This window comes from Elizabethkingia occulta (assembly GCF_002023715.1).
Classification (GTDB): Bacteria; Bacteroidota; Bacteroidia; order Flavobacteriales; family Weeksellaceae; genus Elizabethkingia; species Elizabethkingia occulta.
On the sequence record NZ_MAHX01000016.1, the window covers coordinates 403,699 to 461,369 of the forward strand.

35 protein-coding genes and 1 riboswitch (2 of these 36 only partly in view) are annotated in these 57,671 nt (G+C 36.1%); of the genes, 22 read left to right on the plus strand and 13 right to left on the minus strand.

Annotated elements, in window-relative coordinates:
- On the plus strand, positions 1-2,800 hold the 3' portion of the coding sequence (gene mfd / locus BAZ10_RS12540; protein WP_078772331.1) for a transcription-repair coupling factor. Its footprint begins 557 nt before the window's first position; the window shows 2,800 of its 3,357 coding nt (coding positions 558-3,357); its start codon lies beyond the left edge, outside the window; its stop codon occupies positions 2,798-2,800.
- Positions 2,801-2,825: 25 nt separating this feature from the next.
- Positions 2,826-3,389, plus strand: coding sequence for an aminoacyl-tRNA hydrolase (pth, locus tag BAZ10_RS12545; RefSeq protein WP_078772332.1), 564 nt, complete (start codon positions 2,826-2,828; stop codon positions 3,387-3,389).
- A gap of 4 nt (positions 3,390-3,393) precedes the next feature.
- Here the strand turns inward: pth and BAZ10_RS12550 are convergent, their stop codons facing one another.
- The 6 genes from BAZ10_RS12550 to BAZ10_RS12575 all read right to left on the minus strand — a co-directional run bounded on the left by BAZ10_RS12550 (position 3,394) and on the right by BAZ10_RS12575 (position 11,262).
- Positions 3,394-4,623 carry a BamA/TamA family outer membrane protein gene (locus BAZ10_RS12550; protein ID WP_078772333.1) on the minus strand — a complete coding sequence of 410 codons (1,230 nt, stop codon included), beginning with the start codon at positions 4,621-4,623 and terminating at the stop codon, positions 3,394-3,396.
- 91 nt (positions 4,624-4,714) lie between these two features.
- Positions 4,715-6,307 carry a SulP family inorganic anion transporter gene (locus BAZ10_RS12555; RefSeq protein WP_078772334.1) on the minus strand — a complete coding sequence of 531 codons (1,593 nt, stop codon included), beginning with the start codon at positions 6,305-6,307 and terminating at the stop codon, positions 4,715-4,717.
- 295 nt (positions 6,308-6,602) lie between these two features.
- Entirely contained in the window at positions 6,603-6,839 is a 237-nt protein-coding gene (locus BAZ10_RS12560) for a hypothetical protein (protein ID WP_078772483.1), read from the minus strand.
- 106 nt (positions 6,840-6,945) lie between these two features.
- Positions 6,946-7,608: a carbonic anhydrase gene (locus tag BAZ10_RS12565; protein ID WP_078772335.1), complete on the minus strand. Its 663-nt coding sequence runs from the start codon at positions 7,606-7,608 to the stop codon at positions 6,946-6,948.
- Between the two features lie 155 nt (positions 7,609-7,763).
- Positions 7,764-9,086, minus strand: a complete 1,323-nt coding sequence (locus tag BAZ10_RS12570) for a UDP-glucose dehydrogenase family protein (RefSeq protein ID WP_078772336.1) — start codon at positions 9,084-9,086, stop codon at positions 7,764-7,766.
- Positions 9,087-9,153: 67 nt separating this feature from the next.
- Positions 9,154-11,262, minus strand: a complete 2,109-nt coding sequence (locus BAZ10_RS12575; RefSeq protein WP_078772337.1) for a glycoside hydrolase family 97 protein — start codon at positions 11,260-11,262, stop codon at positions 9,154-9,156.
- 232 nt (positions 11,263-11,494) lie between these two features.
- On the opposite strand from BAZ10_RS12575, the gene rimP reads away from it, so the two are divergent.
- The 9 genes from rimP (at position 11,495) to BAZ10_RS12620 (ending at position 31,060) form a co-directional block, all read left to right on the plus strand.
- On the plus strand, positions 11,495-11,962 hold the full coding sequence (gene rimP / locus BAZ10_RS12580; RefSeq protein ID WP_059155956.1) for a ribosome assembly cofactor RimP: 468 nt from the start codon (positions 11,495-11,497) through the stop codon (positions 11,960-11,962).
- A 34-nt stretch (positions 11,963-11,996) separates the two neighbouring features.
- Positions 11,997-13,232, plus strand: a complete 1,236-nt coding sequence (nusA, locus tag BAZ10_RS12585; protein WP_024564007.1) for a transcription termination factor NusA — start codon at positions 11,997-11,999, stop codon at positions 13,230-13,232.
- A 66-nt stretch (positions 13,233-13,298) separates the two neighbouring features.
- A complete protein-coding gene (gene infB / locus BAZ10_RS12590) occupies positions 13,299-16,187 on the plus strand; it encodes a translation initiation factor IF-2 (protein ID WP_078772338.1) in 2,889 nt (962 codons plus the stop codon).
- Positions 16,188-16,679: 492 nt separating this feature from the next.
- Positions 16,680-19,577 (plus strand): SusC/RagA family TonB-linked outer membrane protein, encoded by a 2,898-nt coding sequence (locus BAZ10_RS12595; protein WP_078772339.1) that lies wholly within the window; start codon positions 16,680-16,682, stop codon positions 19,575-19,577.
- A gap of 15 nt (positions 19,578-19,592) precedes the next feature.
- A complete protein-coding gene (locus BAZ10_RS12600) occupies positions 19,593-20,975 on the plus strand; it encodes a RagB/SusD family nutrient uptake outer membrane protein (protein WP_078772340.1) in 1,383 nt (460 codons plus the stop codon).
- 509 nt (positions 20,976-21,484) lie between these two features.
- Positions 21,485-24,394, plus strand: a complete 2,910-nt coding sequence (locus BAZ10_RS12605) for a SusC/RagA family TonB-linked outer membrane protein (RefSeq protein ID WP_078772484.1) — start codon at positions 21,485-21,487, stop codon at positions 24,392-24,394.
- Positions 24,395-24,405: 11 nt separating this feature from the next.
- Complete coding sequence (locus BAZ10_RS12610; protein WP_078772341.1) at positions 24,406-25,977, plus strand: RagB/SusD family nutrient uptake outer membrane protein; 1,572 nt, start codon at positions 24,406-24,408, stop codon at positions 25,975-25,977.
- A gap of 719 nt (positions 25,978-26,696) precedes the next feature.
- On the plus strand, positions 26,697-29,603 hold the full coding sequence (locus tag BAZ10_RS12615; RefSeq protein ID WP_078772342.1) for a SusC/RagA family TonB-linked outer membrane protein: 2,907 nt from the start codon (positions 26,697-26,699) through the stop codon (positions 29,601-29,603).
- 11 nt (positions 29,604-29,614) lie between these two features.
- Positions 29,615-31,060: a SusD/RagB family nutrient-binding outer membrane lipoprotein gene (locus BAZ10_RS12620; protein WP_078772343.1), complete on the plus strand. Its 1,446-nt coding sequence runs from the start codon at positions 29,615-29,617 to the stop codon at positions 31,058-31,060.
- Between the two features lie 196 nt (positions 31,061-31,256).
- Here BAZ10_RS12620 and BAZ10_RS12625 read toward each other — a convergent pair whose 3' ends face one another.
- A complete protein-coding gene (locus BAZ10_RS12625; RefSeq protein WP_078772485.1) occupies positions 31,257-31,655 on the minus strand; it encodes a peptidase S24 in 399 nt (132 codons plus the stop codon).
- Between the two features lie 89 nt (positions 31,656-31,744).
- Between BAZ10_RS12625 and BAZ10_RS12630 the strand changes: the two genes are divergently transcribed.
- From BAZ10_RS12630 to pckA, 9 genes are all read left to right on the plus strand, one after another.
- A complete protein-coding gene (locus BAZ10_RS12630; RefSeq protein ID WP_078772344.1) occupies positions 31,745-31,951 on the plus strand; it encodes a hypothetical protein in 207 nt (68 codons plus the stop codon).
- 452 nt (positions 31,952-32,403) lie between these two features.
- Positions 32,404-35,331, plus strand: coding sequence for a SusC/RagA family TonB-linked outer membrane protein (locus BAZ10_RS12635; RefSeq protein ID WP_078772345.1), 2,928 nt, complete (start codon positions 32,404-32,406; stop codon positions 35,329-35,331).
- 10 nt (positions 35,332-35,341) lie between these two features.
- Positions 35,342-36,772 carry a RagB/SusD family nutrient uptake outer membrane protein gene (locus tag BAZ10_RS12640; protein ID WP_078772346.1) on the plus strand — a complete coding sequence of 477 codons (1,431 nt, stop codon included), beginning with the start codon at positions 35,342-35,344 and terminating at the stop codon, positions 36,770-36,772.
- Between the two features lie 216 nt (positions 36,773-36,988).
- Positions 36,989-38,929, plus strand: a complete 1,941-nt coding sequence (locus tag BAZ10_RS12645) for a putative porin (RefSeq protein WP_078772347.1) — start codon at positions 36,989-36,991, stop codon at positions 38,927-38,929.
- A gap of 9 nt (positions 38,930-38,938) precedes the next feature.
- Positions 38,939-40,531 carry a bacillithiol biosynthesis cysteine-adding enzyme BshC gene (bshC, locus tag BAZ10_RS12650; protein WP_078772348.1) on the plus strand — a complete coding sequence of 531 codons (1,593 nt, stop codon included), beginning with the start codon at positions 38,939-38,941 and terminating at the stop codon, positions 40,529-40,531.
- A gap of 38 nt (positions 40,532-40,569) precedes the next feature.
- A complete protein-coding gene (locus tag BAZ10_RS12655) occupies positions 40,570-42,471 on the plus strand; it encodes an amino acid ABC transporter substrate-binding protein (protein ID WP_078772350.1) in 1,902 nt (633 codons plus the stop codon).
- Positions 42,472-42,531: 60 nt separating this feature from the next.
- Positions 42,532-43,407: an ACP S-malonyltransferase gene (gene fabD / locus BAZ10_RS12660; protein WP_078772352.1), complete on the plus strand. Its 876-nt coding sequence runs from the start codon at positions 42,532-42,534 to the stop codon at positions 43,405-43,407.
- A 56-nt stretch (positions 43,408-43,463) separates the two neighbouring features.
- Positions 43,464-44,375 carry a GYDIA family GHMP kinase gene (locus BAZ10_RS12665; protein WP_245803809.1) on the plus strand — a complete coding sequence of 304 codons (912 nt, stop codon included), beginning with the start codon at positions 43,464-43,466 and terminating at the stop codon, positions 44,373-44,375.
- 95 nt (positions 44,376-44,470) lie between these two features.
- Entirely contained in the window at positions 44,471-46,054 is a 1,584-nt protein-coding gene (pckA, locus tag BAZ10_RS12670) for a phosphoenolpyruvate carboxykinase (ATP) (protein WP_078772353.1), read from the plus strand.
- A gap of 81 nt (positions 46,055-46,135) precedes the next feature.
- Here pckA and BAZ10_RS12675 read toward each other — a convergent pair whose 3' ends face one another.
- Positions 46,136-46,546, minus strand: coding sequence for a type II 3-dehydroquinate dehydratase (locus BAZ10_RS12675; protein ID WP_078402981.1), 411 nt, complete (start codon positions 46,544-46,546; stop codon positions 46,136-46,138).
- Between the two features lie 308 nt (positions 46,547-46,854).
- Positions 46,855-46,950, plus strand: a riboswitch (SAM riboswitch).
- Positions 46,951-47,033: 83 nt separating this feature from the next.
- On the opposite strand from BAZ10_RS12675, the gene BAZ10_RS12680 reads away from it, so the two are divergent.
- Together BAZ10_RS12680 and BAZ10_RS12685 are read left to right on the plus strand one after the other, a co-directional pair.
- On the plus strand, positions 47,034-49,952 hold the full coding sequence (locus BAZ10_RS12680; RefSeq protein WP_078772355.1) for a SusC/RagA family TonB-linked outer membrane protein: 2,919 nt from the start codon (positions 47,034-47,036) through the stop codon (positions 49,950-49,952).
- Between the two features lie 15 nt (positions 49,953-49,967).
- Positions 49,968-51,461, plus strand: a complete 1,494-nt coding sequence (locus tag BAZ10_RS12685; protein WP_078772356.1) for a RagB/SusD family nutrient uptake outer membrane protein — start codon at positions 49,968-49,970, stop codon at positions 51,459-51,461.
- A 74-nt stretch (positions 51,462-51,535) separates the two neighbouring features.
- Here BAZ10_RS12685 and BAZ10_RS12690 read toward each other — a convergent pair whose 3' ends face one another.
- The 5 genes from BAZ10_RS12690 to BAZ10_RS12705 form a co-directional block, all read right to left on the minus strand.
- On the minus strand, positions 51,536-52,891 hold the full coding sequence (locus BAZ10_RS12690) for a sugar porter family MFS transporter (RefSeq protein WP_078772357.1): 1,356 nt from the start codon (positions 52,889-52,891) through the stop codon (positions 51,536-51,538).
- A gap of 5 nt (positions 52,892-52,896) precedes the next feature.
- A complete protein-coding gene (locus BAZ10_RS12695) occupies positions 52,897-54,651 on the minus strand; it encodes a class I mannose-6-phosphate isomerase (RefSeq protein ID WP_078772359.1) in 1,755 nt (584 codons plus the stop codon).
- Positions 54,652-54,665: 14 nt separating this feature from the next.
- Positions 54,666-55,607: an ROK family protein gene (locus tag BAZ10_RS12700; protein WP_078772361.1), complete on the minus strand. Its 942-nt coding sequence runs from the start codon at positions 55,605-55,607 to the stop codon at positions 54,666-54,668.
- A 298-nt stretch (positions 55,608-55,905) separates the two neighbouring features.
- Complete coding sequence (locus BAZ10_RS19370) at positions 55,906-56,031, minus strand: hypothetical protein (RefSeq protein WP_260262381.1); 126 nt, start codon at positions 56,029-56,031, stop codon at positions 55,906-55,908.
- A 205-nt stretch (positions 56,032-56,236) separates the two neighbouring features.
- Positions 56,237-57,671, minus strand: the 3' portion of a protein-coding gene (locus tag BAZ10_RS12705) for a glycoside hydrolase family 38 C-terminal domain-containing protein (protein WP_078772363.1). Its footprint extends 1,856 nt past the window's final position; only the last 1,435 of its 3,291 coding nucleotides appear in the window; its start codon lies beyond the right edge, outside the window; it ends in the stop codon at positions 56,237-56,239.

A 57,671-nucleotide genomic window follows, 5' to 3' on the forward strand; every position in this document is an offset into this window, starting at 1 on the left:
TATAGATGTGTTTTCTTATGCGTATGAGTTTCCTTTTCGTATAAGTTTCTTTGGAAACGAAGTAGACAGTATTCGTACTTTCGATATAGAAAGTCAGCTGACACAGGAAAAAGTAGAAGAATTCCAGTTGGTATCTGCTATTCAGGATATCTCAGGAGATACTTCCAAAACATCTTTACTAGGAATCCTGCCTAAGGAAACTGTTATGTTTACCCGAAATGCATTTTTGGGAGTAAAGCATATTCGCGAGTTTTATGAAAAAGCACAGGAAGTATATAAAACCCTGCATCAGGATATTAAATACAGCGAACCTAAAGCTATTTTCGTATCAGAAGAAGAGTTTCTAAATGAAATAAACCATTTTGTATGGGCAGACTTTACTTCAGAAGTATTAAAATCTTCACGCTCAGAAATTCAACTAAAACTCACTCAGCAACCTGTTTTTAATAAAAACTTTGAATGGCTGATTCAGGATCTGGAAGATAAACTAGAAAAAGGTTATGATGCATGGATTTCATTCTCATCCGAAAAACAAAAGGATCGTCTTGAGAATATCTTCGAGGAACTGGAAAAGAATATTCCGTTTAAGAGTTTTGCTTCCGAATTGCATGAAGGATTTGTAGATAATGAAAATAAAATATCAGTTTATACCGATCATCAGATATTTGACAGATACCAACGCTATAAAGCGAAAAATGCTTTTGCCAAAAGCGAGCAACTTACCTTAAAGGATCTGATGTCTCTGAAAGTTGGAGACTACATTACCCATATTGATCATGGGATAGGAAAATTTATGGGGTTGGTAAAGGTTAATAATAACGGGAAAGTTCAGGAGTGTTTTAAGTTATCTTATAAGAATGGCGACTTGTTATATGTAAGTATCCATGCGCTTCATAAAATATCAAAATATAACGGACCTGACGGAAAAGATATTGTACTGAGTAAGCTAGGATCTTCGGCATGGAAGTCCCTGAAGCAAAAAACCAAAGCAAGGGTTAAACAGATTGCGTTTGACCTGATTAAGCTCTATGCGCAAAGAAAGAGTGCAAAAGGTTTTGCTTACTCACCAGATGGGTATATGCAGAATGAGTTGGAAGCTTCCTTTATTTATGAAGATACTCCGGATCAGGAGAAAGCTACAATGGATGTAAAAGCCGATATGCAGGCAGATACAGTAATGGATAGATTAATCTGCGGAGATGTAGGTTTCGGAAAAACTGAAGTTGCTATCCGTGCTGCATTTAAAGCTGCTGTAGATGGAAAACAGGTGGCACTTCTAGTACCTACAACGATTCTGGCATTTCAGCATTACAGAAGTTTTAAAGAAAGGCTTAAAGATTTCCCTGTAGAAGTTTCTTATCTTAACCGCTTCAGAACTGCAAAACAAAAAAAAGAAACGCTGGAGGGGTTGGTTTCTGGTAAAATAGATATTGTAATTGGAACACATCAATTGGTAGGTGCCAGCGTAAAGTTTAAAGATCTGGGGTTATTGATTATTGATGAGGAACATAAATTCGGCGTAGCTATAAAGGATAAGCTGAAGACTATGAAAACCAATATTGATACACTGACACTTACTGCAACACCTATCCCGAGAACATTACAATTTTCTTTAATGGCAGCGCGGGATCTTTCAGTGATTAAAACACCGCCACCTAACCGTCAGCCTGTAGATACCAAATTGGTAGGCTTCAACGAAGAAATTCTGAGAGATGCTATTAGCTATGAATTACAAAGAGATGGACAGGTTTATTTTATTAATAACAGAATAGAAAATCTTAAAGAAATTGCAGGTCTTATCCAGAGATTGGTTCCGGATGCCAGAGTTATTACAGGCCATGGACAGATGGACGGTAAGCAGTTGGAAGCCAATATGATGGATTTTATGGAAGGTAAATACGATGTGTTGGTTTCTACGACGATTGTGGAAAGTGGTCTGGATGTACCTAATGCCAATACAATTTTCATCAACGATGCACAGCGATTCGGTATGGCAGATCTCCACCAGATGCGTGGACGTGTGGGGCGTAGTAACAGAAAAGCATTTTGCTACCTGATTACACCACCAATGGATTTGGTTTCTTCAGATTCCCGTAAACGTTTGGAAGCTATTGAACAGTTTTCGGATTTGGGAAGTGGTTTTCATATCGCTATGAAAGATTTAGAAATTCGGGGTGCCGGAGATTTATTAGGTGGAGATCAGAGCGGCTTTATTAATGAAATGGGCTTCGATACTTATCAGAAAATTATGCAGGAGGCTCTGGAAGAACTGAAGGATGAAGATATGGAAGGTCTTTTCCAAAATGAAGAAGAGCGCAAAAAGCTTTTCAACTCTGTTAAGGATGTGAATATTGATACTGATTTAGAACTGATGCTTCCGGATGATTATGTAAATAGTACAGAAGAGCGATTGTTGCTATATCAGAAACTGGCGGATGTAAAGAATGCTGCAGAGCTTAGTCGTTTCGAATACGAGTTGAATGACCGTTTCGGTGCATTGCCAAAAGAAGCGATTAACTTACTGAAGAGTATTGAACTGAAATGGTTGGCTGCAGATATAGGTTTTGATAAGATAGTGATGAAAAACGAAATCTTCCTTGGATATTTCCCAGGTAATCCACAAGATAAGTTTTATCAGAGTGACAGATTTAAAAAGATTATTCAATACCTTGGTTCCAATCCGCAACATGCACAGTTAAAAGAAAAGCATTCGCCTGAAGGTAACCAGTTGATGATGCGTAAAGATAAGATTAGTAATGTGGATGAGGTGAATGCTTTGCTAAATAGTATATTGGCATAAACTTCATATTTTTTAAATAAAAACAATGAAATACTTAATTGTAGGCCTTGGTAATAAAGGCGATGAATATAAAGAAACAAGACACAATATAGGGTTTAAAGTTGCAGAAAAAATTGCAGAAACTATAGATGCACCATTTAATACGACCAATTTTGGATGGCTGGCTGAAGGGAAATATAAAGGAAGAAAAGTCTTTGTCCTAAAGCCGGATACTTATATGAATCTTAGCGGAAATGCTGTACGCTACTGGATGCAGAAAGAAAATATTCCGTTAGAAAATCTGTTGGTTATTACCGATGATTTGGCTTTACCTTTTGGAACGCTAAGGATGAAAATGAAAGGAAGCCATGGCGGACATAACGGGTTGCGCAATATTGAGGCTGTACTGAATACTGGTCAGTATACACGCCTTCGTTTCGGAATTTCTGCAGATTTTAAAGAAGGACAGCAGGTAGACTACGTTCTGGGCAGCTGGAGTGAAGAAGAAAAAGAAAAGCTGCAGGAAAGAATTGATAAGTTTTCTCAAGCAGCTTTATCTTTTGTATTTGCAGGTATACAGAATACGATGTCCGGTTTTAACGGAAAATAAATTTTTAGAAAACTTCTCCCAAATTCACAAAAAAGCCACGTGAGTTTCCCTGACCAAATCCATAATCTATACAAAGGTTAGTATCACTGTGTTTGTTTAGTTTAATACGTATGCCCGCTCCATAACCTATTTGTGGTTTTTTGAACTCGGAAGAAAGTTCAGCTGAGAAAGCCTCCATATTGCCAAAGATTACACCTCCAATAAGTCCATTACGAGTAATGGCGAATCGGTATTCGTTTTCATAGTAGAACATATTTTTTCCTCTGAATCGGCTTTGGATATATCCCCGTCCTGTATTATATTGGTCGTCCCATGCAGTGCTGGGTAACATTAAATAAGGTGGAGGTTGCTTGCTGGCTGTTAACCAGGCAAAGCCCCAAAAAGCAAATGTGTTTTGTGAATTAGCTGGAAATCGGATATATTTTCTGGCATCTATTTGTATAGTGGCCCAATTAGAATCACTTCCTATGAAGGTGAAATTGGGACGATAGCTGATACTAATGTATTCACCATTTTTTGGATTTATTTGGTTTAACCTGTTATCATAAAGAAGTTTCAATGCTATACCAGATGCGCGTTCGGCCGTTCCCAAGTCTCTATTTAAAAGATGTGTAATGTGCTTTCCTAAAGTATCTGATATTTTTATATTCCAAAATTGATCATAAAAAATTCCGCCGCCCGCATATAAATTTTTGCCGATAGCAAACATTATTGACTGATGCAGCTTTATCGATTGAAAATTAACCGTATAACCCGTGTTGGAGTTTGCGTTTACAGAAATTTTTTTACCACCTAAACCATAAACTTCAGAAGGGTAATTCAGGTATTTGAAATCACTTATAAGATTAATCTTATTGTTTTTTGTCCAAATGTTAATATAAAGAGGGAGGATGCTCTGTTTGTGTTGTGAATAAGTATAGCTAGTATTAATTGTTGAGATTTTCTGGTCTGCAAGTTTGCTTTTATAAAAACCAATATTAGCACTAATTACACCAGCGAATCCGGTCTGTAGGGTATAACCGGCAGCAGGAAGAATCGCCCAGTTGAATTTTTTCACTGTTGCTGTATCTTTCTTTTTCTTTTTGTGAAAAATTTTTCTAATTATATCTTCAACATCTTTTTGCTCAACCTGACGAGAGTTTACCACAGAATCAGATTTGTTAACAGTGGAAACATTTTGTGCACCTCCGAAAAAAGGTGCACAAAATAAAAAAAAGATAAATATTCTTATCACTGCTAAAAACTTTTGATGGTAATATTACACAAAATTTAAATTTCTTTTTGAAAAAAAATAAATTTATAGAATATACGTAAATATGGTAAGTTTAAATAACTCTTTTATGATTTACTATAACATGAGATTCTTTTGACTTATCATAATTTGTTCGGAAGCCAACCAGATTTACAGCTATATTGTTTTCTTTTGCTGTAATATTTGCGAACTCCTGAATTAGATCAAGGACGTCTGTTGCAATATAGGATGTGCGCTTTCCGTTAATTGTTACCTGCGATCCTGGCTGAATATTCTTCAATGTCTTTTTGATTGCAGCTTTATTCAGGAAAGATACTTCTTCGGCAAGCTCAATTGTGATAGCATCAGCGTCTTCCAGCTCTTCACGACTTAGATAGTAAGCACGCTTCATATTTCCAAGAAGGATGAAAATAATACTGATTACTAAACCAAGAGCTACACCTTTTAGCAAGTCTGTGAAAACAACAGCAAGCATAGTTGCCATAAATGGAATGAACTGATATTTTCCTTTGTCCCAGAAGTGCTTTATTGTTGCAGGCTTTGCCAGCTTGTATCCTACAAGAATAAGGACAGCAGCAAGCGTTGCCAACGGAATCATATTGAGGATTGCAGGAATACTTAATACACATACTAATAATAAGACGCCATGGATAATAGCAGATAATTTGGTTGTAGCACCTGCATTGGCATTTGCAGAACTTCTTACAACCACTGATGTCATAGGTAATCCGCCAATGAATGAACTGATGAGGTTGCCAATTCCTTGTGCGCGAAGTTCCTGATTGGTATCTGTAATTCTTTTTTTATAATCCATTCTATCTGAAGCCTCAATACAAAGAAGGGTTTCAATAGAAGCTACAATTGCAATTGTAATTCCTGTTACCCATACTGCAGGCATTGCAAATCCTGAAAAGTTTGGAAAGGTAATCAATGCTTTAAAGTCTTCTGCAGATTTAGGTACAGGAAGCTTTACAAGGTGATCCGTATTTACAGCTAAAGAGCTTCCGGAAGAAGTAAAAAGTTGATTAATCACAATTCCAGTTACTACTGCAACAAGTGCTGCAGGAAGCATTTTTATTTTTTTTAGAGCTGGTATTTTGTCCCATACAATCAGAATAGCTATTGAAATTGCAAATATTAATATTGCTCCCGGATGAATTGCAGAAGCGATTTCGTTGACATAAGGAACAAGATTGAACCCATTATCAAATAAGGTTTGTTTGCCTTCATAATCTTTGTCGAAGCCTAAAGCATGCGGAAGCTGGGTGAGAATAATAATAATCCCAATCCCGGCAAGCATTCCTTCAATAACGGCTGTAGGAATGTAGTTAGATATACTTCCTGCTTTTAAGAAGCCCAGGATTAATTGAGTTGCTCCGGCAATAATTCCGGCACAAAGAAATAAGTCAAATGCTCCTAACTCAGTCACTGAAGCGAGGATAATGGCTGTAAGGCCGGCTGCAGGACCCGTTACACTAATATTGGATGTGCTGAGGAAGCCAACAACAATTCCACCAATAATTCCGGCAATAATACCAGATAACGGAGGAGCACCAGAGGCTAAAGCAATACCTAAACAAAGAGGTAAAGCGACAAGGAAAACAACCAGACCCGCTGCAAAGTTGGGTTTAACGTCGCTGAATATATTGGTTTTATTTTGTTTCATAATATTAATTTTAATGATGGACCAACACCTTATGTAAAGACACAAAATATTTTCCAGCATATCATATATAGAATATGTTGAACCAGAAATTGTTTCAATACTTTGGATATTGAAATAACTGATAGACTATACCTGAACAGTGTACAAGTATACTTTTATTGAAAAATTTGAGAATTCATGGAATTAGTTCTTTTTGCTTGAAAAATAATGATATGAAAATCGATTCTCAATAAATCAATAAAAAGAAAAAATAATTTGGATAAAAAGCTTTGTGTAAAAGCTGTGAAAGAATGTATTAAGCCTCCGGAGGAGGGGAAAATATTATAAGAAGGGGATCCACACGCTTGCTATCGTCATAAAGAACAAATGCTTTCTTGAGACTGTGATCCCAATGTATTTTTTGAATTTGCAAAGGCTCGCTGTGTAACTGCTCTTCGCTCATTCGTTTGATTTTTACTTCTTCTTCAGAAAGATTTTGAGACATAGTAGGCAGGTCCCAATCCATTAACTTGGCAATACTTGGTAATGCCATGAAATTGAGAAAAATTCCTAATATGATAATACTTATATATTTCACTTTCTGAAAATGAATACTTTATAATGCAAAAATAATGCAAAAATTAATTCACTGATGTTAATTATTTATTACGCATCATCCAATCAGAATTGGTAAGGTCGTATATTTTTTGGATATCTTTCAGGATATTTTCAAAATCAATTTCTAAATCAATTAATTTTCCTGTTCTCAAATCGAATACCCATCCGTGTACAATAGGGAAGTTTTCAGTGATATATCTTTCCTGTACACAAGCCATTTTGATAACGTTGATACATTGCTCCTGAACATTTAGTTCAACAAGGCGATCGTATCTTTTGTGCTCGTCCTCAATAGAATCTAGTTCTGTTTGGTGAATTCTGTAAACATCACGAATGTTTCTTAACCAAGGATTTAAAAGTCCTAAATCCTGAGGAGTCATAGCAGCCTTAACACCGCCACAGTTGTAATGTCCGCATACAATAATGTGCTTTACTTTCAAATGTTCTACAGCGTACTGAATAACAGAAGTAGAGCTCATGTCCAAAGTATTTACAACATTGGCAATGTTACGTGTAACAAATACTTCTCCTGGTTTGGCACCCATTAGTTCTTCAGCAGTAGCTCTACTGTCTGAGCAACCAATGTAAAGGTACTCCGGTGTTTGTGTTGCAGCAAGATTTGTAAAGAAATCTTGATCCTGAGAGAGTTTGCTCTCTACCCATTTCCGATTGTTCTCGAAAATTTGTTCATAAGAATTTGACATAAATAAAAAATTAAAATTTATCGGGGCTAAAAATATGCAAAATATGATAGAAAAATTCTATAATTTATCAGGTTTAATATTTTTTTAACACGATTTATTCTACCAGTCAGTATTTCACATAAAAAAAGCAACAATACATTGTTGCTTTAGATCGTCTAATAATTTTCTGATTGTACAGTTTTACGTCCAATACTTTTGTAGAAGAAACCGTGTTTGGATGGTAACTCAGTAGAGAACATATTACGTCCGTCGAATATAGCTTTGTTTTTCAATTTTTTTGCTATTAAGTCGAAGTTAGGATTCTTAAATTCGGGCCATTCAGTACAGATTAGTAAGGCATCTGCATCTTCAAGAGCGGAATACATATCCTTTGCATAGCTAATTTTGTTACCAAGTATCTTTTGTACGTTGCTTTCAGCAATACTGTCGAAAGCTACAACTTCGGCGCCTTTTTCAAGCAATAATGCAATATTATCTAAAGAAGAAGCTTCGCGGATGTCATCGGTATTTGCTTTAAAAGCTAATCCCCAAACTGCAATTCTTTTACCTTGTATGTTTCCGTTGAAGTATTCCTCAATAGCAGGAACCATGATTGTTTTCTGTTTTTGGTTCACTTCTTCGGTGGATTTTAAGATTTCGAAATCAAATCCTTGCTCGCTGCCACTTTTTATCAGCGCTTTTACATCTTTAGGGAAGCAACTTCCGCCATATCCTATTCCCGGAAATAAGAAACGATGCCCAATTCTGTTGTCGGATCCCATTCCTAATCTTATTTTGTCGACATCAGCCCCTACCATTTCACAGAAATTGGCAATTTCATTCATGAATGTAATTTTTACTGCTAAGAATGAATTGGCTGCATATTTCGTTAATTCTGAAGATTTTTCATCCATGTAGATGATAGGAATACCAATATTGCTAAATGGTTCGTACAGATTTGCCATCAGGTTTTTGGCTCTTTCGGAGCTGGTGCCTATAACAACTCTGGAAGGATTCATGCAGTCCTCTACAGCATAACCTTCTCTTAAAAATTCAGGATTAGAAACCACATCAAATTCTACAGATGCAAAAGCTGCAATAGTTTCTCTTACTCTGTCCGCAGTTCCTACCGGAACAGTACTTTTATTTACGATAACTTTATAATCAGTGATGAGCTTACCGATGTTTTCGGAAACATTAAGAACATATGAAAGATCTGCCGATCCGTCTTCTCCCGGAGGAGTTGGGAGTGCAAGGAAAACAATTTCAGACTGGTCTAAAGCTTCTTTAAGATCTGTAGTGAAGTGTAAACGTTCTGCCTGAATGTTTCTTAAAAATGTTTCTTCCAGATTAGGTTCATAGATCGGTACAATTCCGTTTTTCATGCCCTCTACTTTCTTCTCGTCAATATCTACACAGAAAACTGAATTTCCCAGCTCTGCCAGACATGTTCCGGTAACAAGGCCTACATAACCTGTTCCAACTATCGTAATATTCAATGTTTTGTCTTTAAAAGATAATATGCAAAAATAATAAATAAACTCTCTTATATTTCGCTTTTTATGCTTATTTGATTTCTTTAATACTTATTGCAATACCTCCGCTTGGAGCCAGTCTTTTTTTCAGAATAGTAACGGAAGATACTTTTTGTTTATTTATTTTATAATCTATTGTACTGGTTTTCCAGTCAGCATTCTTTCCGTCTTCATAAATAACAGCTTCAAAATTTTTTCCTTTTGGTAAAAAGCTGAGATTAATTGTCGCTGTTCTTTCATTCTCGTCTGTGATGCCACCAACAAACCATTCATTCTTATTTTTTGCTTTACGTGCAATCGTAATGTAATCCCCGGGTTCAGCTTCCAGAATGTAAGTGTTGTCCCAGTCTGCTGCTACATCTTTGATAAATTGGAAGGCATCCATGTGCTTTTTGTAATTTTCCGGAAGGTCAGCGGCCATTTGTAACGGACTGTATAATGTTACATAGAGTGCTAATTGTTTTACCAGAGTAGTGCTAAGCCTGGCTTTGTTTTTACCATATACGGAAAGGTCTCCCTGGAAGATTCCAGGCGTGTAATCCATAGGGCCACCCATTAATCTTGTGAAAGGTAAAATGGTAGTATGATCCGGATTGTTTCCGTTGAAAGACTCAAATTCGGTTCCTCTGGCAGACTCCTGAGCTATCCAGTTAGGATAGGTTCGGGAACGACCGGTGGGTCTTACGGCTTCATGAGAGTTTACCATGATTTTGTACTGCGCCGCTTTTTGGGCTACAAAGTTATAATGATTGACCATCCACTGTCCGTCATGATATTCGCTTCTTGGAATGATGGGGCCAACATATCCAGTTTTTACAGCTGTATATCCATGCTTATTCATGAAAGAAAATGCATCATCCAATTGTCTTTCATAGTCAACTGCTGAAGAGGTTGTTTCATGATGCATAATGATTTTTACACCTTTTGTTTTTGCATAGGTATGTAATTCTTCTACATTAAAATCCGGATAAGCTTTTGTAAAGCTGTATATTTTTTCTTTTCCATAAGCCCAGCTGTCTTCCCAGCCTTCATTCCAGCCTTCAACGAGTACGGCATCAAATTCATTCTCAGCGGCAAAGTCTATGTAGTCTTTCACATGCTGGGTATTGGCTCCATGATGTTGATTAGGTTTTAGGCGGGTGTAATCTGTTTCTCCAATGATGATATCCTGATTGTCACTATAAGCCCAGGTAGAGCCTCCTCCTGTGAAGTATTCCCACCAGACTCCAATATATTTTGTAGGTTTTATCCATGATGTATCTTCAATTTTGCTTGGATCATTTAGGTTTAGAATCAGTTTAGAGGCGAGTATCTCACGTGCATCATCACTGACTACGATAGTTCTCCACGGAGTTTTCATTTGAGTTTGTATATAGGCTTTTTCTCCGTTTTTATTAGGGGTAAGATGAGTACTTAACTTATAATTCTTATCATTTACATTTAGGTGCATGGCAGGATAATCCACCAATGCCGCTTCATGAATATTGATGTATAAACCATTATCGGCTTTTAGCATGAGTGGCGTTTGTACAGCAAGGTTTTTTGATGGTGCTTTTGCTGCTAAAGGCTCATCTCTTGCCGTTGTTATTAACGAAGATATTTCTGAAATCCGGGAGGTGGTAATTCGAAATTCGTTAGTATCATAATCTGCAGGAATCCAGAAAGCTTTGCAGTTTTGGGCTAGATTAAATTCTGTAAGTTCCTCATCTATACGAAAGTGTCTTAAGTTTTTTTGAATTGGAAATTCATATCTGAATCCCAGACCATCATTAAAAAGCCTGAATCTGATATTGAGTTGATATCCGGTTTTAGCTTGCTGTAAAGAAACTAACATCTCGTTATGATTGTCCCGGATTGTTTTTTGCTCTCCCAGTACGGGATTCCATGATGTATCGGAGGAGGAAAGCTGTGTGTAGGTTATTTTAAAGCCTTCGGCAAAAGGTTTTGTGCTGCTAATTAAAAAGCCAAGCTTACTACTTTTCACTACATCTTTATTTTTATATTTCAGATCGTAATGGGCTTCTCCTTTTTCGTTTAGTAAAAAGTTGAGAGTAAGATTTTTGTCAGGAGATTCCAGCTTTTGAGCTTGAATAAAAACCGAAATAAATAGTATGAAAAAGCAGGCTGTAAAATGCTTCATAGGGTTTTCTGTTTGTGGTTAATTAGATGGGTGAAGTTACAAAAAAAGCCTTTTGAAGAATAATTGTTTGGTTTTGAATGTTTTTCGTACAAATATTTTTCATTAAAATGTTGGTTTTCTGCGTGTATGTTTGTGATTTTCAAAATAAAAAACTATATTTGCAGAAGTTTTACGGAATTCAATGCAAAGGCCTTCGGAAGAAAGCCTTTTTTCGTAGACATAACAATGAAATATGGAATTTAGGGAGCGCGTACAAGAATTAGTAGATCAGTACCTTGAAACAAGGGAAGATTTGTTTTTAATTGAACTTAAAATTTCTGCGGATAGTAATATTACAGTTATTATTGATGGAGACCAAAGCGTGAGTCTTCAGGATTGTCTGGATGTTAGCCGTGCAGTAGAGTTTCAGTTAGACAGAGAAGAACATGATTTTAGTCTTCAGGTAATGTCACCGGGGCTTTCAGAGCCTTTGAAATTACCAAGGCAATTTGCTAAAAATATTGGAAGAGAACTTGATGTATTATTAAATGATGATACAAAGATTCAGGGTGAATTAAAAATTGCCGGAGAAGATTCAATTACCTTAGAGCTGAAATACAGACGTCCTAAGCTTGTAGGAAAAGGAAAAGAAGATGTAGTAGAAGACCGGATAATTCCATTGACTGAAATTAAAAAAGCCCTTGTGGTAATTAAATTTTGATTGAAAAAGAAAAATAAAAAAAATGAGCAATATAATCAACAATATAGCATTAATCGAATCCTTTGGAGATTTTAAAGATGAAAAAGGAATCAGCAAGATTGACCTTATGGCAATTATTGAGGATTCTCTTAAGACTCTTTTGAGAAAAAGATATGACTCGGACGATCACTTTGATGTTATTGTAAATCCTGATAAAGGAGATTTCCAGATTTTCTTGAACAAGAGAATTGTTGAAGATGAAATGTCAGAAGATGATGATTTGGAAATTGAAATTTCTGAGGCTAAGAAAATCGATCCGACTTTCGAGGTAGGAGAAGAGTTTACTCAGGAAATTCCAGTTGCACAGTTAGGAAGAAGAAACATTCTTACATTAAAGCAAATCCTGGCAACTAAACTTCAGGAGCATAATAATGCAATGCTATATGATCAGTTCCGTGATAGAATTGGTGAGATTGCAGTAGGAGAAGTACACCATATTCGTCATAAACATGTAATTTTGTTAGATGATGAAGGGAATGAGTTTATTTTACCAAAAGAAAACCAGATTCCTTCAGACTTCTTCAGAAAAGGAGATAGTGTACGTGCAGTAATCGAAAGTGTTGACTTTAAAGGTTCCAAACCTCAGATTATTGTTTCCAGAACTGCTCCTAAATTCTTAGAGAAATTATTAGAGCTTGAAATTCCTGAAATCCAGGACGGAACTATTATCCTGAAGAAAGTAGTGAGAATTCCGGGTGAAAAAGCGAAAATTGCTGTTGATGCTTACGATGACAGAATTGATCCTGTTGGAGCTTGTGTAGGAGTAAAGGGATCCAGAATTCATGGAGTAGTAAGAGAACTTCGTAATGAGAATATTGATGTGATTCAGTGGTCTAAAAACCCGGAAATCTTAGTGAAGAGAGCTTTAGGAAACGTTAATATTCAGAAAGCTGATATGAACGAAGAGCAGTCACATGCTTTAGTATACGCTCCGGCTGAAGAAATCTCTAAAATTATTGGGAAACAAGGACAGAATATACGTCTTGCATCTTGGTTAACAGGATACAATATTGATGTATACAGAGATAAAGAAGAAGGTGACGATGTTGAGTTAGTAGAATTTGCTGACGAGATCGAAGAATGGATCATCAATGAGTTTAAAAAAGTAGGTCTTGATACTGCAAGAAGTGTACTGGATAAAGAGACAGCTGCACTTGTGGGAATGACAGATCTTGAATTAGAAACCATTGAGGAAGTAAAACAAATATTGAGAGACGAATTAGAGGACTAATCTGGATCTTAACCCAATTTTTATAATAATTACGAATTTAAAAATTCAAAAGAACGAATATTTTTTATGCCAAAAATTAGATTGAATAAAGCGGTAAAGGAACTTAACATCTCTATCTCCAGAGCTGTAGAATATCTGCAGTCTAAAGGGATTGAAGTGGAAAGTAATCCTAACGCTCTATTAGAAAGCGAGGCATTTTCTGCATTGGAGGCTGAGTTCCGTAAAGATGGCGAACAGAAGAAAGCTTCCCATGAGGTTGTGATCTCTAAAGTTCCGGATGAAAAACTGGAAATAGAAGAGATTAAACCTGAGGTGATAAGAGCCAAAGCAGCACCACAAACTGGTGCCAAAATTTTAGGGAAAATTGATTTGGGAGAAGAGAAGCCGAAAGAAGTAGAAGAGGCTCCCAAACCAGAACCTGTAAAAGAACCTGCCCAGCCTGTTGTTGAAAAAACAGAGGAGCCTCAGGAGCAGGAATTCAAAGTTTTAGGTAAAATTGATTTATCGCAGATCAGATCAGACAGACCTAAACATTCTGATAAAAAAGATAAAAAGCCAGAAGCTCCTAAAAAAGAAGAGCCGAAGGTACAAGCTGAAGCACCGAAAGCGGAAGTAAAACCTGTTGAGAAAAAAGTGGAAGAAGTAAAACCTGCTCAGCCGGAAACTCCGCAAGAGCCACAGAAAATTGAAACTGTTTATCAGAAATTGGATGGTCCAAAGATCCTAAAGGAGAAAGTGGATTTATCACAGTTCCAACAAAAGCCTAAGAAAGAAAGCGGAGATAACTCTTTCAAAAAGAAAAGAAAGAGAATAACCAAGGAAGGAGGAAACCAAGGGCAGAACAACAACAATAACAACCAGGGACAAAATAACAACCAGGGCGGAAATAATAATAACAATAATAATTCCGACAGAAAACCTTTTAACAGAGGTGGTAACCAGCAAGGTGGTAATAACAACAACCGAGGTGGTAACAATAACAACCGGGGTGGTAATAATAATCGTGGTGGTAACAATAACAACAGGAATAAGGTTATGCCTGTTGAATTAACTGACGAACAAGTTAAAAACCAGATTAAAGAAACTTTAGAGAAACTTACTAATAAAGGTGGTAAATCTAAAGGAGCGAAGCATAGAAGAGAAAAGAGATCTTTCAGAAGAGAGCAGGACGAGCTTCAGCAAGAAATGGAAGCACAAGACAGAACTCTTAAAGTAACTGAATTCATTACGGTAAGCGAATTAGCAAGCCTTATGAATGTAAGTGCTACTGAGGTTATTTCTGCTTGTTTCTCTTTAGGTGTAATGGTTACAATGAACCAACGTCTGGAAGCTGATACACTTACATTAGTTGCTGACGAGTTTGGTTATAAAGTTGAATTCTCGGATGCTGATATCGATGATGCTTCATTAGAAGAGGAGCCGGATGCAGAAGAAGATTTATCAAAAAGAGCTCCTATAGTTACAGTAATGGGACACGTAGACCACGGTAAAACATCCCTATTGGACTACATCCGTAAGACGAATGTAATTGCAGGGGAATCCGGAGGTATTACACAGCACATCGGAGCTTACAATGTGAAGCTTGATAATGGAGAAAAAATTACATTCTTAGATACACCAGGTCACGAAGCCTTTACAGCGATGAGAGCGCGTGGTGCTCAGGTAACGGATATTGCAATTATTGTAATTGCAGCGGATGATGATGTGATGCCACAAACTAAAGAAGCAATTGCCCATGCTCAGGCAGCAGGGGTGCCAATGATTATTGCAATCAATAAAGTAGATAAACCAGGAGCGAATCCTGATAATATCCGCCAGCAGCTTTCGGGAATGAATATCCTGGTAGAAGAATGGGGAGGTAATGTTCAGGCTCAGGAAATTTCTGCTAAGTTTGGTAACAATGTAGATACGCTTTTAGAGAAAGTATTAATCCAGGCGGAATTATTAGAATTAAAAGCAAATGCAGATAAAAAAGCTTCCGGAGTAGTTATAGAAGCTGCCTTGGATAAGGGTAGAGGTTATGTAGCTACTATGTTAGTACAGAATGGTACGCTTAAAATTGGTGACTATGTATTAGCAGGTAAAAACCACGGTAAGGTGAAGGCAATGCTTGATGAAAGAGGTAAGCCTATGCAGGAAGCCGGACCTTCTATTCCTGTAACGATACTTGGTCTTGACGGTGCGCCGACAGCGGGTGATAAATTCAGAGTTTTTGAAGATGAACGTGAAGCGAAATCAATTGCAACTAAACGTGAGCAACTTCAGCGTGAGCAGACAATCAGAACTAAGAAGCATCTTACGCTTGACGAAATCGGTCGTCGTATCGCATTAGGAGACTTTAAAGAGTTGAATATTATCCTTAAAGGTGACGTGGATGGATCTGTAGAAGCGCTTTCCGATATGTTAGCAAGATTGTCTACCGAAGAAATCCATATTAATATCCTTCATAAAGGTGTAGGACAGATTACCGAATCAGACGTATTATTAGCTTCTGCATCTGATGCAATTATTATTGGCTTTAACGTTAGAGCTGGTGGTAATGCAAAAGAACTTGCCGATAAGGAGGAGATTGAGATCAGAACTTATTCTGTAATTTACGATGCCATTGATGAGGTTAAAGAAGCGATGGAGGGAATGCTTTCTCCTGAGATTAAAGAACAGGTTATCGGTAACGTTGAGATCCGTGAAACTTTCAAGATTTCCAAAGTTGGAACCATTGCAGGTTGTATGGTATTAACAGGTAAGATAACCAGAAATTCTAAAATCAGATTAATCCGTGATGGAATCGTACAATACACTGGTGAATTAGAGAGTTTAAAACGTTTTAAAGATGATGTTAAAGAAGTAACTAAAGGTTACGAATGTGGTCTTAATATTAAAGGCTATAATGATATCGAAATTGGCGATATACTCGAGGTTTACGAAGAAGTAGCTGTTAAGAAGAAATTGAAATAATTCAATTTATAGATATAAAGCCCCTGTTAATTTTAACAGGGGCTTTTTTTATGTAAAAATTTAATATTAGTCTTAATTAAGAAAAATTTAAACCTTGTTAATAGATGTTAATAATAGGAGTAAAGGGGCTAATAATCGATGTTTTAACATTTAATGTGCATTCTGTTAAGTCTGAGTAAAGGTTGTTAAGTGTTAATGGTTCATTTTTAATGAATGAAAAAAATATTCTTTATGTTAAAAATATTTTGTTTTTATAATTAATGTTAAAATGTATTATTCATCGGTGTTTTATGAGTTTTAGATAGGCTTGTTAATATATTGTTATCTGTGATGATTTATCATTATTGAATTTTAACATTTAGTTAATAATTTAATAACATCGATGTGTAATAAATTGTTAATTATATAAAATAATGATATAAAAAAAATGAATTTTATGTGTATTAATATTTTTTAACATATTTGTGTGTTGAAATATTAAATATTGTTAATATGAATGTAAAATTTAAAGTATTGAGCGCGGGGGTTTTGTTCTTTATGGGACAAAACATTATAGCTCAGTCAGTGAAGAAGGATACTGCTACTTCAACAAAAACTATTGAAGAAGTGGTTGTAGTAGGTTTTGGACAGAAGAAAACTGTAAAAGAATTAACAGGTTCTGTAGGAACAATGACGGCTAAGGCTATTGAGGATAATCCTGTTTCTGCTTCTGTAGATAAAATGTTACAAGGTAGAGTTGCCGGAGTTCAGACGGGTGTTTCTAATGGTCAGCCAGGTGGATTTGCTTCTGTTCGTGTAAGAGGTATCTCTTCTATTAACGGTGTTAAAGATCCTATTTATGTTATTGATGGAGTTCGTGTAAAGTCAGGAGACTTATCAAGTAACTCTACTACCGGAAATATCTTAGCGAGTCTTAACCCGAATGATATAGAAAATATCAGTGTTTTGAAAGATGCCGTTTCTACTGCGATGTACGGAGCAGATGCTGGTTCTGGGGTAATTATTATTACAACAAAATCTGGTAAAAAAGGTAAAGCTAAATTTAGTTTAAACTTTACTCAGGGTATTACCAGTGATGCTGTAAAAAGAGAAAGAGGATTAACGGCTGATGAATACAAGAAGTTACTTACTTACTCTGTTATGAATAGATATCAGGGGGCAAATGATCCTGGCTTCGTAGGCAAAAGTTATCAGGAGGTTTATGACTTTTTGAAAGCCGGAGGTTCTGATGTTAAAGGAGATCTTAAAAAAACTGATATTGCCAATGTTTTAAACAGTCCCTATAATACAAATTGGAAAGATGCGACTCAGAAAAATGAAGCTTATCAGACTAATGTAGATTTTTCACTTTCCGGCGGTAATGATAAATTGAGCTACTTCAGTTCAATTAACTACTTTGATCAGCAATCTACTGTAAAAGGAGCTAACTTTAAAAGATTAGCAGCTTCTTCCAGAGTTAGTTACCAGGCAACGGATAGGCTTAAAATCTCAACTGATTTTCAAATGTCTTATGGTAAAACAAATACTTTATCAGAAGGCGGGGCTACGGCTAACCCAATCTTAGCACAGTATTTTAACAGACCTACAGACCCATTAAGAAACCCTGACGGATCTTGGTATTTGGGGCAAAGTGGACGTTTATCTAATGGTAAATTTAATGTTGCTGCTCTTCAGGATTTGAACTATACTAGAAATGAAACAGCGCGAGTTTTCGCAAACTTACAAGCTGAATATAAAATTATAAAAGGACTTACCTATAAATTTGTTTTTGCACCGGAATTTATTAATCTTCTTGAAAATGCTTATTACTCACCATTACATGGAGATGGATATGCTTATAAAGGAAGAAAGACTGATATATCTTCAAGATATTTTAGTTTTAACGTGCAAAACATGTTAACATATAACTTCAAAGCGGGGGTAAATAATTTCAATTTTACAGCATTACAGGAAGCATACAGAACCCAAAAGGATATGGTGATTGCCAGAGGCAGTACTGTAGGATCTCCATTCCTGGAGACAATGGATAACTTTATTCAGCCACTAGGAGTAGGAGGAAGAAAAGTAATTGATTCAAGATGGGGATACGGTTTAATCGGTCACTGGGATTATGACAGAATCATAATGGTAGATGGATCATACAGGAGAGACGTTCTGTCTAACTTTACTCCAGGTAAAAAGGCAGGGAATTTCTGGTCAGCAGGCGTTGCTTTAGATGTTGCGAGATTCGGATTCTTAAAAAACGACCCAACAGTATCTATGCTAAAGCTTAGAGCGTCTTACGGTAAGGTTGGTAATCAGGTAAAAGCTAATCCTTATGCGTTATATTCTTACACAGGAAACTATAATGCTTTAGCAGCTGGTGATTTGAGAGGGGTTTATAATCCTAATCTTACATGGGAAACAATTAATCCTTTTAACGTAGGTGTAGATTTTGGATTCTTAAATAACAGAATTACTTTTACAGCTGAATACTACAACAAAAAATCTAAAGATCTTATTTATGAGTTACCATTGCAGGTATCTCAGGGTATGACCAGCTACAATGCAAACATTGGAGATATGGTAAACAAAGGTTTTGAATTCTCTGTGAATGCAGAAATTCTTAAGAATCCACATGGACTTAATTGGGGCGTAAATGCTAATCTTTCTACACTAAGTAATAAAATCACTAAGTTATATGGTGGTGATGTTGTAAATCCTACAATTGATGGTATAGCTATGAGTGGGATGATTCTTCGTCAGGGAGAAAGTATCAACTCTTATTATATGAGAAAATGGGCTGGTGTAGACCCAAGAAATGGGGATCCATTATGGTATCTTAATGGAAAAGATGGTGAAACTACCAATAACTATAACTTAGCTAAAGAAGAGATTCAAGGAAATGCTTTAAGTAAAGTTACGGGTGGATTTGGTACTAACCTTAGCTATAAGAATATTAGCTTAGATGCATTCTTTACTTATGGATTTGGAGGGAAAATCTTAGATAAGTGGATGGGTAATGTTGTTTCTGATGGAGCTGGAGTATATGATACTCCGGGATATGCCTCTCAAATGGATTTCTGGACTCCTGAGAATCCTAATGCTGCTAATCCTATGCCTATTTATTCATTAGGAAATAAGAGAGGTTACGGATTATCTACAAGAAGGATGTTTAAAGCTGATTATATAAGATTAAGTAACCTTAAAATTGCCTATACCTTCAAAGGAGATGTATTAGAAAAAACAGGTCTTACATCTTTACAGATCTATTTATTAGGAAATAATATATGGACATACAAATTTGACAAAAACTTAAAGTTGGATCCGGAAATTAATTTGGCAGGTAACTACGATTTAGGATTGCCAATTCAGAAGGCGTTTATGTTAGGAGTTAATTTCGGATTTTAATTAAAAATATATAAAATGAAATATTTAAATATAAAAACAGGAGTTCTTGCACTTTCTCTAGCTTTAACAAGTGTAAGCTGCAGCAGGGATTTTACAGAAACGGTTTTTAATGAAAGTGAAATAGCTTCTTCATGGAAGTCTGCAGAGCAAATGCATTCATTTGTATTAGGTGCATTTGTTGATATGAGGTCTCAGTACTATTATGGAAAGGATTTTTCTATCTATGCCGAGGTAAGATCTGATCATATGCTTAGTAACGGAAGATCCGGATATTATAATACAGTAGCGGGCTATGAAATGACTTCTGCTGATTCATATGCAGCAAATACGTATAAGCAGATTTATAAGGTTGTAGCAAAAGCCAATAATATTGTTAATTTTGATATTAACTCATTAGATAATGCTGCAGCAAGTAAAGCAGAAGCTACTTATTATGTAGGTCAGGCTTATGCCTTAAGAGCACAGAGTTTCTTTGATTTGTTAAGATTATACGGACAGAAATATACAGGAGGTAATGATGGTATTGTTCTTCCTGTGAAATTTGATCCATTAAATAAACAAGGAAGATCAAGTATTGCGGATACTGAAAAACAAATTGAAGCTGATTTTGAAGCTGCTATAAACAAAATGGAAAGCTCTAAAAGCTTTGACAGACCAGATAAGAGATCTGAGATTTCAATTAACGCAGTAAAAGCATTGGCGGCAAGATATTACTTGTACAAAAACAATTATGCAAAAGTGCAATCATTAGTAAATGATATTGTTGCGAGCAAGAAATATAAAGTTATAGAGAAAGATGCTTTAGTAAGTTCATGGGAAGCTAGTGGTTCTGCTATGAACTCTATTTTTGAATTAGCTTATGGAGAGGTGGCCCAGCCAGGAGCAGCATCTTACGCTTATATTATGAATAGTAGAGGTTATGCTAATACTGTTGTAAGTGATGCTGGAATGGCTTCTTATGCTAGTAATGATGCACGTTTAGGTTTAATTGAAAAAGTAGATGGTAGCTATTTCCTAAATAAGAAATTTCCAAGTCTTACAGGAGCAACCAGTATCCGTATTGTTCGTTATGAAGAAGTCGTATTAGATGGAGCTGAAGCCGAATTTAAGTTAGGTAATACTGCTAAGGCATTAGAATATCTTAATATGATTCTTGAGAATAGAGGGTTGGCTAAGGCAACTTCTGTTACAATGGAAAGTATTATGGCTGAAAGATCTAAAGAATTAATTGGAGAAGGCTTCAGAATGTGGGATTTGTTGAGATGGGGTGTAGAAGTTCCAAGACCAGCAGGGGCTAATAAAGATAAAAATTTAACAGCTTTCCCTATGCCAAGAGTTGAAACTGACCTTTCTGGTACTTTAGTAAAAGCTAATCCAGGATATGATAATTACAGATAATTATTAGTCAGATATAAGAAATTAATTTTCTTTAATTATAATCCCCGGACATTAATGTCCGGGGATTTTTTATAAACATAATTTAGGCAAACATATGTAATTACTATTTTCTTATCTATAAACTATTGTATTCAGGATGTTACTGAAAAATTAAATATGTAATAACTTCATTTTTTAGTGAATATATTATATGTATTTATGAAATTTAACTGTTTAGAGATGAATAATAAAAATTCATAAATATTATTATTGTTAATGTTATTTGATCTAAATACAGGAATATTGATAGCTTGTCAACTTTAAAAAAAAACTGAAATTAATGTCAATATTGAAATTTTGTTATGTTAAAATTTAACTTTTTTTTGTATAGATAAATTATCTAATCCTTTTGCTATTTGGTGTTATGGTGTGTCTTGTTTATTTCAATGCTGTATATACTGTTGTTTTTTTTGGATATGTTAAAAATTATTAACATATTTGTAAAAGTTGAAATATTAAAATTTGTTAATATGAATGTAAAATTACGCGTGCTTAGTGCAGGTGTGCTGTTCTTTATTGGACACAGCGCTATGGCACAAAAGGTGAAAAAAGACTCAGCGTCTACAAAAGAAATTGAAGAGGTTGTAGTAATAGGTTATGGTAAGCAAAAGAAAAATGAAGTTACTTCATCCATTTCTACCATAAAAGGATCTGCAATGGAAAACCTGAATACTCCTTCATTTGAAAACCAGCTTGCTGGAAGATCTTCAGGTGTACAGGTTGTTGCTAATTCTGGGATTGTAGGGTCAGCTCCTACTGTAAGGGTTAGAGGGGTGAACTCTATTACGGGAGGTACTTCTCCTCTATACGTTGTTGATGGAATTCCGGTAATTAGTGGGGATATTGGTGTTGGATATGTTGGTGCCAATGCTTTAGGAGATATCAATCCAAATGATATTGAATCTATATCTGTATTAAAAGATGGTGCTGCTACCGCAATTTATGGGTCAAGAGCTGCAAATGGTGTTATACTTATTACAACTAAAAAAGGTAAAGGTGGAAGGTTTACTTTATCTTATAATAATTTATTTAGTATAGCATCACCTTCTAAATATTTTGATCTACTTCATACACCGGATTTTTTAAAAATTACTGCTGAAAAAACATCCCCTCTTAATTTGTCTACACCAAATAAATCTTGGGCCAATGGTGATACATATGATACTGACTGGCAAAAGGCAGTACTGAGAAATGCATCTCAACAGGATCATAATCTTTCATTCTCAGGAGGTATGGGGCAAGGATCTTATTATGCTTCTTTAGGATATACTTATCAAGAAGGTATCATTATTCCAAATTCTATGCAGCGATTTACAATGAGATTAAATGCTGACCAGAAGGTTACTGATTGGTTAAAAGTAGGGACTAATTTAGGATATACTTCAACGGATTACAGAGGTTTGGTAAATTCTCCCGGAGGACTATCCTCTGCAATTGCTAACGCAACTAAACAGCTTCCTAATACCCCGGTTTATGATCCGTCAAATCTTACAGGATATAATATTTATAATACAGGATCTAAAAGTTTAGTTGGACCATGGGATAATTATTACGCAATCTTTAATGATATAACTAATATAAGATACGTATTAGATAATAATAAAAATGATGCCTATTTAAGTAGAATAATGGCGGGTGCTTATGCAGAAGTGAGCTTTGCTAAATGGTTAACCTATAAACTACAAATAGGTTTGGACAGGTCTACTCAGACTGGTACAATGTACTGGAATAAAGTTCACGGAGATGGTTTTGCTAAAAAAGGTATTATTTCAGATGAATATCAATACCTGAACAGATGGAACATTCAGAATATATTAAATTTCGATAAAACATTTGGAAAACATAGTATTGGTATAACATTGATTAATGAGTATCAAAAATATAATACTAAATACTTTAATGGAGGGGGGTATGGCATGGCAAGTGACTTCTTTGGACAAGGAGTGATTTCCAATTCATATGAAACACAAACTTCAGGGGGAAGTATGGCGGAAAATGGATTTATTTCATATGCAGCAAGACTTTCTTATAACTATGGACAGAGATATTACATTCAGGCTTCAGTAAGAAGAGATGGATTATCTTCATTGCCTACAGCAAACAAATATGGTACATTCCCTGGGCTTTCATTAGGATGGACAGTTTCTAATGAAGTATTTATGGAGTCACTTAAGCAAACAATTTCTAACTTAAGAGTTAGGGCTTCATATGGTAAAGTAGGAAATACAGATATTGGAAATTACGCATACTGGGGACTATACGGAGCCGCAAGGTATGCAGATAATAATGGATTTGCATTTATACAAGCGGGTAATGATAATCTTAGATGGGAAACTAATATCAAAAAGAATATAGGTATTGATTTGGGGCTGAAAAATGACAGATATACGTTATCTGTTGACTATTTCAGAAACCAAAATGATGGACTTGTTTTAGCAACTCCAGTAGCACCTTCTTTAGGAATTCCTAGTAATACCATCAATAGGAATATTGGTTCAATGCTTAATAAAGGATGGGAGTTTACTGCGAGTGCAGACATTTTTAAGGGAGATAAATTTTCATGGAATGTATCGGGTAATTTAACTTTGATTAAAAATGAAATTTTATCTTTGGTCAATGGACAAGATATTCCTGTTACATATGATTCCGGTAGAGAAAGCGTAGGGATCCAAAGAGTTGGAGAATCTATAAGATCATTATATGGTTACCAATATTGGGGGGTAAATAAAGCAAACGGAAATCCGGTATATTACAAAGCTGATGGATCTTTAGTACAAGGGAATATTGCAAATCAAAATTACTATGTTTTTGATTCGAACAACCCTAATGATTTGTCAAAAGTTTCAAACTTAGTGGAGGGAGATAAAAGGATTTTAGGAAATACATTACCTACATACTTCGGGTCTATTAATACAACCTTGAGATATGGTAATTTCGATTTTAGTGCCATGATTAGATTTAGTGGAGGTAATAAGATTTCTAACTTAACAAGAAGAGAGATGTTGGGTATGGATTTTACAAACAATAGTACTGAAATTATGGGAAGATGGCAGAGTCCTGAAAATCCTGGCGATGGATGGACACCTAGATTGTGGGGTGGAAAAACAAGCTTTATGGGGCTGAATGGAAATACATCTTCAAGATTTGTTGAGGATGCCAGTTTTGTTAAAATTGATAATGTAACATTAGGATATACAATTCCTAAAGAGATTACTCAGAGAATTAACCTTTCGAAGGTGAGAATTTTTGCAGTTGTACAAAATGCGTTTATTTTCACAAAGTATAAAGGGATGGATCCTGAGTTAGAAGTTGGAGGTATAGATTATAATACTGTTCCAAGACAAAGAACTATTTCAATGGGTCTTAATGTTTCTTTTTAAAATAATGTAGTATGAAAAATTTATCAAAAAAAACAATTAATATATTAGTGGGAGTGTCATTGTTAACAAGTGTTTTAATGTTTAATTCCTGTTCCAGAGATAATCTTCTGGATCTTTCTCCAATTAACTCTGCAGATGAAAAAATGGCATTTACAGATCCGGATCTGATTAAGCTTTCAGTTACAGGTGTTTATAATGCTGCACAAATAGGTTCTTATAATGGTGCGCCACGTGGTTATCCTTTCGGAGCAGCTTATTTTCAACAAAATGATATGAGAGGTGAAGATATGGTAAGTACTGCTGGTTTTTATCAGTATACTTATACTTCGACATGGGATGCATCTGGAACATTAAATAATATTGTTTATTGGGCAGATACTTATAGGCTGATTAACAGAGCTAATTTGGTTATAGATGGAGTAAAAGGAGCTGTTCAGAAAGGAGTTATCCCTCAAGATCTTGGTAATTCCTATATTGGTGAGGCGCTTTTTTTCAGAGCAATATCACATTTGGAACTCTTGAAATTTTATGCGCGTCCTTATAATTTCACTGCTGGTGCAACACATCCAGGGGTACCATATAGAACAAAAGGAATCTATAGTCTAGAAACAATAGATGAGGGTCTTAACCAAGGAAGAGGTACAGTTGCCGAGAATTATAAGCAAATTCTTGATGATCTTAATACAGCTGAATCCTATCTGTATACAAAATCACAAAGAGCTGGTAAAGAAAAAGTATCAAGAATTACAAAAGAGGCAGCAATTGCTCTTAAAACCAGAGTTTATTTAGGAATGAGAAACTGGCAAAAAGTAATTGAAGAGGCTAATAAGCTTGATGGAAAATATTCTATTGAAGGATCTATAAATACTGTATTTACTATTGCATCTAGCTTAACTAATAATGAAAGCGTTTTCTCTTTAGAAAACTCTGCAACGAACAACCCACAAACAAATGGGGCACTAGGTGCAATGTATAATGGTAGAAAGCTGATCGCAATAAGCCCGGTAATATGGAATAATGGAGGCTGGTTAGCTGATGATAAAAGAAGAGAAGAAGGAACGATGGTTGTAACATCGGGAGCTAAATATACAAATAAGTATAAGGATCCTGCATTGTTTACAGATTCATCTCCTTTGATCAGATATGCAGAAGTATTATTAAACAGGGCTGAAGCGAAAGCGCGTTTGGGTGATACTGGATATCTTGCTGATTTAAATAAAGTACGAAATAGGTCTCTTGCAAGTCCTTCTCAGGCATATACGTCGGCATCATTTTCATCAAATTCAGACGCTGTAAAAGCTATTTTGTTAGAGCGTAGAATAGAGTTTCTGGGAGAAGGAATGAGATGGGCAGATATACATAGATTGCAATTGGATGATATTGCTCCAATTGATGGTATTCCCGCTAAATATGCAAATGCTTTACCGGCAGCTGCAGATTATAAAATTGGAACTCCATATGTATTCAAAGTTTCAGATCAGAAATCTATACCAGCGAGTAATAATATTTTCTTATGGCCAATACCTGCAAATGAAATAGCGTCAAACCCGACGTTAAAAGGTCAACAAAATCCTGGTTGGTAGTAAGTGATCATAAAGGACTATTTGTGAAATAGTAAAATTATACTATTGACTAGTCCTGAAATAACGATACAGGATTAATAAAAATAAAATTACCACATTAGACAGTAGTTTGCAATAGCTTACTACTGTTTTTTTTGTTTATAAGTTTTATACCTAATCTTCTGTTATAAGTGCATTTGATTAGGGGTTAGCATATAATTAAATAAATGCGGTTTTTGGAAATAACTTTTCTTCCATAACGATATTTTTTATTTGTCTGAAATCTAAAAGGTATGTAAATACCTATAAAGTATCCATACATCTCCTTACGAAACTACTTTTTGAACAACAAATACGTTGTAATTTCATATAATTTCCTCCGATTTATTTTTTTTAATACTCTCTGTAATGCTCATTTAATAGCACCATACCGGATGAGTAAGAAATCGTATGCCTACTGGTAAGGTAATGGAATACGGATTTTTATGACAGTCAACAAGGTGAAATTATCTTTAGTACATATTACTTATGATATAGTAAATACTATTGAGTTTGGCACTGTACATTTGGTTCTTAGCCGGTTTTCTGCATTTATATGACATTCATAAAGCAAATTATTTTTCAACTAAAGTTTCTTTTCACCTTTTGTCATAAATATTTAAGGATGCGTAATCAAATGTTTCATGTGCCAAACTCTTTTTAAGTAATAGTGAAAAGCTGAAACTAAAATTTGTTTAAATATGAATGTGAAATTACGTATGCTAAGTGCTGGTGTTTTGTTCTTTATAGGGCAGAACGTTACGGCTCAGAAAGCAAAAAAAGACACTTCTTCAATACGGGATATTGAAGGAGTAGTTGTAACAGCTCTTGGTATTAAAAGAGAAGAGAAGTCATTAGGTTATGCTGCTTCAAAAGTGAAAAGTGAAGATCTTACACAGGTTGCCAGTCAGAATTTTGTGAATTCACTTAGTGGTAAGGTATCTGGTTTGCAGGTAATCTCCTCTGGAGGTGCTCCGGGGCAAGCGAGTCGTTTGGTTATACGGGGAGGGAATAAGTCTTTAACAAATTCGAATGAACCCTTGTATGTTATAGATGGTATTCCTGTTACTAATGCTAATGATGGTGATTTTAACAACAATGGTGTTATCAATACAACTGTTACAGGAATCGCCTCGCCCAATCGGGTTGCAGATATTAATCCGGATGATATAGAGAATGTTACCATACTGAAAGGCGCTGCAGGTGCTGTACTATATGGTAATAGAGGCTCCAATGGTGTTGTGGTAATTACTACAAAATCAGGAAAGGTTAGAGGAGGTAAGCCTGTTATTACTTTCACTACGAAGATAGGGGTAGATAATGTTTTGAAATTACCAGATTATCAGACCGTATATGCTCAGGGAAATAATGGAGTATATGCTGAAGGAACCTCTCTGTCGTTCGGGCCTAAAATTGAAGGTCAGACAATACAGAGTGTTGCTGCAGGGGCTATTCTTGGTAAAGGGCCACAGTCAATAAAGTTAAAAGTATATGATCCGCGTAAATCATTTTTTGGAACCGGAATTACAAAAGAGAATAATATTTCCCTGGCTCATACTATAAATAATACAAACTTGTTTTTTTCAGCAGGTCATAATAGTCAGACCTCTATTGTTCCGAATCAGGAGTATGAAAAAGTAAATTTTAGATTCAATGGTAATTTTAAATTGACTGATCGTTTCAGTGCAGGGGTAAATACTTCATATAGCAGATCATGGGGAAATATTCCTTTCACAGGACAAGACGGGAATAATCCTGTCTTTTCAATACTTCATGTACCTGTAAGCTGGGATCTTATAGGATATGGTTATCAGAGGCCTGATAATGATAGGCAGATAAATTTCAGAGGCGGTTCTTTTGATAATCCACTCTGGTCTGTTTATAAAAATTTTGCTAAAACAAATAGTAACCGTTTTATTGCGGGTTTTAATCTGGGGTATGATCTTACAGACTGGTTGAAGTTGAGTTACCGCATAGGAAATGATTATTTCAGTGATAACAGAATTTTATTCAGAGATATATACTCAGGGGGTAGTCCTAATGGTTTGTTGAGGTTTGATGATATAACGAGAGAAGAATTGACGTCTACATTTATGGCAAATATCAATAAAAATATTACTGATAACTTCAATTTAACGCTCAATTTAGGACAGGATTATAATATACGGAAATATAGAAATTTAATTACGCAAGGTTCGGCTTTGGTGTTACCAGGAATTGCTAATACCAATAATATTAAAACATTTGATCCGGGATACGATTATACCTCAAAAAGAGCGCTTTTTGGTGTATTTGCAGACTTAACATTGAGCTATAAAAATTACCTGTATTTAAATCTTGTCGGACGAGAAGAATGGAGTTCAACACTGCCCGAGAATAACAGAAGTTATTTCTACCCAGGTGGAAGTTTATCATTCATATTTACTGATGCTTTTGGTATTAATAAAAAAATCATGAATTATGGTAAAGTAAGAATAGGAGCGTCCCGGACTGCAAGGGATGCAAATCCGTATATGATATACAATGTTTATGACAAAGGTGTTTTTACTGATGGATTTACAGATGGTATAACTTTTCCGTTCATAGGCCTGCCGGGATATTCGGTTGCCAATACACTTAATAATCTAAATTTAAAACCTGAGTTTACAAACGAGTATGAGGTAGGTGCGGATCTGAGATTTTTTAAAGACAGAATAAGTATTGATTTTACTTATTTCAGAAATGTAAATACAGATGGTATTATTCCACTGGAGATATCTCCCACAACAGGAGCACGTAGAACAATAATCAACAGTGGTAAAACTTCTTCTAACGGAATTGAAGTTATGTTTAAGGCTACTCCGGTAAAAACAAAAGATTTTACCTGGGAAGTAGGATTCAACTTTAGTAGAATACGTTCGCTCGTTGAAGAGATTTATCCTGGTGTAGATAAAATATACTTGGGTGGCTTTTCTGGTAATCCTGCAATATATGCGGTTAAAGGAGAGCGATATGGTTCTATTATTGGGACTAAATATGCCCGGAATGAAAAAGGAGAAATTCTGGTTGGTAATAACGGAATTCCTCTTAGACAAGATGGAGCAAATTTAGGTTATGTAGAGCCTGACTGGACAGGAGGAGTTAGTACATCGTTCAAATATAAAGGAGTATATCTGAATGCGCTGTTGGATATAAGACAGGGGGGGTATCTTTATAGTGGAACAGAAGAATTATTGGATGTCTATGGTGTTTCTGCTAAAACTCTAAACAGAGATGAAAATTATATATTTCCTGGAGTAAACAGTACTACCGGTGCTCCCAATAATGTTGTTGTTAAAAGAGGCTCTGCATGGTATGGAAGTGCTTATCCCAATGAAGAATATGTATATAAAAATAACTGGGTAAAGCTGAGAGAATTATCTATTGGGTATAGTTTTAAATTGCCTGGAATTGACTATATAAGAAATGTAGATCTCGGGTTGTATGGGCGAAATCTATATTTGTGGACAAAAATCCCCCATATAGATCCGGAATCCAGTTCTTTTGGTACAGGTAATGCCCAAGGTGTTTCCCGTATGGCTTTCCCGTCTACCCGTAGTTTTGGTTTCAGTTTAAAAGTTCAATTTTAATAGTCAGAAAAATGAGAATCATAAATAATACATTCAGATATTTTATTTTTTCTATAGGAATATTATCTCTTATAGTAATGCAATCCTGCCGTCAGGAACTGGATATAAATAAAGATCCTAATAAACCTACAGATGTGCCAATTTATACTTTACTTACTTCCTCTCAGGTTAATACAGGATATATTATGGGAGGAGATGCAGCCAGGATGCCGGCAAGCATTATTCAGTATTATGGTGGGCATAGAGGTCAACCTTTGGATTATTCCAGATATAACATAACATCTTCTTCTGCAGATGGTTTATGGAGAAGTGTATACGATGCTTTAATGGATCTAAGAGAGATACAAAATAAGGGAACAAAAAGCGGAGATCGAATATATGTAGGCATTTCTCAGGTTCTGCAGGCCTATGTATTTAGTGTGACAACAGATATTTTCGGGGATATTCCATTTTCTATGGCGTTGCAGGGGGCTGGGAATATTACACCAGCTTATGACAAACAGGAATCTATATATCCGGCGTTAGTAAAAATGATAGATGACGGAATTGTTAATATTAATTCTTTGGCAGGTTTGAAGCCTGGAACAGATGATGTTATATACAATGGAAATACAGATAGCTGGATTAGGTTTGGGAATTCTTTAAAGTTAAGATTACTTAATCATTTGAGTAAAAGAAATCCCGGTGCCTCAACAGCATTTTTAGCAACTAATCCTTCTTTAATAGAGGCTTCAGCTACCAATGCAGTTGTAAGATTTGGTACGGCTGCATCTAATGCAAATCCTATTTATCAGTTTGATGTTCTTTCTGGCAGAAAAGATAATGCTGTAGCATCTACAATTGTAGATAAAATGAAACTATTGAATGATCCCAGAATAGATGTGTATTTTAAGAAAGTTGTAAATAATGGAGCTGGATTTCAAGGGCAATATAGGGGCAATATTCCGGGAGAAGATACTGATGATTCCGGTGAAAATCTGTTTTCCAGAGTAGGGTCTGCTTATGCATCTACAGATTCTCCTGTCATATTAATGAGTGCGGCCGAAGTTAATTTTATAAAAGCAGAAATTTATTTCAGATCAAATGATATGGTGAAATCCAAAATATCTTTTGATACAGCGATTACTCAGGACTTCTCAGCTCTTGGACTGTCAGGTAAAGTTTCGGTCTATTTAGCAGACTCAAAAGTTGCTTTTAACAATTCATTAGAACGGATTATGGAACAGAAGTGGATTACAATGTTTCAGAGTGCTTTTGAGTCATGGGTAGATTGGCGAAGAACAGGTTTTCCTGTCTTTACAAAAATACCATCCTTTAATATGACTGGAAATATTATTCCAAGAAGGCTTTCCTATCCACAGATAGAGATTAATGTTAATACAAGCTCATTACAGAATGGTCCTGGGATACCTGTTCCATTCGAGTCTCTAAAGACCAGAGTTTGGTGGGATCAGTAAATTGATTATAATTTGTAGTTAATAATAAAAACCCCGGAAGAAATTTCTTCCGGGGTTTACTATTTTATATATAATTAAGTATTTAATATCCAAAAAGATATGTTGAAGAGTAAATAAAACTAATTTTACTTTTTAACTGATACTAAAAATAAGAAAAATGCGTATAGTTAATTTGCTATTTTTTTTAGAAAATACACTATTTTTTCAATTGTTCTCTCAAGAATACAATCTCTTCCTTAAGTTCAGAAATTCTCTCCTTGTAGGATAGGATTAGTTTTTCATAGAGTTCCTTATCTTCTTTGTATCTCTTCTCCAATTCATTAATGATATTTTTCTCGTCTTCCTGACTGTAGGCTTTTAAAGATTCTTTTACTCTTGTGGCGGAAACATCCTTTTTCAACATTTCCCCCTCTCCTGTCAGAAACCAGTCAGGATTTATTTCAGGATATGCATTTAGTATTTGCTCTATCTTCGAAGACCCAATATCTTTCCTTACCTTATCTAAAAATCCATTAGATAGACCTGCTTCTTTATAGAACTTGTTCTTGTTAATTCCCTTAAAATCGATAATTTGTAGAATTCTGTCAATGATCAAAATGTTAAAGTTTAGATTATTTACTATAAAAATTTGGTTTTCTAGAAAATACTCTATATACTTGTTTCTTAATTGAAACAAAAAGAGCAATGAACAAACCTACAAAAAAAAGACAGACTTACAATACTGAAGCTGTAAAAGTTCTGGCGGATGAGTTCGGGGTGACACCTCAATTTGTTAGACAATGTATTCGTAAAGAAAAATATAGTCTTACAGCAGATGCTATACGTAAGAAATATTACGAATTAGCAGGTCCCTCGGAAAGAGCTATAAATGATTTTCGAACAGGTAATTAGTTTTGCAAACGAACATAATCCGGATAAAAAAGAAGTGTACAGGTTTTTAATAAAATTTTTGAACTATAGGCACTTTACGAAACCTCACTAATAAAAGTATATCATAAATACTATAATAGTGGAATAATCCTGAGAAACATTGTTGATGAGATCTAGTACATGTACGATCACCGACAAATAACAAAAAGCATCAATGGTTTCTTATTTCTTCACAGGGAATTACCAGTGTAAAATAACATTGGTACAATACTCCCGAAAATATATTGCGACGGAGTCCGGATAGTATTCAATAGTTAGATACTCTCTAGGCTGTATGTTCATGGCACATTCATAAATTAAACAAGTTAGTTTCAGTAAGATTTTCAATCATTGCTATGCTCTTCTAATGGTATGCTGATTATTTACTGTACCAGACTCCTGTTGCTTTAATGATAAAATAAATCCAGTTAAATATGAAAGTAAAATTACACATGCTTAGTGTAGGTGTTCTGTTCTTTATAGGGCAAGGACTGATAGCACAAAAGAAAAAACCGGATACAACTTCCATTAAAGATATAGAAGAAGTTGTGGTTGTAGCCTTTGGCAAACAAAAGAAAGAGGCAATAGTAGGTTCTGTAGCAACTGTTGATAAAAAAATAATTGAAACCCAGCAGGCAACAAGTATTTTAGGAGCACTTCAGGGAACTGTAACAGGTGTGAATGTAATAGCCGCAGGCGGTATGCCTGGTGATAATCCTTCTATTTATATAAGAGGGGTTTCATCCATTAATGCTAGTACTCAACCTTTAATTATCGTAGACGGATCACCTTATGGAGGGAATATCAACTCTATTCCACAGGATCAGGTGGAATCGATGAGTGTATTGAAGGATGCATCCGCTACTGCTTTGTACGGATCAAGAGGTGCTAATGGTGTTATTATTATAACTACTAAAAAGGGACGGCTCAATGCGAAGCCGAAAGTTAATGTTACTTCTTTAATCGGGGTTTCTTCATCAGCTGTGAAATTTCACAAAATACTGAAGGCAGAAGACTTCATGAAGTATACTTGGCAGGCAATAAGAAATGGAAGAATTGTTAGTAATGGACAAACACCGGATGCGGCTGCACAATATGCTACAAATAATATATTAAATACATTGGGATATAATCCTTATAATATTGTCAATCCTATTGACAATAATGGGAATGTCGTTGCCGGTGCTAAATTGTTGTGGGATACTGATTGGGAAAAGGAACTTGTCAATAATTCAGCTCTCAAGCAAGAGCACAGACTGAATATTTCAGGCGGTGGTGAGAACACAACCTATTTTATAGGCGCAGATTATCTGGATATGTATGGAAATATTAAAACATCAAGATTTGAGCGTTTGGGTTTCAGAGCTAATGTTGACTCAAAGGTTAATACATGGCTGAAGGTAGGATTGAATACATCATTTAGTGCTTCATCTCAAAATTATCCAATGCAATCAGGAAGTGCATTTCAAAGTCCAATACAATGGGTTTATACTTTGTCGGGTATTTATCCTGTTTATATGAGAGATGAAAAAGGGAATGTTATTTTAGATGCCTTTGGCAGATCACAATACGATTATGGAAATAATGCAGTTACGGGAAGACCTGTAAATGCGCAGCGCCCTTTGTTGGCTAATGAAAATGCTCTTGGAGCACTATATAATAATAAAATCAGGTATAACAGATATGATACCTTTATTAACGGATATGCAGAAGTTACCCTTACAGATTATCTAAAGCTAAGATCTCAGGGGTCATTTCAGCTATACAATTATGATAGTTATTCTTATACACATTTTGCTTATGGCGCTGCTGCGAGTGTAAAGGGAAGAGTTTCTCAAAGCAGGGATTTGGCGAAAACCATAAACTGGACAAATAGTTTAGACTTCAATAAAAGTTTTGGGAAGCATAATGTTAATGCCCAAGCCATATTTGAGTTGATGGATTATAGATATGATGCTCTTAGTGCGCAAGGGACAGGGTTTTTACCAGAAGTATATGTTCTAAATGGGAAAACCGTTTCCGAGGGAGTTGGAGGGTATATTAATCAGGAAAGACTGGTAGGTTATTTGGGACGACTAGGATATAATTATGCCAATAAATATTTTATTGAAGGATCCGTCAGAAATGATGGTTCAACAAGATTTGCTTCTGAAGTCAGGTGGGGAACTTTTTATTCTGTAGGAGGAGCCTGGGTTGTTAGTCAGGAAAACTTTTTCAAAAATAAGATCGTCAACTACCTAAAACTAAAATCTTCTTATGGAGAATTAGGGAATAATGGAACGGATGGATATTTTCCTTACATGATGTCCTTTGCAACGGGTTGGAATCAACTAGGGCAAACAGGTGTTTTATTGGGTGGAGCAAGAGACTATTTTCTTACATGGGAGAAGACTGCTTCTTTAAATGCAGGTGCAGAAATGGGCTTTTTAAAAAATCGAATAACGGTAAATGTAGATTACTTTAACAAAAGATCTATAGACTTAATATATGCTAAACCTTTACCAGGTTCTACCGGAAATACATCGATTACAACTAATGTAGGAGCGCTGAGAAATTACGGGTGGGAATTCGATATTTCCTCATTAAATGTCACTTCTGATAAATTCCAGTGGAGAACAAGTCTTAATCTAACATTTGAAAAAAATAAAATAACAGAACTTACTCAGGAATCATTTATCAATGGAACCAAAAGATGGGAAGTCGGTTCATCATTGTATGATTTCTTTTTGGTCGAATGGGCTGGAGTTGATACGAAAACCGGAATGGGTACTTGGTGGTATGATAAGAAAGACGCACAAGGAAGTGTAACAAGGGAAAAAACTACCGATTATAATTTAGCTAATGCGGAAGCTAGTAAAAGGTATATGGGGAGTTCCTTACCCAAGTTCAGAGGGGGCTTTACCAATTCCCTCAAATACGGAAGTTTCGATTTGAATGCCTTGTTTAATTTTTCATTTGGATCTTATATATATGATTCTTCCTATGCATCATTAATGTCAGGATTCTCATCGCCCGGAAATCAACAATCTATAGATGTAAAGAATGCATGGCAAAAACCTGGGGATATTACAGATGTGCCCATTAATATCATGGCTAATAATCAAAATAATGCACTTTCCTCAAGGTTTTTGTTTAAGAACGACTTTATAAGACTAAAGTCTTTAACGTTTGGGTATAATGTAAGCGAAGATTTACTTGGGAAAATGGGGGTGTCTAGTATGAGAATTTTTCTACAGGGAGATAATGTGTGGACGTGGCAGAGTCACAAAGGAATTGATCCGGAGCAAAGTTTGGCAGGGACAACAAACAGCAGATCATATAATTTAAGAACCATTTCTTTAGGATTTAGTATAGGATTTTAAAATAAAAATAATGAGAAATATTAAATATATAATAGCAATTATTGGACTTTTCGTTGCCATGTTATCTTGTAGCGAAGAATATCTGAATGAACCTAAACCAACAGATGTTGTGTCTCCGGATGTGATATATGGATCATATGAAGGAGCCAGGGCCCACATTGCAGGAATATTAAGACGAACCAGAGGTCAGTTTTTAAATACCGAAAACGGTAATTTGGGATCCATGTATTTTGCCAGAGAGGTCAAAGGGAACATCAGTGCACTTAGTGGTAGTTGGTTCAGAGATGATTATGAAAATAATTTTAGAGAGCCAAACTCTAGCAGGTCACAATTCAGCTGGAATTTTCCATACTATCTTATTAATCAAGTGAACTCATTTATTGAAGGAGTGGAGAGAAGTACGGCTATATCAGAAGATAATAAGAAAATATTATTGGGACAAGCTTATACCATGAGAGCCTATTTTTATTTTGAACTTAGTTTAGAGTTTCAGCATACTTATACGTATGACCCCAATCTGCAAGCTCCGCCGATATATACAAAATCGAATGTTACAGCGGGTCAGTCAATGAGTACGATGAAGGATATGTATAAATTAATTACAGATGATTTGGAAAGAGCTATTGCCATTGGTACATTAAATAGAGATAACAGGTCATATTTCAGTAAAGCGGTTTCATATGGTACAGCCGCTAGGGTATATCAGGTAATGGGTAATTGGCCTAAAGCTCAGGAATATGCTAATAAAGCATACGGAGGAAATATGGATGTAGTCCTAAGTCCTCAATTTTACGCATCAGGTTTTGATGATATGAATAGAGGTAACGAATGGTTGCTAGCAGATCCTCAACAAGCAGATCAGTCCAGTTATTATTGGTTGGCACCACATGCCTTTTATACCCGAACGGAGAGTGCTTACAATAATGCCTTTATCAATAAGTCCTTTGTTGCGCTTTTCTCTCCAACCGATGTTCGGAATCAGTTTTTTAAAACTGGTGCCGGGATTACGGATTACAGAGAATGGTATACCAGAAAATTTAAGTTTGCTTTTACTTCTCATTTGGTTTTAATGAGAACTCCTGAGATGATTTTGATCGAGGCAGAGGCAATGTATAAACAAGGAGATGATACTGGGGCTCATGGTTTGTTATACAAACTACAAAAGAATAGAGATGCTCAGGCTATAAAGTCATCAAATGTAGGAGAAGCACTATATGAAGAAATTTTGACAGAACGGAAAAAGGAGCTGTACGGAGAAATTGGAGTGGAGTGGTATGATGCTAAAAGATTGAGAAGAGGGCTCCCAAGAGATACCTGGCATAGAGTTAATCTGTCAAATAATCCTATGTTACCAGATGATAAGCGCTTCTTTCTTAAAATTCCACAATCAGAAATTGATGCAAATCCAAATATTCCTAAAGATATAAATAATAACAGATAATATAAATCCAAAAGCAGTGCTGGTGAGAGAGCGATAGGTGTTTGCCTGTATGCTGAAAAAGGAGATTGTTTTTGAATAAAAGCTCTTGCTGATTAGGTTATTATTAGGATATACATAGACCTCAGTAAAGAAGATCGTATAGTGAAATTGGTTGACTTTAAGAATCAGTAATTCTTTATCAAAAAAATCTCTACTTTTGTACCTCATTCCAACAAGATGAGGTACTTTTTTTTATGGGTAGTTTTGGTGTCGGGAACTATATCGGCACAGGTTGTTAATAAGACTGATAATAATAGGATTGCAGAAGATTCTGTTATTGTAGATAATGGTAAAAAAGATTCTATGAAAATCTTTAAACCTGTAATTAGCGACTATAAATTCAAAACGCAAAGAGGGGAAGCAAAGATATTCGATACGGTTTTTTCACATGAAAAAACATATATCTTTTCACAGTATAACAACAAAGATAATTTTGGCAAAGTTCAGTTCGCTAACTCCGGACAGACTTTTAATCCATTAGTGTACGAAACTAATCTGCAACAGAATCTTGCGGTATTGCCAACAGGAAAATCCTTTAGTATATTAGGTGTAGATGATATTAAATACTATGATGTAAAAACACCTACAACTTCATTTATATATCATACCGCACCTGGAAGCGGACATGTGCTAAGTTCTACTTATACCCAGAATATTGGGAAAGATTTTAACTTCTTTGTTAATTATATGGGACTTCGAGCCAAGGGTATCTACCAGAGAAACCTTTCAGCGAGCAATAACTTTAATGCCGGGGCACACTATAAGAATAAAACAGGGCGTTACGAACTCTATGCACATTATCTTAATCAGAATGTGAATAATGAAGAAAACGGTGGTATCAAAACTTTAGATCAGTTTTTAGGCGGGGATTCCCGTTTTAATAATAGGCTGAATATGGAGGTTAACCTTAATAATACAGAAAGTTTCTTTTCTTACAGAAGGTATTACCTAAGCCATGATTTTGGTTTATTCAGAATTAATGATGCTTTTCCTTTGAAGATCAGACATATGTTGATGCATGAAGGGAATAAATACTATTATGCTCAGAACGGAACAGAAAGCTATTATACAAACAATGCAGCAGATATTATCAGTGGTTTTTTTCCATCGACAAAGAAATACTCTAAAAAACTGACAAATGTTGTAAGCTTGGTTTTTGATAGAGAGAAATTTAAATTGGATGCCGGACTGAAATATCAGAATGTAATTCTGGGAACTAATCAGATTTTCCTGCCAAATAATGTTGTAGATAATAACACCGTATGGAAAGAGAACAGAGTAGGAGTAGAAGGAAATTTACAGGTTAAACTATGGAATAGATTCGACCTTAATTCCTCCGCAGAATATACTACAGGAAGTACGTTCGGGAACTTTATTCGCATCAATAACAAAGTCTCCTTTATTCCTGCCGAAGGTTTTGCTGTAGAAGGGAAACTAAATTTCCAATCCGGAGCACCATCATTTAACTTATTGTTGAATGGATCTCAATATAAAAATTTCAACTATGTTAATTTAGGTTTCAAAAACCAGAGCGTTTTAGAAGCCGGAGGTATTGTAAGACTAAAATGGTTCGATGCATCAGTATTTCTTAACTATTTCAGTATTGGAAACTATGCCTATATTGATGCTAACAAACAGATGCAGCAGTCAACTTCATCCATTAATATTACTCAGGCTGGAGGAGATGCAACTTTTAAATACGGAAAATTCCATCTGAACGGAAGAGTATTATTCCAGTCTGCAATTAATAATAAGGATCTTATGCCAATGCCAGGCTTTGTTGGGCGTGCAAATGTATATTTCCAGTCCAAAGTATTCAAAGATGCGGCTGAAGTTCAGGCAGGGGTTAAAGCATATTACTTCAGTAAATTTGCTTCCAGAGAATTTTTCCCGGTACTTAACGAGTTTGTGTTGCCAAGCGCAACATCAGGCTATTCTATCGGTGGAAAACCAATGATGGACTTATATATTAATCTGAAAGTAAAAACTATGATGTTCTTTATAGAAGGACAGCAGATTAATACAACGATATCAGGGAATAAAGGTTTTGCTGCACCATATTATCCGGTTGCCGATTTCAGGCTTAATTTGGGTATAGTTTGGTATATTTTTTCATAAATTTGAAGAATGGCAGATTGTCGTTTTAATATTGATTTCAGGGACATACCAAGCATTCCTGAAATGTTGAAGGATTACCTGGATGGTAATCTTTCGGCCTACCACGGATTACAATTCAGTAAAGATAATGCCTTAGTACAGGCAAATAAAAAATCCAGAAACTATCCTACCGGGCACAGAGAAGTTCTTACAGAGGTTCTGACGAAGCAGATGCGAAATATAGCTATTAGCGCCAAGCAGATGCAGAATATTGAGCTATTGCGTAAGGAGAATACTTTTACTGTAACTACGGGACACCAGCTAAACTTATTTACCGGGCCGGTATTTTTTATCTATAAAATTCTTCAGACTATAAAAACCGCCAAATACCTGAATGAGAATAATGAAGGAAAAAACTTCGTTCCGGTATTCTGGATGGCAACAGAAGATCATGATTTTGATGAAATTAACCATTTTAAAACAGAAGGTAATTTCTATCAGATTCAGGAAAAATCAGGTGGGGCAGTAGGGCGGATTAAGTCTTCTGATCTTTCTTTCCTGGATGTTTTTGAAAAAGAATTTAAAGATTTCACATACGGAACCGAATTAGTCCGCTGGGCAAAGGAGGCATATCAGGAAGGGAGATCGCTAACCCTTGCGACAAGAATTTTGGTTAACAGAATTTTTGGAGATTCAGGATTGCTTATCCTTAATGGAGATGATAAGAAACTAAAAGCATTGGCGGCTCCGGTTTTCAGAAAAGAACTGCTGGAAAATAGTCTTTATGAGAATTCTAAAGAAACTGTTGATGTTCTGATCAATAAATATGGTAAGGTTCAGGTTAATCCAAGAGAAATAAACCTTTTCTACCTTAGAGATGAGTCCAGAGACAGAATTGAAAAGGTAGGCGAATCCTATCATGTTGTCGATACAGATATTAGTTTTAGTGAAGAAGAAATATTAGCAGAACTGAATACTAATCCTCAGCGGTTTAGTCCAAATGCAGTTCTGAGACCAGCATATCAGGAAACTGTTTTGCCTAATATTATTTATATAGGTGGGAATGCAGAGATTATGTACTGGCTGGAACTTAAAAAATTCTTTGAAGCAATAGATGTAGAATTTCCAATTTTAGTACCCAGAAATTCACTGGCTTTTATCACAGAGAAGACACTTCGTAAGATCCGGAAACTGGACTTATGTGTAGAGAATTTCTTTGGAAATTATCAGGAAGTTGTTCACAACAAACTGCTCGAAAAAACATCTCTGCAGCCATTGCTGCAAGAAAAAGAAGAAAATATTAAATCTATGTTCAGCGAGCTGAAAAAGCAAGCTGAAATAACCGATAAAACATTTGGTAACCTTGTAGCAGCAGAAGAAGTCCGTCAGCTTAAATCTTTTGAAAGAATGCATAAAAGATTGCTTCGTGCAGAAAAAATTGTGCAGGCAGATCTCTATCAGCGCTACAACCAGTTATATGAAGTAGTAAACCCTGCCGGAGTATGGCAGGAACGTAAAATTAATTTTAGTAACTTCTACGCTGAAAATGGACGCAACTGGCTCAATACTTGTTACGAGAATATCGAAGTTGCCCGCCCTGAATTAACAGTGGTGGTTTTATAAAAACAAAAAAGTTTATTTTTGCATAATAATATACGCTAATGAAGAAATTATTTATATCAGCATTATCTGTTTTTTGGCTTTCTGCGTCTGCACAAAAGACACATACAGTAATAGCTAAAGATAATCCGTATAGCATTTCCAAAAAATATGGTCTTACGCTGGATCAGTTCTATGCACTGAATCCGGATATAAAAAACAAAACTTTGGATATTGGAGATATTGTGGTGATATCCAAAGCAGGAAAAAATGTTACTGAAACAGTAACAACCAAAACAACTACAGGACAGATAGCTGTAAAACAAGGGCAATCCTTGTATGCTATTTCAAGAGATTATCATGTTTCATTAGCAGATATTAAAAAACTGAATCCTGAATTAGGGGAAGGCCTGCAAATCGGACAGAAGATTAATCTGCCTGCTGCAAATATTAAGAAATATGGTGCTGCTGAAGTTACTGCTGAGCCTGTAGTTCAGGAGAAAAAGCACGAAGAAAAACCTTTAGTAACATCTGCTAAATCAGAAAATTATCTGGTACAGCCAAAAGATACTTATTATAAGATTACCAAGAAATTCAATATTTCTCAGAAAGATTTATTCCGTATGAATCCTGGGTTGGAAGAAAAAGGACTTCAGCCCGGAGTGCCAATTGTTGTAGGAAGTGGAAGTGTTGCAGCTGAAGCTATAAAACCTGAAGAAAAACCAAAGGTTTCAAAAATAGATGACACTTCTGTAGAACAACCTAAACGTGAAACTATAAAAACTGAGGCTGCTGCAGACGATATTACTTATACCGTTCAGCCGGGAGATACTATTTTTGGTATTCTGAATAAATTCGGTGTAAGTCTGGATCAGTTAATAGAACTGAATCCTCAGCTTTCAAACGGATTAAAAGCCGGAATGGTTCTTAAAATTAAAAAATCTAGCGATAGCTCATTTATCAAATCTTCAGGTGATGCACTGAACGTTGTTCTGTTGTTGCCGTTCGGATTCGATACCAATGATGCGAAATACAGAACTGCTGCATTAGACTTTTTAACAGGTGCTAAACTGGCAATCCAGAGAAATGTAGCGAAAGGACAAAAGTTAAATATTAATGTTATTGACGAGGGGAGCGAATCTTCATTCCAGAAAGCATTAACTTCCATTAATAAGGACAATACTGATCTTATTGTAGGACCATTCTTCAAGTCTGATGTTGTAGAGCTTATGTCTTATGTTTCTTCAAAGAAAATCCCGGTAATATCTCCTTTTGCCAATTCTAAGGATTTGTACAAATATGGTAACCTTATCATTATAGAAACAGATGCTTCTATCTATGCAGAGAGAATTGCTAAAGAAGTTTCAGACTCTTATAACGGAGAGAAAATATACATTGTAGGAGATGCTTATGCTGAAGATATTCGCACAAGATTAGAAAAGTCTCTTAAAAAACCAAACATCAATATTGTAACCAGTCCTAATGATATTCAGGTTGATAAGAACATGATGACGGGGCAGTCTGCTCCAGTAATTGCAGTTCTGGCATCGGATAGCGAGGCTACAAAATCTTCTTTTACCAATAGAATGGTTTCTTTAGGTAAAGAAGTTTCAGGAGTAAAGGCATTCAGTATGTTCTACTCTAATGACTTTGATAAAAAAGAAGCAGACCTGGGGAAAGTAAACATGGTTTACATTATGGACAGAAAGATTAATACTGACGGTAACTTCGAAAAAGAAGTATTGGCTCAGTATAATGCGAAGTTCTGTAAGTCCCCGTCTAAATATGCGGTTGTAGGATTTGATGTAATGAATGATGCGCTTTCCAGAGAAAATTCCAAAGGAGAAATTTTCAGACAAATGGGCAAAAGTCAGACACATTTGGCAACCAAATTTGAATACGAAAAAACAAAAGAAGGTGCTTATGTTAATAAAGGGTATCGTGTAATACGACTGAATCCTTAATTAGAAGTTACCATACTACTAAATTTTAAGTAGGTTTTACAAACAAAATAATTTAAACGAATGAAAGCATTAGTATTTCCTGGACAAGGTTCACAGTTTGTTGGAATGGGATTGGACCTTTACGATAGCCGTAAGGAAATTAAAGATTTAATGGAATCGGCTAACGATATTCTGGGATTTGATATTCTTTCCACAATGTTCAAAGGAACAGATGAGGACCTGAAAAAAACTAAAGTAACACAACCTGCTATCTTTATTCACTCTGTTGCAGCAGTTAAGGCTGTGGATGCACTTGGAGCTCAGATGGTTGCAGGACATTCTTTAGGAGAGTTTTCAGCTTTAGTGGCAAATGGAGTTCTTTCTTTTGAAGACGGATTACGTCTGGTTTCAAAAAGAGCTTTGGCAATGCAGGCTGCTTGTGATGCTAATCCATCATCTATGGCTGCAATTTTAGGTCTTGACGATGACAAAGTTGAAGAGATTTGTGCTTCTGTAGAAGGGATCGTTGTTCCGGCTAATTATAACTGCCCGGGACAATTGGTAATTTCCGGAGAAACTCAGGCTGTTGAGGAAGCTATGGCCAAGCTAAAAGAAGCTGGCGCCAAAAGAGCATTATTATTACCAGTAAATGGAGCTTTCCATTCTCCTTTAATGCAACCAGCTCAGGAAGAATTGGCAGAAGCTATTAATACTACAAAATTCAACAAGCCTATTATTCCGGTATATCAGAATATTACAACTACAGCGGTTTCTGACCCTGAAGAGATTAAACAAAATCTTATCAAACAACTTACAGGGCCAGTAAAATGGACACAGTCTGTAAGAAATATGATAAAAGACGGAGCTACTAACTTTGTTGAGGTTGGACCAGGTAAAACCCTACAAGGGCTGATAAAAAAAATAGATTCGGCAGTCGAAACATCTTCTGCATTTTAATCAAATAAAAATAAAGAGACACAAAGAAATTTGTGTCTCTTCTTTAATTACCCATTTTGGATAAACAATATTTTTTCTCTCACGGCAAATTATTACTGACATCCGAGTATTTTGTACTGGACGGAGCAAAGGCTCTGGCTATTCCGACCAAATTAGGACAGGATCTTTCAGCTGAAATAATCACTGATCATAAATCGCAAATCCATTGGGAAACGTACCGGGAAGGACAGTTATGGTTAAAAACATGTATAGATTACAATAATCTTAGCATTTTGGAAACCAATATAGAATCGGCTTCAGATTTTATTCTTAAAATTTTTAAAACACTTAAAGACTTAGATTCTGTAAAATTAGCCGGTGATGATTCTTATAAGTTGATATCTAATGTGCAGTTTCCCGAGAACTTTGGATTGGGGAGTAGTTCTACCCTTATCAATAATGTTGCGAAATGGGGAGATGTAGATGCATTTGCTCTGAATGATATTGCTTTGGGAGGAAGTGGTTATGATATTGCAGTAGCGAAAGCCGGGGCTCCAATTATTTATACCCGGAATGGTGGAAATAAAACTATTGAAACTGTAAATTATTCACCAAGCTTCAAAGACCAGCTTTTATTTGTTCACCTGAACAAAAAACAAGACTCCCGTGAAGGAATTACGATGTACAGGCAAATGGAAAAATCACAAGATCTAATCTGTTATTTTTCAAAACTTACAGAAGAAATTTTGAAAAGTGATAATTTAGAAAAATTTTCACTTATAGTGGAGGAACACGAAAAAACTATGAGTAATTTTCTTAAAATACCCACAGTTAAAGAAAAATATTTTGAAAACGCCCCTTCGTTCTTCAAAAGTTTGGGTGCATGGGGTGGAGATTTCATTTTGACCTCAAAATTCCGTGATTATAAAAGCTATTTTCTGCATAATGGATTCCCGAATTTTTTCTCTTATGAAGAATTAATTTACTGATAATCAATTTTATATCAACTTTTTTGTAAGATGATGAATATCATTGAGGCTACTTGTTAAATTTTATTAACTTTAGCCAATTGAAAAGTAAAGTAATGAGATCATTAGAAAAATTCGGAATTAAAAATGACAATGTTAAATGGCAATTGTCTCCAGAAGAACTGGTACAGGAAACTGTTAATCTCAAACAGGGTTTTGTTGCAAAATCTGGCGCTTTAGCAATTAACACAGGAGAATTTACAGGACGTTCTCCTAAAGACAGATTCATCGTAAAAGATGAAGTTACTGCAGACAGAGTATGGTGGGATGGAAAAGTAAACCTTCCTTTTGACAGTGAAAAATTTGATGCATTATATGACAGAGTAGCAGATTATGCTTCCGAGATTCCTTTATATGCAAGAGAAGCGTTTGCTGTTGCAGATAAGCGCTACCAGGTAAAAATTACTGCAGTTACCGAATTTCCTTGGTCTAATCAGTTTGTATACAATATGTTTATCCGCCCTACAGTAGATGAACTTGAATCTTTTGGTGAAACTGATTGGTTGATTCTTTGTATACCAAGTTTTAAAGCAGATCCGGAGAGAGATGGAACAAGACAACATAATTTCTCTATCCTTAATTTTAAGAGAAAAATTGCCTTAATTGGTGGTTCAGCCTATACCGGTGAAATGAAAAAAGGTATTTTCTCTGCACTTAACTTTACACTTCCGGTTCAACAGAATGTATTGCCTATGCACTGTTCAGCTAATGCAGGAGCAGATGGGGAAACAGCTATTTTCTTCGGTCTGTCAGGTACTGGTAAAACAACCCTTTCAGCAGATCCGAACAGAAAACTAATCGGTGATGATGAGCATGGATGGACTCCGGATAATACTGTATTCAATATTGAAGGCGGATGTTATGCTAAAGCTATTGATCTTTCTGCAGAAAAAGAACCAGATATCTATGGTGCAATAAAGCCAGGTGCTATTCTTGAAAATATATTTTTTGATGAGAATGGTGAGGCAGATTATACAAACGACAGCATTACGCCTAATACACGTGTAAGCTATCCAATTGATTTTATTAACAATATTCAGGTTCCTTCTATTGGAAAGAATCCTAAAAATATTTTCTTCCTCACATTTGATGCATTTGGTGTATTGCCTCCAATCTCCAGACTTACTCCGGAGCAGGCAGCATATCACTTTATTTCAGGATATACTTCCAAAGTTGCAGGTACTGAGGTTGGTGTAACAGAACCACAAACAACATTCTCTGTTTGTTTTGGTGCTGCGTTTATGCCTCTTCACCCAACTGAGTATGGGAAAATGTTATCTGAAAAAATAAAAAGTGCAGATGCAAAAGTATGGTTGGTAAATACTGGTTTCAACGGTAAGATGAAGCGTATGAGCCTTAAAGATACAAGAGCTCTTATCTCTGCTGCATTAGATGGTAAATTAAATGATGTTGATTACAAAGAAAGTCCTATCTTTAAGGTACAGATTCCTGTATCATGTGAAGGTGTTTCCGACGAGTCTATGTTACTACCGGAAAACAGCTGGGATTCTTACGATGCTTATATTGAGAAAGCAAGATCTTTGGCATCAGCTTTCCATAAAAACTTCGAAAGATTCGATGACATTAAAGATGAAAGCATCTTAGCAGGAGCTCCAAGAAAAGAAGCAGAAGTGATTTAAGATAAACTTTTCTTAAGTTAAGAATCCTCAGTTAATTTTAACTGAGGATTTTTTTTGTTTGTATTTGTAAGAGTAATTTTTTTAATGGACCAGGTGCAGTAAAGCCAATCTGTATCCCTTCATTCCAAACCCCGAAAGAATTGCATCAGTATATGTTGCTGTTACCGATTTCTGACGAAATTCCTCACGCTTGTAAATGTTGCTGATATGAACCTCTATTTTCGGTTTACGAATATTCTTCAGGCAATCAGCCAAGGCATAAGAGTAGTGGGTGAAGGCTCCAAAATTAACAACAAGAGCATCGAAATCATCTTCTTGTATTTTGTTGATAAGCTCCCCTTCAATATTTGACTGATAATACAAGATCTCATCCTGAGCAAATTCTTGTCTAAGTTCTTGCAGATAATCCTCCATAGAGGTTGTTCCATATATTTCAGGTTCCCTTGTTCCCAAAAGATTTAGGTTCGGGCCGTTGACTATTAATATTTTCATAGGATAAATTTAGATGTTTTTGCAAAAACAACCAAAATCCAATTTCTATTATGTTTTAATGATGCCCAAAAGCTAAAATTAACCGTAAATATTGCACTGTATTCGTTTGTTGCTAACGATCGTTTGTTAAACATTTATTTTACATGATATTTATCAGGCTTCAATTTTATTGAATTTTCCTCATCGCTTTATTTAACAGTATTTTGTGAATTTTTCAATTTCAATTTTGTTAAAAATTCTTAACAAATCTAAAAACCTACTTGTTTGATAGATGTTCTATTTATAACTTTGTCCCATAATTATAACCAAGCTTATAAAGAAAGATAGAGGGAACTGACCCGATGATATCTTGACAACCTGCTCGATGCAAGGTGTTACATTCAGCCTTTAAGGAAAGATAAGCAATAGGTATTTTGTATTTATAAATGCCCTTTGCTGTCTATTATGCAAAGGGAATTTTTTTGATAGATAATTAAAAAATATTAATATGCTTAGAAAATCAGCAATAGAAGCTAATATTAGAATACCGATAGGGGTAGCGGTATTCTTCCTGGGAGTTTCGGGGATTTATGGTCAGAATACAAAAGGAAAGAAAGATTCTCTTCGGGAAAAAGAAATTGATGAAGTAGTCGTTGTAGCTTATGGAAAAGCAAAGAGATCTAGCTATACAGGATCTGTTGCAACAGTTTCCGGAAGCAAGATTGAAACCAGACCAATTACCAATATTACCAAAGCTTTAGAAGGGCAGGTTCCGGGATTGCAGGCTGTAAGTGCTTCAGGGCAACCAGGCGAAACAGCAGCAATAAGAATTAGAGGGATAGGCTCTATAAGTGCATCCAGTTCTCCGCTTTATGTGGTAGATGGTATTCCTTACGATGGAAATATAAATGCTATAAATCCTAATGATGTAGAATCTATCAGTGTACTAAAAGATGCAACAGCAAGTGCGCTGTATGGCTCCAGAGGTGCAAATGGGATTATTGTAATCACAACTAAATCCGGGAAAAAAGGAGAGTCTAAAATCAACTTCAATATTAGCCAGGGATTTTCTGGGCGTGCAGTAAAAGATTATAAGCAGGTAAATACAGATCAGTATTTTCAGTTATACTGGGAAGCTCTAAGGAATGGCTATGTGTCTCCTAAAATTTCTCAAAGTCAGGCTGCACAAATGGCAACAGACAATCTTATTTCCAGTTTAGGAATTAATCCATACGGTCCGGCTTATCCTAAACCAGTTGGTCTGGATGGTAAGTTGTTGCCGGGAGCTACCGCTTTATGGAATGATGATTGGCGTGATGTCTTGCAAAGAACTGCATCCAGAAGCCAGGTCGATTTGGACTTAAGTGGAGGTAACGAAAAAGGAAACTATTTCTTCTCCCTTGGTTATTTGGATGAGAAAGGAATGGCTATAGAATCGGGATTCAAAAGATACAGTGCGAGATTAAAAGTAAACTCACAAGTGAAAAGCTGGTTGAATGCCGGAGCTAACTTAAGCTACGTTAATACGCTTCAGCAAGCACCACCGGCATCAGATTCCAGAACAGACAATGTCATAAATGCTGCTAGGGTAATCCCTTCATTTTATCCATATTATGAAAGGAATGAAAATGGAAGTTATGTTTTGGATAAAAATGGAAACAGAATATACGATTTTGGTAAATACAGACCTACCAGTGCTTTACAGAATGAGAACGCAGCAGCAACGCTCCCTCTGGATAAAAATGAAAGAAAAATTGATAATTTCTCTGGTAAAGGATTCTTAGAGTTTATTTTCCTTCCGGAACTTAAATTCAAATCAAGCTTGTCTGTGGATTTGGTAAGTCTTAATACGCATTATTACACCAACCTACTTTTAGGGCAAGGAAAAGAAACTGGTGGGTCCGTATCCAAAAGTAGCGACAGAACACTTTCTTATACAACCAGTAATATTTTAACCTACGATAAAAAATTTGGACAGCACCATTTTAATGTATTGGCAGGACAAGAATTTTACCAGTATGAGTATCAGGTTATTTCAGGTAACAGAAGTCAGTTCTCTCTGCCGGGATATTATGAACCGGATGCTGCAGCCCTATTAGGTGGATTTAGCGGGAATAGTGATAAGAGATCATTACTTAGTTTCTTAGGAAAAGTGGAATATGATTATCAGAACAAATATTTCTTGGCCGGATCAGTAAGGGCAGACGGATCTTCAAGATTTTCTCCTAAAAATCGTTGGGGAACGTTTTGGTCAGTTGGTGGATCTTGGAAACTTTCGAGCGAAGACTTTGTAAAGAACCTTAACTTTTTTGATCAGTTGACATTACGAGCCAGTTATGGAGGACAAGGTAATGATGGGTTAAGTACATTATATGCATATCAGAGTTTATACGCTTTTTATAATAATCTTGGTGAAGGAGGAACTGTGGCGAGCAGGCTACCAACGCCGGACCTGAAATGGGAAACCAATCTGAACCTGAATGTAGGATTAGAATTTGCTATTCTGAATAACCGAATCAGAGGTAATGTAGAATATTTTAAAAGACAGAGTAAAGATTTATTATTTACAATGCCATTGGCACCATCTGTAGGATTCAACGGTTATTCCGATAATATTGGTGAGTTGCAGAATACCGGATTCGAGATTAGCCTGCAGACAACACCCATAAAAACGGAAAATTTCCGTTGGGATTTGGATATCAATGCTACTACTACAAAAAATAAGATTACAAAATTACCAAAAGGTTCTATTGTTAGCGGTACAAAACTGCTGCAGGTAGGAGGATCTGTATATGACTTCTTTATTCCGACATGGGCAGGAGTAGATCCTAACAACGGAGCTCCATTATGGAAAACACAAACAACAGATGCTAGCGGAAATACGATAGAGGGAACAACTTCTGAATACTCCAAAGCGACCAAAATGTTGCAAGGCTCCTCTCTGCCTAAATGGATAGGAGGTATTAGCACATCTATAACCTATAAAAACTTCGATTTCTCTGCATTATTATCATACAGTATAGGCGGGAAAATACTGGATAGTGATTATACAATGCTATTGTCTAATGGAAATTCTGCAGGAAGGGCTTGGGGTGAAGAAATACTGAACAGATGGACACCTGAAAATAGAAATACAGATGTTCCGGCACTTAGTACCACAACCAATAACTGGACGTCCACATCAACAAGGTTCCTTTATTCCGGTACGTATGCAAGACTTAAAAATGTGAGTATAGGTTATACATTACCAAAAGATACTTTCGCTAATCTTGGACTTCAGAGATTCAGAATCTATCTGCAGGGTGAGAATTTATTAACATTCTACGGGCATAAAGGAATGGATCCTGAGCAGACAGTTGACGGAACAACCTATTACAGATATCCGGCAATGAGAACAGTGACTTTCGGATTACAGGCAACATTTTAATTAAAAATAAAGAACATGACAAAAATAAAATATACATTGTTTCTGGCTTTTGCAGCTTCTGTTTTTATAAGTTGTGAGAGAGAGCTGGAAACAGCACCCACTAACCAGGCCAACGAAGAAGAAGTTTTTAAAACTGCAGATAATGCCGAAACGGTAGTTAATGGAGCCTGGGCGAAATTTAATGATGACGGAACAACCTATGCTAACATTGGTTACTCTACAGTACTTCGCGCAAGTGATGCAATGGGGAGTGATGTTGCGGTACTGACTAATAAATATGGATTCAACTCTGCCTATGCATTTACAGATCTTGTAAATAATGCCGGAAGCCGTACTTTATTTATTTGGAACCTGTTTTATTCTGCAATAAATAACATGAACAATGTACTGAGTAGAATAGATAATATAGAAGGTTCACAGGATAAGAAAGATCAGGTAAAAGGCCAGGCAAAGGCTTTCAGAGCTTTTTGTTATCTTAACCTGGCAAGTTTTTATCAGTTTAGCTACCAAAAAGACAAAGCAGCTTTAACAGTGCCAATTTATACCCAGCCGGCTACTATTAATTCGGTAGGTAATAAAAGAGCGAGTCTCGAAGAGCTTTATACCCTGATAAAAAGTGACCTTTTAGATGCTAAAAATTTATTGAAAAGCTATAAGCGAAATAACAAAGATAAGATTGATCTGTCTGTTGTTAATGGGCTTTTAGCCAGAACTTACCTGAATACAGGAGAGTGGCTGAAGGCTGCTGAGGCTGCAAATACAGCAAGAACAGGATATACCTTTATGCCAACCGAAAAATATTCAGAAGGTTTCAATGATATTAACAATTCCGAGTGGATTTGGGGGCATGGACAAACGCAAGAGCAATCTAGTGAAAGTTATGCATTCCATTATCTGGATGTTTCTTCTTCCGGCAGTTACTATTATAGTTTCATGGCAGATCCGTTCTTTAAAGATTTATTTGATACAAATGATATAAGATATCAGTTGTTTGAATGGGACGGACTAAAGGGGCGTGAAGGTCTGCTGAGATATAAAAAGTTCAAATTCAAACCGAATTTAATTGCTGATATTGTGTACATGAGATCTGCCGAAATGTATCTGATTGCAGCAGAAGGCTATGCAAGATCAGGAAATGTATCTGAAGCAGTAACGAATCTTAATCTTCTAAAGGCTGCCAGAAAAGCAAATCTTTATAACGGAAGTCTGAATGCAGAAGCGGTACTAAAAGAAGTACTGATTGAAAGACGAAAAGAATTATTCGGCGAAGGATTTTCGTTATCCGATATTATCCGTACTCAGGGGAAAGTTGTAAGAAACCCTTATACAACCGCTGATGGAAAGCCTATAAAAGTTAAAATAACTACACCAGATGGAACAGTAAAAGAAGTAGATGCAAGAGGACATTCTGTATTTACTTTCCCTGATAAAAGTGAATTTGCACCCAATAGTCGTTATTATATCTTCCCAATACCACAAAAAGAAACGGAAAGCAATCCTAATCTTTAATTATTATCTTACTTTACTTTTAAATCGGATTCCGGGAATTATTATTCCCGGAATTTTTTTTTGATTCAGCTATTTTATTCCTTGGTCCAGCTTGCTTCTATTTCTTCCAGTGTTTTGCCTTTTGTTTCAGGAATATATTTCCGGATAAATAGAAAGGCAAGTACGGAGATTAAGGTATATAGCCAGAAGGTATAAGCGCTGCCTATAGATCCTATTAGAATAGGAAAGGTTTGTGATACAAGAAATACAGCCAGCCACAGAAAAAAAGTAGCGATAGACATTGCTGTCGCCCGGGATTTTGTAGGGAAAATTTCCGCAATAACCACAAATGTTAGCGGGCCAAGTGACATTGCAAAAAAGGCAATATAGCCCAGTATTGCAATAAGGACCAGATAGCCCTGTTGTTGAGTATAAAATGTAAGGCCTACAATAAAAAGACATACAGTCATGCCGGAAATACCTGAGAGTAATAGTTTTTTTCGCCCCCAGGAGTCTACATATTTTATTGCAACAAGAGTGAAAGCAACATTAATAATACCTACGAGTATGGTTTGTATAAATGCGGAATCTGTACCTGTGCCTGTTGATTTAAAAATCTCAGGCGCATAATACATTATCGCATTAATTCCTGTAAATTGTGAAAATACAGCTAGTAATATACCGGTAATCAGCGCTTTTTTTAATTTAGAACCTTTTAGTGAGGCTAAAGAAAAAGGTGCTTCATCCTTCAGGGATTCATTGATAGAATCGAGCTCCTGTTGTGCAGCTTTATTACCGTTGATCAGGCTTAGAATAGCCAACGCTTCAGATTGTTTCTTTTGGCTGGCAAGCCAACGAGGGCTTTCAGGTACAGTTATTAATAACAGTATAAAAATTACAGAAGGAATAATGCCGGAGCCAAACATCCACCGCCATCCTGTAGAAATATTCCAGGCTTCATTGTGTATGCCTGCAATGTATGCGTTTACAAAATAAATAACAAGAATTCCTGTAACAATCCCAAGCTGAAAAACAGAAATTAATCGACCTCTTACTGGAGCAGGAGCCATTTCGGAAATATACATGGGAGATAGCATTGAAGCAATACCTATTCCCATTCCTCCTATAATACGGAATAGAACAAAAAACCAAAGACTAGGAGCCATTGCTGTACCAATAGAAGAAATTGTAAAGAGAACCGCCGAGAGCATCAGAACCTTTTTTCGCCCTGCGCGATCACTAAGCTTGCCGGAATACATGGCACCTGCAATGCAGCCTAATAATGCACAAGAGGCTACCCAACCCGTCATAATATCTGAAAGCTGATAAAAGCTGCGCATAAAACCTATGGCACCTGATATTACAGCTGTATCATAGCCAAATAATAATCCGCCAACAGAAGCTACAAGAGTTGCTTTGTAAATAATACCTGAATTAACTGCTGATTGCATATCGTCTATTTTAGAACTTTTTCAGCAATCATATTTGTACGTATGCTTGCCTTTATTGTTGCGCATTCCTGATCGGCACTTTCTCCATGTGGTGTTATGGTGTAAGTGTCAATATTTGCAGGTACTATGAATGTTTCTGCATAATGGATAATGTAAGGTTCGAAGCTGTTGTCAGGGCTTTCTACAATGGCCTCTCTACCTTCTATAAGGTTAATAACGTTAACTACACCTCCGGTATGGTGAACTACCTTTTTAGTAAACCAGTGTCTTCTGGTTTCTATGAAAGATAAAGCATCCAGTCCTGTACGTTCTTCCCGCCATCCGTCTCCTTCAGAAACGGCTTCTGTAAGGTTTAGTATATTCTCTTTTGTCCACGATGTTGTACGATCCCATTGTATTACATTTTTGCCATGTTCCAAAGATATTGGACGCGGTTTATCATCAAGTCCCATGCGCCCCCAGTCCCATAGCTTGAATGTGAAAATGTAGGGAGTGGCACTAATTTCTAAAACAACAGTGTTTGCTCCCGAACAATGTATTGTTCCTGCAGGTATGGATACATGATCGTGTTTGTGAACATTCCATTTCTGTACATACTGTTCTGCATCGAAAATTATATTGTCATTTTGTGCAGCTTCCAGATCTTTCATCATCTCATCGGGATTAATGTTTTCTTTTAAACCAAGGTACACAAAAGAATCTTCTCCGGAATCTAGTATATAATAGCTTTCATCCTGTGTATAAGACATACCAAATTTTTCTTTGATATACTCTTTTAGAGGGTGTACCTGTAGGCTAAGATTACCTCCTCCCATAGTGTCTAGAAAGTCAAAACGGATAGGGAATTCATCACCAAATCCTTTGTATACTTGTTTCCCCAATAAAGCTTCCGGCTGGAAAAATACCAAATTTACAGATGGTATTTCCACTACCTGCTCACCGAATCCTAGCAAGAGACTATTTTCTTCCGGAACACAGTCGAATCCCCATGCATAGTTAGGCAGGCTTCTGTCCAGATCGCAGACTTCTTTCAGCCATTGTCCTCCCCATGGACCGGGATCAAAAAACGGAACGACTCTGAATGGACGTTTTATCGTCTCTTGCATAGCATCGTATAAAGCATCAATACTTATCATTTTAGGTTGATGAGGTTTGGTAGTGTCCAGAAAGAGCTGACAGTTGCTTAATATTCGTTTTTTGTAGCGGTCGCATACGCGCCAGTCTACGAAATATGCATGCTTATATTTATAGGCGAAAGAGTCGTTGTAATTTGTTTTACCTAGATTGCAGGCAGTATCTTTACGGTAACGCAATTGTATTTCCCATCGTGGCATATCTGCGTAAATGCAAAGATCTGCCTGTCTGGCAATTAATGTAGCTCCTGGGCCTGTAACGATTACAAGATTATTGGTAGCGGCTATACGATTGCGAAGACTGTTTACTTTAGAAATATCAAAATAATTTTCAAGTTCCAGTGATGTTAAATTGCCAAAAACAGGATCGTCTGTTACAAAGGGCTGTGTCAGTGCGGAAATTTCGCTTTCCGGTTTCATTGCCTGTATGGTATTTATGATTAACTCAGGCTTTAGTAATTCTTGTAACGAGGCGTTAATCTCCTCGGTATATACCCCGGAATAGCATTCAATAGCGATTACCTTGGGCGTGTGTATTTCAACTTCTTCTGCAATGTTTTCCCATCCGCTTATACAGTTGTGATTTTGTATTTCGATGACAGGAAATTTATTAAAATTTGATTTCATTTGTATTCTTTTATTTATCCATTATTTACTACATGAGCGATGCCTAGCAATGCTGCTGTTGCCGGGAATTTCCCTTCTCTGATATCAACTTTTCCCCAAGGAGTCCATGTATGGGTTTCAACTTGTTTTCTGATATAGGGAATGATGTGTGTGCTGCTTGCCATAATGCCTCCAGTGAGTACAAGTATCTCCGGGTCATAAGCATGGATGAGGTTGATGGCGGAAGCTGACCATGCTTGCAGGCTTTGTTCACGCAGATGTATGGCGGTTGCATCTCCTTCTTCAGCTAATCTGAAGATAAGTTCGTAATCAATTACCGGAAAATCTGCCAGCCTACTTTTTGTAAAGCTCTTTTCGGATTTTGCAATATTGGTAATATTCCAGGTAGAAGCTTCTGTTTCTACGCAGCCCTTATTTCCGCAATTACACAGGCTGCCTTTATAATTGATAACAAAGTGCCCACCCATTATACCTGCAGTGAAGTGTTTACCTCTTAATAATTGGCCTTCTGTTACCGCAGCACTTCCTACTCCTGTACCTAGTGTCATCAGTATAACATTGTCAGCATCCTTTGCGTTTCCATGTTTCCATTCTCCGAGAAGAGCGGAGCGAGCATCATTTTCTATAAAAAACGGAATTCCGAATGTTAGTAAGCACCATTCTTCCAGATTTATACCCGGTGCATCACCGAATTTTTTATCCACAGATAGTATCATTTTTCTATGGTTATCAACAATTCCTGGTGAAGAAATACCGAGCCCTGACACGCTTGTAATGGGAGTTTCTGCTCTTTCTAGTAGTTTATCCACAATTTCTTTTATAAGGGGTAGTCTTGGTCTAAGACCTTCTCCTGAATAAGAATCTATAGAAGCTGATGCCAGAATAGTATCTTGATGAACAATTCCAATTTTTATTTTGGTGCCACCCATGTCTATGGCAATAACTGGTTTTGACATTTTTTTAGTTTTTATTTACGGAATAACGCTGTTTTTTATCCACAAAATGGGTTGTTTTAACATGCTTATCCACAATGTTTGGTGAATAAAAAATAAGCTCTGATCTATTTATACCGAGGATTTTCTGATACTGATCCAGTTTATCCACAATTTCTCCTGTTTGAGAATTCCAAACGAGATATTTTCTACCGGATATTATGTTCAAATGCGAAATCCGGGACTATATTGTTGTTTGAAATTCTCTTTTTTATTTTGACACCTTCCTTATCTCTGAAAGTTGCTAATTCTGGTATAACACTTAGCTTCTATTCATACAGCAGAACTTTACATTTTTATCCACAAAAGGGGTTGTTTTCACATGCTTATCCACAGTGTTTGGTGAATAAATATTCTGAGATTTTCCTTCTATTGCGGAGGTTTTCATATTTCTTAACAGTTTATCCACAATTTGCTTTGTATGGAATGATCTTGTACAGAATTATAAGGTATTAAGTATGTTGGTTAGCCTTGTACTACTATATATTTGTACTGTTTCGATTCCTTTTATCCACACATTGATAGCCATGACAAGTTTTGATATTATTTCTGGCTGTATGTAATGTTTTAAAATACTATCCGGAATATTTAATTTATGGAATTGCCTTTATTTCAATTACATCCATGCTATTTAGACTAACTAAATCGTTTATGGATATTTCCTTTCCAGTTTTGTTATAAATGAGCTTAGAAGGTTTTAGTCTTTCCCATGTAAATGTGGTTGTCTGCTCTTTTTCATCAGGATTATAAAGCCTTATCATAAAGCTTTGATCGTCCTGAGGTGTTATACTTGTTACCACAATTTTATCATTTTTCATGTTGAAAAGACTTCCTTTGATAGCTGCTTTTTCGTTTACAGGAATAGCGATAAGAGGTTGTGTAAATGCAGCTGCATACTTTTCATTCTCCACAGAATTAAAAGTATCGTGAGGACGGAGTGCGTAGCGGTAATGTACAGGGCCTTCCTGATCTGCTTTGTAGTTGGTATGCCAGTAATTGTTCATCGCATAGCTAAACCAGTTAGTAGTTCCGGGAGTGCCTTTATCTTTCCATTTCTTATGACTATTATCAATAAGCATTCTTTCATCTATCATTTCTGCAGCTTCCGTTAATGGTGTTTCTATCATCATCCACTGAATTCCTTTCTGCCCGGAAGAAGCATCTACCCAGCGGCGGCTATACCAGTAATCCATATTAGATCCTGGGAGTTGATCGGTAAGGTATTTCATAATACCATAACCGGCATCAGCAGTAATATTTTTGAAACCGGAATTGAACGGAAAACCGAAATGTACGGACTCCTTAGTTCGAACTGGTTTTTTGTCTACAATATTCTCCAATAATGCCTCATCACTGTCTTTATATAGGGTGATGATTCTTTCCAGTTTGTTGGCTCCGGGAGCATCTGCTGTTAATAGGATTTTTACTGTTACAGGTCCATTCTCCAATATTTTTGTCTGCACTTCAGTGTTTGACTTAGCTTCATTGGGATCTGATCCCGGTACATACCAATAGCTGTTCAGTCCCTGATTGTTGAAACTTCCTGCATAATTAGTTGTGCCATTATCTGTAAAATTGGTAATACTTCCCGTGTTATTATCCCAGGTCAGTGTAATTTTTCCGTTTGATACACTATTGTTGGTGACTACAAAGGGTGTGGCTCCTAATGTTTTATTTTTAATAATAGTATAGACTGCTGAGCCTAACGCCGGAATATTCTTTGCCATAAATACCATTGTACCATTTTCCAGCTTTTGTAATGGCATTTTGTTGCCTGCTGCATCCTGGACACTATTGCCTTCTGCAGTTGCAGGAATAGTTACAACTCCGCTGCGTGACCAGGAAGAGGTATTGAAAACCTCAATCTTTTTAGACCCCGGATTAGTCAGAGGTTGCAACAGGTCTTTTTCCAATTGGTTGGCAATAGAATTTCCTTCAAGTGAAAATTGTCTTTTTACCTTCCATTGATCGGTTACAAATGGCAGGTCAGGAGCTGTGATACTATTGAAGGCTCCCCATGTGTGTTCA

Excerpts from the sequence above, each read along its gene's own strand:
- pth (WP_078772332.1), top strand. The coding sequence starts at position 2,826 with ATGAAATACTTAATTGTAGGCCTTGGTAATAAAGGCGATGAATATAAA.
- BAZ10_RS12555 (WP_078772334.1), bottom strand. The coding sequence starts at position 6,307 with ATGAAACAAAATAAAACCAATATATTCAGCGACGTTAAACCCAACTTT.
- BAZ10_RS12560 (WP_078772483.1), bottom strand. The coding sequence starts at position 6,839 with ATGGCATTACCAAGTATTGCCAAGTTAATGGATTGGGACCTGCCTACT.
- BAZ10_RS12565 (WP_078772335.1), bottom strand. The coding sequence starts at position 7,608 with ATGTCAAATTCTTATGAACAAATTTTCGAGAACAATCGGAAATGGGTA.
- BAZ10_RS12575 (WP_078772337.1), bottom strand. The coding sequence starts at position 11,262 with ATGAAGCATTTTACAGCCTGCTTTTTCATACTATTTATTTCGGTTTTT.
- rimP (WP_059155956.1), top strand. The coding sequence starts at position 11,495 with ATGGAATTTAGGGAGCGCGTACAAGAATTAGTAGATCAGTACCTTGAA.
- infB (WP_078772338.1), top strand. The coding sequence starts at position 13,299 with ATGCCAAAAATTAGATTGAATAAAGCGGTAAAGGAACTTAACATCTCT.
- BAZ10_RS12595 (WP_078772339.1), top strand. The coding sequence starts at position 16,680 with ATGAATGTAAAATTTAAAGTATTGAGCGCGGGGGTTTTGTTCTTTATG.
- BAZ10_RS12600 (WP_078772340.1), top strand. The coding sequence starts at position 19,593 with ATGAAATATTTAAATATAAAAACAGGAGTTCTTGCACTTTCTCTAGCT.
- BAZ10_RS12605 (WP_078772484.1), top strand. The coding sequence starts at position 21,485 with ATGAATGTAAAATTACGCGTGCTTAGTGCAGGTGTGCTGTTCTTTATT.
- BAZ10_RS12610 (WP_078772341.1), top strand. The coding sequence starts at position 24,406 with ATGAAAAATTTATCAAAAAAAACAATTAATATATTAGTGGGAGTGTCA.
- BAZ10_RS12615 (WP_078772342.1), top strand. The coding sequence starts at position 26,697 with ATGAATGTGAAATTACGTATGCTAAGTGCTGGTGTTTTGTTCTTTATA.
- BAZ10_RS12620 (WP_078772343.1), top strand. The coding sequence starts at position 29,615 with ATGAGAATCATAAATAATACATTCAGATATTTTATTTTTTCTATAGGA.
- BAZ10_RS12630 (WP_078772344.1), top strand. The coding sequence starts at position 31,745 with ATGAACAAACCTACAAAAAAAAGACAGACTTACAATACTGAAGCTGTA.
- BAZ10_RS12635 (WP_078772345.1), top strand. The coding sequence starts at position 32,404 with ATGAAAGTAAAATTACACATGCTTAGTGTAGGTGTTCTGTTCTTTATA.
- BAZ10_RS12640 (WP_078772346.1), top strand. The coding sequence starts at position 35,342 with ATGAGAAATATTAAATATATAATAGCAATTATTGGACTTTTCGTTGCC.
- BAZ10_RS12645 (WP_078772347.1), top strand. The coding sequence starts at position 36,989 with ATGAGGTACTTTTTTTTATGGGTAGTTTTGGTGTCGGGAACTATATCG.
- bshC (WP_078772348.1), top strand. The coding sequence starts at position 38,939 with ATGGCAGATTGTCGTTTTAATATTGATTTCAGGGACATACCAAGCATT.
- BAZ10_RS12655 (WP_078772350.1), top strand. The coding sequence starts at position 40,570 with ATGAAGAAATTATTTATATCAGCATTATCTGTTTTTTGGCTTTCTGCG.
- fabD (WP_078772352.1), top strand. The coding sequence starts at position 42,532 with ATGAAAGCATTAGTATTTCCTGGACAAGGTTCACAGTTTGTTGGAATG.
- pckA (WP_078772353.1), top strand. The coding sequence starts at position 44,471 with ATGAGATCATTAGAAAAATTCGGAATTAAAAATGACAATGTTAAATGG.
- BAZ10_RS12675 (WP_078402981.1), bottom strand. The coding sequence starts at position 46,546 with ATGAAAATATTAATAGTCAACGGCCCGAACCTAAATCTTTTGGGAACA.
- BAZ10_RS12680 (WP_078772355.1), top strand. The coding sequence starts at position 47,034 with ATGCTTAGAAAATCAGCAATAGAAGCTAATATTAGAATACCGATAGGG.
- BAZ10_RS12685 (WP_078772356.1), top strand. The coding sequence starts at position 49,968 with ATGACAAAAATAAAATATACATTGTTTCTGGCTTTTGCAGCTTCTGTT.
- BAZ10_RS12690 (WP_078772357.1), bottom strand. The coding sequence starts at position 52,891 with ATGCAATCAGCAGTTAATTCAGGTATTATTTACAAAGCAACTCTTGTA.
- BAZ10_RS12695 (WP_078772359.1), bottom strand. The coding sequence starts at position 54,651 with ATGAAATCAAATTTTAATAAATTTCCTGTCATCGAAATACAAAATCAC.
- BAZ10_RS12700 (WP_078772361.1), bottom strand. The coding sequence starts at position 55,607 with ATGTCAAAACCAGTTATTGCCATAGACATGGGTGGCACCAAAATAAAA.
- BAZ10_RS19370 (WP_260262381.1), bottom strand. The coding sequence starts at position 56,031 with ATGAAAACCTCCGCAATAGAAGGAAAATCTCAGAATATTTATTCACCA.